The organism is Tissierella sp. MB52-C2 (genome assembly GCF_030931715.1).
Lineage (GTDB): Bacteria > Bacillota > Clostridia > Tissierellales > Tissierellaceae > Tissierella.
Window position 1 is genome coordinate 2,941,247 of sequence record NZ_CP133261.1, and the last position, 57,671, is coordinate 2,998,917.

General features: G+C 33.3%; 56 protein-coding genes and 1 tRNA gene (2 of these 57 running past the window's edge). 11 read left to right on the plus strand and 46 right to left on the minus strand.

Annotation, left to right across the window (positions count from 1 at the left end; translation table 11 throughout):
- Positions 1–1,938, plus strand: partial view of a methyl-accepting chemotaxis protein gene (locus RBU61_RS15000; protein ID WP_308876388.1) — the 3' portion only. 150 nt of this gene lie to the left of the window's left edge; only the last 1,938 of its 2,088 coding nucleotides appear in the window; the start codon falls outside the window, past its left edge; the stop codon is at positions 1,936–1,938.
- 256 nt (positions 1,939–2,194) lie between these two features.
- Positions 2,195–2,271, plus strand: a tRNA-Pro gene (locus RBU61_RS15005).
- Between the two features lie 195 nt (positions 2,272–2,466).
- Here the strand turns inward: RBU61_RS15005 and RBU61_RS15010 are convergent.
- Positions 2,467–2,781 (minus strand): serine hydrolase, encoded by a 315-nt coding sequence (locus RBU61_RS15010; protein ID WP_308876390.1) that lies wholly within the window; start codon positions 2,779–2,781, stop codon positions 2,467–2,469.
- Positions 2,782–3,190: 409 nt separating this feature from the next.
- Here RBU61_RS15010 and RBU61_RS15015 point away from each other — a divergent pair, with 409 nt between their 5' ends.
- Positions 3,191–6,052 carry a phosphodiester glycosidase family protein gene (locus RBU61_RS15015; RefSeq protein ID WP_308876392.1) on the plus strand — a complete coding sequence of 954 codons (2,862 nt, stop codon included), beginning with the start codon at positions 3,191–3,193 and terminating at the stop codon, positions 6,050–6,052.
- Between the two features lie 56 nt (positions 6,053–6,108).
- Here the strand turns inward: RBU61_RS15015 and RBU61_RS15020 are convergent, their stop codons facing one another.
- From RBU61_RS15020 to RBU61_RS15160, 29 genes are all read right to left on the minus strand, one after another.
- Positions 6,109–6,438 carry a rod-binding protein gene (locus tag RBU61_RS15020; protein WP_308876394.1) on the minus strand — a complete coding sequence of 110 codons (330 nt, stop codon included), beginning with the start codon at positions 6,436–6,438 and terminating at the stop codon, positions 6,109–6,111.
- Between the two features lie 11 nt (positions 6,439–6,449).
- On the minus strand, positions 6,450–7,244 hold the full coding sequence (gene flgG, locus RBU61_RS15025; RefSeq protein WP_308876396.1) for a flagellar basal-body rod protein FlgG: 795 nt from the start codon (positions 7,242–7,244) through the stop codon (positions 6,450–6,452).
- Between the two features lie 10 nt (positions 7,245–7,254).
- On the minus strand, positions 7,255–8,292 hold the full coding sequence (locus tag RBU61_RS15030; protein WP_308876398.1) for a flagellar hook-basal body protein: 1,038 nt from the start codon (positions 8,290–8,292) through the stop codon (positions 7,255–7,257).
- A gap of 59 nt (positions 8,293–8,351) precedes the next feature.
- The gene (locus RBU61_RS15035) at positions 8,352–9,380 is read right to left on the minus strand and encodes a rod shape-determining protein MreB (protein WP_308876400.1); all 1,029 of its coding nucleotides are present in this window, start codon (positions 9,378–9,380) and stop codon (positions 8,352–8,354) included.
- Between the two features lie 118 nt (positions 9,381–9,498).
- Positions 9,499–9,753, minus strand: a complete 255-nt coding sequence (spoIIID, locus tag RBU61_RS15040) for a sporulation transcriptional regulator SpoIIID (protein ID WP_308876402.1) — start codon at positions 9,751–9,753, stop codon at positions 9,499–9,501.
- Between the two features lie 50 nt (positions 9,754–9,803).
- On the minus strand, positions 9,804–10,649 hold the full coding sequence (locus tag RBU61_RS15045) for a M23 family metallopeptidase (protein WP_308876405.1): 846 nt from the start codon (positions 10,647–10,649) through the stop codon (positions 9,804–9,806).
- 140 nt (positions 10,650–10,789) lie between these two features.
- Complete coding sequence (spoIID, locus tag RBU61_RS15050) at positions 10,790–11,827, minus strand: stage II sporulation protein D (RefSeq protein ID WP_308876407.1); 1,038 nt, start codon at positions 11,825–11,827, stop codon at positions 10,790–10,792.
- A 195-nt stretch (positions 11,828–12,022) separates the two neighbouring features.
- Positions 12,023–13,273 carry a UDP-N-acetylglucosamine 1-carboxyvinyltransferase gene (gene murA / locus RBU61_RS15055; RefSeq protein ID WP_308876409.1) on the minus strand — a complete coding sequence of 417 codons (1,251 nt, stop codon included), beginning with the start codon at positions 13,271–13,273 and terminating at the stop codon, positions 12,023–12,025.
- An 18-nt stretch (positions 13,274–13,291) separates the two neighbouring features.
- Complete coding sequence (locus RBU61_RS15060; RefSeq protein WP_308876411.1) at positions 13,292–14,089, minus strand: YwmB family TATA-box binding protein; 798 nt, start codon at positions 14,087–14,089, stop codon at positions 13,292–13,294.
- A 147-nt stretch (positions 14,090–14,236) separates the two neighbouring features.
- Positions 14,237–14,647 carry a F0F1 ATP synthase subunit epsilon gene (locus RBU61_RS15065; RefSeq protein ID WP_308876413.1) on the minus strand — a complete coding sequence of 137 codons (411 nt, stop codon included), beginning with the start codon at positions 14,645–14,647 and terminating at the stop codon, positions 14,237–14,239.
- A gap of 2 nt (positions 14,648–14,649) precedes the next feature.
- A complete protein-coding gene (gene atpD / locus RBU61_RS15070) occupies positions 14,650–16,047 on the minus strand; it encodes a F0F1 ATP synthase subunit beta (RefSeq protein ID WP_308876415.1) in 1,398 nt (465 codons plus the stop codon).
- Positions 16,048–16,065: 18 nt separating this feature from the next.
- Positions 16,066–16,923, minus strand: a complete 858-nt coding sequence (atpG, locus tag RBU61_RS15075) for an ATP synthase F1 subunit gamma (RefSeq protein WP_308876417.1) — start codon at positions 16,921–16,923, stop codon at positions 16,066–16,068.
- A gap of 27 nt (positions 16,924–16,950) precedes the next feature.
- Complete coding sequence (gene atpA, locus RBU61_RS15080) at positions 16,951–18,456, minus strand: F0F1 ATP synthase subunit alpha (protein ID WP_308876419.1); 1,506 nt, start codon at positions 18,454–18,456, stop codon at positions 16,951–16,953.
- A 19-nt stretch (positions 18,457–18,475) separates the two neighbouring features.
- Complete coding sequence (locus RBU61_RS15085; protein WP_308876421.1) at positions 18,476–19,018, minus strand: F0F1 ATP synthase subunit delta; 543 nt, start codon at positions 19,016–19,018, stop codon at positions 18,476–18,478.
- Positions 19,006–19,515 (minus strand): F0F1 ATP synthase subunit B, encoded by a 510-nt coding sequence (gene atpF / locus RBU61_RS15090; RefSeq protein ID WP_308876423.1) that lies wholly within the window; start codon positions 19,513–19,515, stop codon positions 19,006–19,008. Before atpF ends, RBU61_RS15085 begins: the two co-directional genes overlap by 13 nt.
- 51 nt (positions 19,516–19,566) lie before the next feature.
- Positions 19,567–19,848, minus strand: coding sequence for an ATP synthase F0 subunit C (gene atpE, locus RBU61_RS15095; protein ID WP_308876427.1), 282 nt, complete (start codon positions 19,846–19,848; stop codon positions 19,567–19,569).
- A 28-nt stretch (positions 19,849–19,876) separates the two neighbouring features.
- A complete protein-coding gene (atpB, locus tag RBU61_RS15100) occupies positions 19,877–20,548 on the minus strand; it encodes a F0F1 ATP synthase subunit A (protein ID WP_308876429.1) in 672 nt (223 codons plus the stop codon).
- Positions 20,549–20,638: 90 nt separating this feature from the next.
- Complete coding sequence (locus RBU61_RS15105; protein ID WP_308876431.1) at positions 20,639–21,010, minus strand: ATP synthase subunit I; 372 nt, start codon at positions 21,008–21,010, stop codon at positions 20,639–20,641.
- 4 nt (positions 21,011–21,014) lie between these two features.
- Positions 21,015–21,233: an AtpZ/AtpI family protein gene (locus tag RBU61_RS15110; protein WP_308876433.1), complete on the minus strand. Its 219-nt coding sequence runs from the start codon at positions 21,231–21,233 to the stop codon at positions 21,015–21,017.
- A 219-nt stretch (positions 21,234–21,452) separates the two neighbouring features.
- Positions 21,453–22,103 carry a 3-oxoacid CoA-transferase subunit B gene (locus RBU61_RS15115; RefSeq protein ID WP_308876435.1) on the minus strand — a complete coding sequence of 217 codons (651 nt, stop codon included), beginning with the start codon at positions 22,101–22,103 and terminating at the stop codon, positions 21,453–21,455.
- Positions 22,103–22,759, minus strand: coding sequence for an acetate CoA-transferase subunit alpha (atoD, locus tag RBU61_RS15120; protein ID WP_308876437.1), 657 nt, complete (start codon positions 22,757–22,759; stop codon positions 22,103–22,105). Before atoD ends, RBU61_RS15115 begins: the two co-directional genes overlap by 1 nt.
- A 165-nt stretch (positions 22,760–22,924) precedes the next feature.
- Positions 22,925–24,106: an acetyl-CoA C-acetyltransferase gene (locus RBU61_RS15125; protein WP_308879832.1), complete on the minus strand. Its 1,182-nt coding sequence runs from the start codon at positions 24,104–24,106 to the stop codon at positions 22,925–22,927.
- Between the two features lie 258 nt (positions 24,107–24,364).
- Complete coding sequence (locus tag RBU61_RS15130; RefSeq protein WP_308876439.1) at positions 24,365–25,750, minus strand: sigma 54-interacting transcriptional regulator; 1,386 nt, start codon at positions 25,748–25,750, stop codon at positions 24,365–24,367.
- 120 nt (positions 25,751–25,870) lie between these two features.
- A complete protein-coding gene (gene wecB / locus RBU61_RS15135) occupies positions 25,871–26,980 on the minus strand; it encodes a non-hydrolyzing UDP-N-acetylglucosamine 2-epimerase (protein WP_308876442.1) in 1,110 nt (369 codons plus the stop codon).
- 205 nt (positions 26,981–27,185) lie between these two features.
- Positions 27,186–28,208: an MraY family glycosyltransferase gene (locus tag RBU61_RS15140; RefSeq protein WP_308876444.1), complete on the minus strand. Its 1,023-nt coding sequence runs from the start codon at positions 28,206–28,208 to the stop codon at positions 27,186–27,188.
- Positions 28,209–28,222: 14 nt separating this feature from the next.
- On the minus strand, positions 28,223–28,852 hold the full coding sequence (gene upp, locus RBU61_RS15145) for a uracil phosphoribosyltransferase (protein WP_308876446.1): 630 nt from the start codon (positions 28,850–28,852) through the stop codon (positions 28,223–28,225).
- Between the two features lie 54 nt (positions 28,853–28,906).
- Positions 28,907–29,344, minus strand: a complete 438-nt coding sequence (gene rpiB, locus RBU61_RS15150) for a ribose 5-phosphate isomerase B (RefSeq protein ID WP_308876448.1) — start codon at positions 29,342–29,344, stop codon at positions 28,907–28,909.
- Between the two features lie 34 nt (positions 29,345–29,378).
- Positions 29,379–29,813, minus strand: a complete 435-nt coding sequence (locus tag RBU61_RS15155) for a low molecular weight protein arginine phosphatase (RefSeq protein WP_308876450.1) — start codon at positions 29,811–29,813, stop codon at positions 29,379–29,381.
- An 11-nt stretch (positions 29,814–29,824) separates the two neighbouring features.
- Positions 29,825–30,874, minus strand: a complete 1,050-nt coding sequence (locus RBU61_RS15160; protein WP_308876452.1) for an L-threonylcarbamoyladenylate synthase — start codon at positions 30,872–30,874, stop codon at positions 29,825–29,827.
- Between the two features lie 212 nt (positions 30,875–31,086).
- On the opposite strand from RBU61_RS15160, the gene RBU61_RS15165 reads away from it, so the two are divergent.
- Positions 31,087–31,797 (plus strand): ZIP family metal transporter, encoded by a 711-nt coding sequence (locus tag RBU61_RS15165; RefSeq protein WP_308876454.1) that lies wholly within the window; start codon positions 31,087–31,089, stop codon positions 31,795–31,797.
- Positions 31,798–31,855: 58 nt separating this feature from the next.
- On the opposite strand, the gene prfA is transcribed toward RBU61_RS15165, so the two are convergent.
- The 13 genes from prfA to RBU61_RS15230 form a co-directional block, all read right to left on the minus strand.
- On the minus strand, positions 31,856–32,920 hold the full coding sequence (prfA, locus tag RBU61_RS15170; protein ID WP_308876456.1) for a peptide chain release factor 1: 1,065 nt from the start codon (positions 32,918–32,920) through the stop codon (positions 31,856–31,858).
- Positions 32,921–32,950: 30 nt separating this feature from the next.
- Positions 32,951–33,469, minus strand: coding sequence for a chromate transporter (locus RBU61_RS15175; protein ID WP_308876458.1), 519 nt, complete (start codon positions 33,467–33,469; stop codon positions 32,951–32,953).
- On the minus strand, positions 33,466–34,008 hold the full coding sequence (locus RBU61_RS15180) for a chromate transporter (RefSeq protein ID WP_308876459.1): 543 nt from the start codon (positions 34,006–34,008) through the stop codon (positions 33,466–33,468). The genes RBU61_RS15175 and RBU61_RS15180 overlap by 4 nt, the downstream gene beginning before the upstream one ends.
- 14 nt (positions 34,009–34,022) lie before the next feature.
- Positions 34,023–34,856 carry a peptide chain release factor N(5)-glutamine methyltransferase gene (gene prmC, locus RBU61_RS15185; RefSeq protein ID WP_308876461.1) on the minus strand — a complete coding sequence of 278 codons (834 nt, stop codon included), beginning with the start codon at positions 34,854–34,856 and terminating at the stop codon, positions 34,023–34,025.
- Positions 34,850–35,800 carry a DUF1385 domain-containing protein gene (locus RBU61_RS15190; protein ID WP_308876463.1) on the minus strand — a complete coding sequence of 317 codons (951 nt, stop codon included), beginning with the start codon at positions 35,798–35,800 and terminating at the stop codon, positions 34,850–34,852. Before RBU61_RS15190 ends, prmC begins: the two co-directional genes overlap by 7 nt.
- A gap of 235 nt (positions 35,801–36,035) precedes the next feature.
- A complete protein-coding gene (gene rpmE / locus RBU61_RS15195; RefSeq protein ID WP_308876465.1) occupies positions 36,036–36,236 on the minus strand; it encodes a 50S ribosomal protein L31 in 201 nt (66 codons plus the stop codon).
- Between the two features lie 95 nt (positions 36,237–36,331).
- On the minus strand, positions 36,332–37,693 hold the full coding sequence (gene rho, locus RBU61_RS15200; RefSeq protein WP_308876467.1) for a transcription termination factor Rho: 1,362 nt from the start codon (positions 37,691–37,693) through the stop codon (positions 36,332–36,334).
- Between the two features lie 146 nt (positions 37,694–37,839).
- A complete protein-coding gene (glpX, locus tag RBU61_RS15205; protein WP_308876469.1) occupies positions 37,840–38,808 on the minus strand; it encodes a class II fructose-bisphosphatase in 969 nt (322 codons plus the stop codon).
- 11 nt (positions 38,809–38,819) lie between these two features.
- Positions 38,820–39,467 carry a fructose-6-phosphate aldolase gene (fsa, locus tag RBU61_RS15210; protein ID WP_308876471.1) on the minus strand — a complete coding sequence of 216 codons (648 nt, stop codon included), beginning with the start codon at positions 39,465–39,467 and terminating at the stop codon, positions 38,820–38,822.
- Positions 39,468–39,750: 283 nt separating this feature from the next.
- Positions 39,751–40,602, minus strand: a complete 852-nt coding sequence (locus RBU61_RS15215; RefSeq protein ID WP_308876473.1) for a class II fructose-1,6-bisphosphate aldolase — start codon at positions 40,600–40,602, stop codon at positions 39,751–39,753.
- Between the two features lie 130 nt (positions 40,603–40,732).
- Positions 40,733–41,671, minus strand: a complete 939-nt coding sequence (arcC, locus tag RBU61_RS15220; RefSeq protein WP_308876476.1) for a carbamate kinase — start codon at positions 41,669–41,671, stop codon at positions 40,733–40,735.
- Between the two features lie 194 nt (positions 41,672–41,865).
- A complete protein-coding gene (gene kce / locus RBU61_RS15225; protein WP_308876478.1) occupies positions 41,866–42,684 on the minus strand; it encodes a 3-keto-5-aminohexanoate cleavage protein in 819 nt (272 codons plus the stop codon).
- 175 nt (positions 42,685–42,859) lie between these two features.
- Positions 42,860–43,243: a hotdog domain-containing protein gene (locus RBU61_RS15230; RefSeq protein ID WP_308876480.1), complete on the minus strand. Its 384-nt coding sequence runs from the start codon at positions 43,241–43,243 to the stop codon at positions 42,860–42,862.
- Positions 43,244–43,479: 236 nt separating this feature from the next.
- Between RBU61_RS15230 and RBU61_RS15235 the strand changes: the two genes are divergently transcribed.
- From RBU61_RS15235 to RBU61_RS15245, 3 genes are read left to right on the plus strand one after another with little or no spacing between them, the layout of a single operon-like run.
- On the plus strand, positions 43,480–44,193 hold the full coding sequence (locus RBU61_RS15235; RefSeq protein ID WP_374212453.1) for an ABC transporter ATP-binding protein: 714 nt from the start codon (positions 43,480–43,482) through the stop codon (positions 44,191–44,193).
- A complete protein-coding gene (locus RBU61_RS15240) occupies positions 44,194–46,344 on the plus strand; it encodes a CARDB domain-containing protein (protein ID WP_308876481.1) in 2,151 nt (716 codons plus the stop codon).
- A complete protein-coding gene (locus RBU61_RS15245; RefSeq protein WP_308876483.1) occupies positions 46,337–47,632 on the plus strand; it encodes an ABC transporter permease in 1,296 nt (431 codons plus the stop codon). Before RBU61_RS15240 ends, RBU61_RS15245 begins: the two co-directional genes overlap by 8 nt.
- 95 nt (positions 47,633–47,727) lie before the next feature.
- On the opposite strand, the gene RBU61_RS15250 is transcribed toward RBU61_RS15245, so the two are convergent.
- From RBU61_RS15250 to RBU61_RS15260, 3 genes are all read right to left on the minus strand, one after another.
- The gene (locus RBU61_RS15250; protein WP_308876485.1) at positions 47,728–49,662 is read right to left on the minus strand and encodes an S-layer homology domain-containing protein; all 1,935 of its coding nucleotides are present in this window, start codon (positions 49,660–49,662) and stop codon (positions 47,728–47,730) included.
- 57 nt (positions 49,663–49,719) lie between these two features.
- Positions 49,720–51,324: a CTP synthase gene (locus RBU61_RS15255; RefSeq protein ID WP_308876487.1), complete on the minus strand. Its 1,605-nt coding sequence runs from the start codon at positions 51,322–51,324 to the stop codon at positions 49,720–49,722.
- A 128-nt stretch (positions 51,325–51,452) separates the two neighbouring features.
- Complete coding sequence (locus tag RBU61_RS15260) at positions 51,453–52,220, minus strand: LysM peptidoglycan-binding domain-containing protein (RefSeq protein WP_308876489.1); 768 nt, start codon at positions 52,218–52,220, stop codon at positions 51,453–51,455.
- Positions 52,221–52,373: 153 nt separating this feature from the next.
- On the opposite strand from RBU61_RS15260, the gene RBU61_RS15265 reads away from it, so the two are divergent.
- From RBU61_RS15265 to RBU61_RS15280, 4 genes are all read left to right on the plus strand, one after another.
- Complete coding sequence (locus tag RBU61_RS15265) at positions 52,374–53,858, plus strand: spore germination protein (protein WP_308876491.1); 1,485 nt, start codon at positions 52,374–52,376, stop codon at positions 53,856–53,858.
- Positions 53,851–54,984: a Ger(x)C family spore germination protein gene (locus RBU61_RS15270; protein ID WP_308876493.1), complete on the plus strand. Its 1,134-nt coding sequence runs from the start codon at positions 53,851–53,853 to the stop codon at positions 54,982–54,984. Before RBU61_RS15265 ends, RBU61_RS15270 begins: the two co-directional genes overlap by 8 nt.
- 21 nt (positions 54,985–55,005) lie before the next feature.
- Positions 55,006–56,103 (plus strand): endospore germination permease, encoded by a 1,098-nt coding sequence (locus RBU61_RS15275; RefSeq protein WP_308876495.1) that lies wholly within the window; start codon positions 55,006–55,008, stop codon positions 56,101–56,103.
- Positions 56,104–56,216: 113 nt separating this feature from the next.
- Positions 56,217–57,671, plus strand: partial view of a peptide ABC transporter substrate-binding protein gene (locus RBU61_RS15280; RefSeq protein ID WP_308876497.1) — the 5' portion only. 228 nt of this gene lie beyond the right edge of the window; 1,455 of the gene's 1,683 nt are visible here — the first part of the coding sequence; its start codon is at positions 56,217–56,219; its stop codon lies off the right edge, out of view.

The following is a 57,671-nucleotide window of genomic DNA, read 5'->3' on the forward strand; positions in this document are numbered from 1 at the left end:
TTAAGTACATCCTATTTATTTAAGAAAAATATATTAAACGCAAAGAAAAACAATGGGTTCCAATTGGCAGATCAAGTGATTAATAGAATGAACGATAATGAAAGCTCCATTACAACTATTACTGAAGTATTGGAGAATAATATGAAAGCTACAGCTAACTCAGTAATAAAATATCAAGATAGTTTAAGTAATGAAGTCCTAGATAATATTAAGGATAGTTCAATTATAGACAATATCTATTGGTATAATGAAAATATGGAAATGATATATTCCACAGTTCGTGAAGATATTGGATGGCGTGTACCTCCTAATCACCCACTGGATACCTTTATGAAAAGTACTGAAATTCAAATGATAGAGGAAATCAGACAAGATGCGGCATCTGAAAATGGCTCTTACTATAAATTTGGAGCAGTAAAGGGAAAAAATGGTGAATTTGTCCAAGTTGCTATTTCTGCCAATAGCATTCACGATTTAACTGAAAAATTTGAATATCAAAAACTTGTAAACGATTTATCTAAGTCTGCTGATATAGCATACGCAGGATTTATAGATCCTAATAATAAAATAATAGCCCATAGTAATAATGAAAAAATTGGTACAGAAATAAGTGACGCAAATATTATTGAAGCGATCAGTGAAAGAAAAGGATATTCCTCCATTATCAATAATGGAGAAGAAGTATATGAATTTGTAGTCCCTGCAAATATAAATGGAAGATTTTTAGGTGCTTTAAATATAGCTTTATCTATGGAAGATACTAATGCTGCAATTAATAGAAATATGATTATTGTTTTTATAATAGGTCTTACTTCTTTTATTATATTGGGAACCATATTATTTATCACATCTAGAACCATTGCCAGTAGTCTAAACATAGCAAAGAATCATTTAAATGTAATGGCATCTGGAGATTTTACTCATATACTTTCTCATAAATTCCTGAGTCAAAGAGATGAGTTTGGAGAGATTTCTAATTCCTTAGGAAATCTACAGAGCTTTATTAAAAAGATTATTGGTGATATGTATGGTGCATCTAGTGATTTAAAACTTGCATCAGAAAAATTAGCTTCTACCAGTGCCCAAACAACAATGGTGTCTCAAGAAATTGCCAATACCGTTCAAGAAATAGCACATGGAGCTTACGACCAAGCTCGAGATACAGAAAAAGGTGCTATGACTATAAATGTATTGGGAGAGCTCATAGAAAAAAATCAACAATACGTTGAGGAACTAAATAAAACTACAGATGAAGTTAGGGCCTTAAAGGATGAAGGCAGCGAAATAGTTAAAGAATTAGTAGAAAAAACTAAAATAAATCAAGATTCGGTAGAAGAAATAAATCGAATCATTTTAAATACAAATAATAGTACAGAAAAAATTCACAAAGCTAGTTATATGATCCAAAATATAGCTAGGGAAACAAATCTTTTAGCTCTTAATGCTGCTATTGAAGCCGCTCGTGCTGGTGAACATGGTAGAGGCTTTGCAGTTGTTGCAGATGAAATCCGTAAACTAGCTGAAAACTCCAATGAATTTACTAAGGAAATAGTAAATATAATAGAAGATTTGACACAGGAAACAGAATATGCTGTAAATAATATTGAAAAAGTAAGAGAAGCTACAGAGTTACAAAGGGTAAGTGTAGAAAATACTAATGATAAATTTGAAGGTATCGCAGATGCCATTGAAAAAATTGGAATGGCCATTGAATATGTGATTTCTTCTGGTGACGAAATGAATAGTAAAAAAGAAGACATAATAAATATTATTGAAAATCTATCTGCTATTTCAGAAGAAAATGCTGCGGGTACTCAGGAAACTTCCGCATCTGTTGAAGAACAAATTTCTGCCATGGCAGAAATTGAACTTGCATCAAAGGATTTACTAAATTTATCAGAGGAAATGTATAAAGAAATATCAAAATTTAAATATTAACTCTAAGAACAGGACAGAAAATATAAGATTTTTTGTCCTGTTTTAAATTTTATTTTACTATTTATCAAATTTATAGAGATTTATTCAGATATATATAGATATACTCCGAATTACCAACGTAATCCTTAATACTCATTGAATATCTATGTTTTCTCCTATATATGGCCTATTTTAACCTATTGCATTTTTATCCAATCCATCGTATACTATAATAGTCGAACGAGAGACAACAAGACAAAAGCAGTTAAACAAATGTCGGGGTGTAGCGCAGTTTGGTAGCGCACGTGGTTTGGGACCATGGGGCCGGGGGTTCAAATCCTCTCACCCCGACCATCAAAAGATTGATCTATAGGAAATCCTATAGATCTTTTTTTTAATTTTTGAGACAAAATTAAAAAGTAAGGTCCGTAATGGTTCTGAGCAATATGTTTGTTTATAAAAATCCATTACGGACCTTATAAATTAAAAACATATTTTTTCGAAATCTATTTACGAACCTCACACTTATACTACAAATTTGGTAAAATATCACTCCACATAGAAATTCGAGCCAGCTTCTTCTTTCATTTCTAAGATAAAGAAAAGTCCTGCTCTATCTTTGGAGTTATATTGTGTAACATCCTCAGACATATGACCCGAACTCATTTGCAACAAATACTGAATAGTTATTTTTTCAGAACCTGAATAAGCAATATCCTTATATTCCGGAAAAAAATCCAACACATAATCTGACAACTGGAAGCGGCCTTCACTTTCTGCAATACCGACTCCAATAGATACAAAGGTTTTCGATGCAGAATAGAGATTTTCTCTATTATTGCTTCGGAATCGATGCTCTGCCAAAGTTTATCCATTCTGATAAACATGAATGCCATATACACCCAACTTTTTTTCAATCACAGAAAGTCGAAAATCTGATAACAGTCCCATTTTAACTCCCCTTATAAGTAAAATATAAATTTTCTTATCTACATATCTTTTCATTTTTACGAATTACTTATATAGAAATTATACCATATATATTATATTTACTATGATATATATGATATAATAAACATTTCACTTTCCTATTTAGTATTATAAGAGTTAAATTTTTGTTTAATTCTTTTTTGTCTCTTGGTCAATAGTCATTTGTTCCTAACTTGTAACATAATTGTAACCCAATTGATATATTTAACCTATATAATAATACTTGAGACAAGCAATCTTAGGTAGATTAGGTAAAAAAGGTAAATTATAACGAGGTGATTTAATGAGAAAAAATATTAAGAAAGTTTTTGTATCTATTTTAGCTGCTACAACTATATTTACTTCAACTGGTCCAGCTCTTGCTGCTAAAATTACTGTAAATATGCCATACTCCATATATGAAAATGTTGAGAAAACCAATATTTCTTCTGGAGTAGTTTATGAAAAGATAATGCGTTTCACTACTTCTGGATGGTGGAATATAAACGTACTTAGAGTTAATTTATTAGACCCTTATACTGAACTCAAAGGTCTATTTAATCCAAATGGTATTCCAAGCAGGGACAAGGTCAGTTCCTTAGTGGAGAAGCACGATGCTGTAGCTGGAATAAATGGAGACTATTTCAACTATACTCCACTGCCATCTTCCCTGGGAACTTTAATTAATGATGGTACTATAATATCTTCTCCCATAGAAAGGGACTATGCCCTTCCTAGCTTTTTTGTAGATTTTTTAAATAATGCTAAGATAGACTATATGGATAGAAGTATGGTAGCTACTAATTTATCTAGTGGAAAGAAAGTTATTATAAATGCAATAAATAAGATAACTACTAACTTTGATGTTTTAACTCTTTTAGATAAAAACTGGGGTGCTAAATCCATAGGAAATAAATTTCATTCAGATTTAGTAGAGGTTGTAGTAGAGGATAATGTAGTAACAGATGTGAGAATTGGCAAAGAGGCAGTTAACATACCTCAAAACGGATATGTTTTAGCTGTAAGAGGAGAAGAAAGAATGCAAGGATTAGATCAATTTGCCATAGGAGATTCTATAGATCTTCAATTATCAACTTCCCCAAGCACTGACGAGATTAAGTTTGCCATCGGTGGTGGAAGTATTATACTTAAAGACGGAGAATTATCCCTTACAAATATTAACTCTCAAGGAAATGCTCCTAGGACTGGAATCGGTATTAGTCAAGATGGAAAGGAAATTATTTTAGTAACTATAGATGGAAGAGATAACTCCTTTAAAGGAGTTAGTCAAGAAATGTTTGGCGCAATCCTAAGGGAATTAGGGGCATATAATGGTCTAAACTTAGATGGCGGCGGTTCAACTACTATGGCAATAAAGCCAATAGATGAGAAAAAGGCTACTGTAGTAAATAAACCATCTGAAGGCACTGAAAGACTTGTAGTAAATGGAGTTGGAGTATTTTCCAACGCTCCAGTAGGAGAATTATCCTATATTAAGGTATCAACAGATGATTCTAATATGTTTTTAAACACTTCAAGGAATTTTACAGTAAAAGGATATGACGAGTATCATAATCCAGTTGCATTAGATGAATCTAAATTAGTCTTTTCCCATGAGGGTATAGAAGGAATTATAGAAGGCAATAGCTTTAAGGCTCTTTCAGAAGGCAAAGCTACTATTACTGCTAACTATGATGGTATAATTGCTTCTACTGAAGTTAAAGTATTAGGACCTGTTAAAGATTTAAGTACTGATTTATCTAATTTTTATGTAGATTTGAATAGCGAAAAAGCTCTACCTGCTTTTAGCGGTAGAGATGCCCATGGATATCAAGCTAAAGTTTATTCTAAAGATATTGAATTTACAACTATAAACGATATCGGCACTGTAACTAATGGAGTGTTCCATAGTGGAGATAAATCTCTGGCTGGAGTTTTAACTGCTAAGCTAGGAGATGGAGTTAGAAACATTGTAGTAACTATAGGTAGTGATGGTAAATTAATTGAAGGCTTCGAAAATATCAATAATATAAAGTTTACACCTCAGCCTAGTACAGTGAGTGGTAGTATAAATTTAAGTCAAGAGGCAAAGGAAGGTAAATCCTCTGTAGCTTTAAAATATGATTTCTCTGGAGACACTGGTACTAGAGCAGCATACCTTAACTTCATGGCAGGAGAAAAAGCTGGACTAGCTGTAAATGGTATGCCAAAGAAATTTGGCCTATGGGTTAAAGGTGATGGCAGTGGTACATGGTTAAGAGGCACTATAAAGGATAATAAAGGTGAGACTCATACTATAGATTTTACGAAAAACATAGACTTTGATGATTGGAGATTTGTAGAGGCAGCTATTCCATCCAACGTTTCCTATCCTATAGTTTTAGAAAAAATTTATCCTGTGGAAACAGATGGGCTGAAGAAACCAGCAGGAGAAATATTACTTGATGGACTAACAGCTTTCTATCCACCAGCTTTAGGTAATGTAGTATTACCTACACCTAGTTCATTAAAGGATGATAAAAATGTTAAATCTAATGTTGAAAATGAAGGCTTTACTTTTGCCGTAGCAGCAGAACCAAAGAAATTAAATGATCTTGTGAAATATGATGCTAGTTCAAAAATTAAAGCTAGAATAAATAAAAGTAAAATAGCTGTTTTCTTAAATAGTGTATCAAATGAATTTGCAAATGGATTAAATAACTATGCAAGAATAGATGCATCAAGTGGCTATAAAAAAAATAAACATAAAGATCTTGTTTTCATAAGTGTAAATACTGATAAGAAAGGTATTAGAGCAACTAATTCTAATCAGTGGAATAATTTGAAAAATGATTTAGCCAATATACAGGAAAGTAATATTGTTCTATTCTTAACTACTCCAGTGTTTGGAAGTAATGGATTTACAGATAAATTAGAAGCAGATTTACTTCATAAATATTTAGTAGAAGCTAGAGAAAGAGATAAAAGTATATTTGTAGTCCATGGTGGAAGTTCCAATACTTCAGATTTAAAAGATGGTATAAGATATATTGAATTAAATACAAAAACACCAGCAAAAGCTGATGATATATATGATTTAGGTATTGTAGAGTTTGTAGTAAATGGTTCAAAAGCCACTTATACAATTTCCCCCTTATTTGAAAGACCAGGAGTAAAGGTGAAGTAAAAATAACTCCGATTTCTGAAGCCAGGCTTCAGAAATCGGAGTTATTCCTTATTTATCTACAACTCAATATTTCCTTTTTTAAACTGCTCATAGAGCATCTTTGCTATACCTATACCATTATCCCCGTTAGACATTTCTTTAGACAATTCTTCTAAGTACATTTCCTCAAATACTCGAGTTCCTTGAGATTTTTCTATGAATCCATCATCTGGAATAGATTTTTTCATTTCCTTTAACATCATATAGGTAAATATGCTTTCAAACTCCTTGCATACATCCATTAATTCCTTATCTTCACTATTAGCTTTCAGGTTTTCTGCCCTTTGTTTAATTGCTGAAGGGTCTTTACCTACATTTATAATATTATTATTTGGTAATATATTCATTTAATCACCTATTATCTCTTTAAGTTATTTGCCATTTGCATCATTTCATCAGCAGTAGATATAGTCTTAGAATTTATTTCATATGCTCTTTGAGCTGTAATCAACTTTACCATTTCATCTACTACTTGAACATTTGATACTTCTAGATATCCTTGAACTACTTTTGTGTTCATTTCTTCTGCTTCCAGTAGAGTTTCTTCTCCTGAAGCACCTGTTGCTCTATAAAGGTTCTGTCCTTCAGATTGAAGCCCTTCTGGATTCATAAAGTTTACTAACATTAATCTTCCTAGTTCAACATTTTCATCATCTTCATCTAGTCCATAGATATATCCTAATTCATCAACAGTTATATCCTTTAATCCTGAATCAAAAGTAATTAAATCTTCATCTTCACTAAGTACAAAATATCCATCTGAAGTAACTAAAGTAGCTTCATCTCCATCTATACTTAGTTTAAATCCACCATCTCTAGTATATCTTATATCTTCATTTGGCATCATTATTGAGAAGAACCCCTCGCCATTTAATGCAAAATCAAAGGTATTTTCAGTTGGCATAAGGGAACCCGTTCTAAAGTCTCTTTTAGTGGCAACTGGCATAACACCATGTCCTACTTCTAAGTTTACCGGTCTTCCACCTTCGTCATTTACATTCGCTCTTTTAATATTTGCATAGAATAAATCTTTAAACTCTGCCCTTTGTACTTTATAGCTTGTAGTATTAACATTAGCTAAGTTGTTTGATATAGTATCTATATTAAATTGTTGTGCTTTCATACCTGTAGCTGCAGTCCATAATGATCTCATATTAAACCTCCTACACTCTTCCTATTTCAGTAGCTGCTTTTTCTAACATTTCATCTTGCATTTTAATAGCTTTTTGCCCTGTTTCAAAATCTCTAAGTAAATTTATCATTTCAACCATTCCAGATATAGGATTCATGTTGGAGCCCTCTAGATATCCTTGTAATACTTCTCCCTCAAATGGATTTTCTTCTATATTTGCATTTTCTGCTCCATAGAAAAGATTATCTCCCATCTTTCTAAGGAATTCTTTATTATTTATATTGACTACATCTAAAGTATCTATAACATTTCCATCAACTTGAATCTGTCCATTCTCTAAAATATCTACATTACCACCGCTTAAAGGAATTGCACCATTTCTTCCAAGTACTCTCCTGCCATCTAAGTCTGTAAGATAACCATCAGTTATGGCAAAGGACCCATTTCTAGTATAAAGGGTTTGTCCATCTCCTTGAATCTTGAAAAATCCATCACCTTTTATGGCTAGATCTAATTCTCCCCCTGTATCCATCATTCCACCATGTGTAAAGTCAGTAAATATTTTCTGAAATCTAACTCCTCCACTCATGGTACCTACAACATAAGATGGTGGAGTAAATACTATTCCTTGAAGCATGTTTTCCATATCTCCTGCTTCTTGTATTCTATTTCCACTGTCGTCGATTAAGTAGTTTTCATAATCTGTTTTATTTTCATCCATTAAATCTTTGTAATAGGTTTTTAAATTTCCTTCTTCATCTGCTACAACTTTTATTTCCTTTACATAGGATTTTCCTCTAGTTGTCTCCAAGACAAAATATCCGTCTTCCGTTCTAGCAGTATGAACTCCATTATTATTTTCATATATTATGTTATTGCCTCTAGCTATATTCCCAAACTCTGGAGTTTTACTCATCTTTGCCAATAGTTTTTCTGGAAAAGATTCTGAAAGAGAAATATCTTTTTTGTATCCAGCAGTATTTACATTGGCTAAGTTGTTTGATAAAACATCCAATTTCTTTTGATTGACTACTAAAGAAGTAGCTCCAATATACAAACCTCTATTCATATTTATCACATCCTAAAGTATTATATCTCTTATGTTATCGGCTAGTTTTATAAAAGACTTTAGCGTATATATTTTTTTGGTGTACTAGCTTCTACTACATTAGTATCAAGATATTGAATCCACTCTAGGGCCTTACCTGTACCTCTAGCAACAGATGAAACTGGTTCATCAGCTATATGAACTGGAATTCCAGTTCTATCTGTCAACAGTTTATCTAATCCATGAAGCAATGCTCCGCCACCAGTCATAAGAATTCCCCTATTACTAATATCTGAGGCTAACTCCGGTGGAGTTCTCTCAAGAACTGTATGAACTGTATCTATAATTTCTTGTACAGGTTCTTTAAGAGCTTGAAGCATATCATCTGAAGATACATTTATAGTTATAGGCAGACCTGTTAATAAATTTCTCCCTCGTATCTCCTTAAAGTTTTCTTCTAGCTTATATGCAGATCCTATACTAAGTTTTAATTCTTCCGCAGATCTTTCTCCTATCATAGTATTATATTTTTTTCTAATATATTTAGATATGGATTCATCCAACTCATCACCAGCTATTTTTATAGAACGGCTCACTACTATACCCCCTAATGAAATAACTGCTACATCTGTAGTTCCACCACCAATATCTATTATCATATTCCCACTAGGTTCTGTAATATCTACTCCTGCCCCTATGGCAGCAGCTATTGGTTCTTCTATTAAGTAAGTCTTTATAGCTCCTGCTTGAGTGCTAGCTTCTATAACTGCTCTCTTTTCTACTTCAGTTATACCACTTGGCACACATACTATTACTCTAGGTTTTAAAATATACCTTCCTATAGCCTTTTGTATAAAATACTTTATCATTCTTTCAGTTATATCATAATCAGATATTACTCCATCCTTCATAGGCCTAATAGCTGTAATATTTCCTGGAGTCCTGCCTAGCATCCTCCTAGCTTCTTCCCCCACTGCTAAAAGCTTGTTTGTATTTTGGTCTATGGCCACAACGGAAGGTTCTTGTAGTATTACTCCCCTACCTTTTATGTATACTAAAACACTTGCAGTGCCTAAATCTATACCAATATCTGTTCTTAACGCACTCACGGGAATTCCCCTCCTTATTTATCCTTATCTAATATAGTATTCTACATTTATTTTAAAACTCCTTCTTTTTTTGGAAACTTTTGTCAAAAAACTAAAAAGTCCCTGTTACGGGACTCTTTTACTCATTAGATACGCTATACTTTAATTTAGTTGCTTCTCCACCTCTTATATGCCTTTCTGCCTTGTTGAAATCTAATAATTCCTTTACTGTATCGGCTAAATTTGGATTTATCTTTGGCAACCTTTCCGTTAAATCTTTATGAATTGTTGATTTGCTACACCCAAAAGCTTTAGCTGTATCCCGAACGGTACTTTTATTCGCAATTATATATTTTGCAACTTCTAATGTTCGTTCCTCTATATAATCTTTCAATTCACCAACCCCCCTGACTTTTTGGGTATTCACTAAATACTTATGCGGTTTTAATCACTAATAGAACGTGGATCTACTAATTTTCCATTTTTTATAACCTCAAAATGAAGATGAGGTTTCATTAGCATTTCAACCTTCGCAGTATTTCCCACTTTAGATATGTGATCTCCCTTCTTTACGCTAACTCCTTCTTTGATCATTTCCTTAGTCTCAAGGTTCGAATACCTAGTCTGTAAACCACTTCCATGATCTATTACTATGACTATTCCCCATAGATCATCTTCGTATACCTCTTTAACTACTCCATCTGCTGCTGCCTTAACTATTGCTCCCTCAGACGATTCAATATCAATAGCTTCATGTCCTACCCATGCATCTAAAGTTTCTGAGTAAACTAGAGTATTAGAAGTATAATCCGTCAATACTTTCCCATCCATAGGAAGAGAAATAGTTGCAGTATCTTGGACTATTTCTGGTGTCTCTTTATAGTCGTCATCTTCAAACTCTAAGTCTAAGTTTTCATCATCTTCTGCAGTATTATCTACAGTTTCTACTTCCTCTAACTCAGTAAGGTCTTCTTCCACTTCTGTTTCTTCCTCTAAGGTTTTTTCTTCAGTCTCTTCCTCTAAGGTTTTCTCTTCATTTTCCTCTGAATTATCTGCATTTACTGTCTTGGCTTCTTCCCCATTATTGACCAAATCCATTTGCTCGTCATATAGAGATCTTTCTTCTTCATTTTCTCCTACAATGGTGAACTCCTCATTGCCTACGTTTTTATCCACACCTATATTTTTCATGGATAAAAACAAAGTACCTCCCGCCACTAAACATACACAGATAAATAAAAGTAGAATGAATCCTTCTTTTTCCATTAGTTTCATTAATTTATTTTTCATATGTCCACCTCCATTACCTAGTATTTCCACATTGGAGAAATCCATACAATAAAATATACAAAAGAATAATTTTTATTTGCTAATTTAAATGAAAATAACTCCGATTTTTGAAGCATGGCTTCAAAAATCGGAGTTATTGATTAATTTTCAATTTGTTTTATTTCTACTCCTGTATAATAATGTTTAAGTATCTCTTCAAAATTACTTTCATGTTTGGCCATACCATTGGCTCCCCATTGACTCATGCCTACTCCATGGCCATATCCATATGTTTGTATTTCTATTATATTTAGTTTTGGATCTAAAGATATGGTAAAGTTAGTTGAGTTTAAACTGAATAAATCTCTCAAATCTCTTCCCTCTAATATATTTCCATCTATGGCAATTTTTTTTACTCTCCCCGTTAGGGTTCTATCTATTAGTTTTATTTTTTCCTGTATATTATCCTTAGTGATTTTAACATTAGGATATTTTGATTGAATTTTTACTATAAATTCATCCAAAGTTAAAGTCAATGCATCTTTAAATTTTGGTGCTTCTTCTTCGTAGGGACTAGTTACAGACTTTAGATAAGGTAAATCTACTGCAAATACATCCTTAGCATCTTCTGTTCTGCCCCCTGATGTTGAATGATATGGTGTTTCTATAATTTCATCATCATAAAATATTGCCAAATCCTTAGTTGTGTTTACCGATTCTTCAATCTTACCCCAATATTCCTCCATCCAACTGTCTCCATGGAGTTCTCCCAATTGTTCAAGTGATAAATATGCCTGGCAATGAATTCCTGTACAAATAGGCGCAGATTTATGATCTGGATGGCCATCGGCATATTTTATACTTCTACTTATGGCATAACTTCTAGCAGCCACTGCTTGAGCTTTTAGGGCTTCAATATGAAATGCTGCTGGCATTTCTGCTGCAACTACACCCTTTACATACTCATCTAATTTTAATTCTTCTGTTTCTCCAGTTTTTGAATTATATACTTTAATGGTTTCATCCTTATAATCCTTTACTGGTATTGTTTCTTTTTCAGCTACTTTTTTTTCCTTTTCTAAGGATTCTCCAACTACTGAATTGCCTCTAGGTACAAAATTAAAGGTCCTAACAATAACTGTAGGTAGTATTATAGTTATTATTAGGACTGTTGAAATATAAATCCCGAGTTTCTTCATATTTTCCACCTCTTTACCTTTAGTATATAAATATAATATGCCAGCTTTATTGTGGATATGACTATAAAACTTCTATATTGTTTTCATATTATATAATGAATAGTTTTAAAACAAAAAAACTAATAGTTAAAAGATAAATCTTTTAACTATTAGTTCTATGATTATTAGAAGACCTTTGGTCCCCTATGCTATTCACTATTTCCTATATATAATTGCTCCTAGACTTGTAAATTTCTCTTCTATATTATCATAGCCCCTATCTATATGATAGATATTGTCTATTTCAGTAACACCTTCAGATACTAACCCTGCTAATACTAAAGCTGCCCCTGCTCTTAAGTCTGATGCTTTTACTGGAGCTGAAGTTAGACTTTTTACTCCTTGTATAATTGCAGATCTTCCATCAATCTTTATATCTGCACCCATTCTCTTTAATTCATCTACGTGCATAAATCTATTTTCGAAAACAGTTTCTATACATACTGATGTACCTTTACAAAGGCTCATAAGTGCCATAAATTGGGCTTGCATATCTGTGGGAAATCCTGGATAAGGTAAAGTCTTTATATCTATTGCCTTTAAATCCTTCGTACCAATTATCCTAACTGTATCTCCATTCTCCATTACTTCACAGCCTACTTCCTTTAACTTTGCTATGACAGGCTTTATATGGCTAGTGATTACATTCTCTACAGTAATATCTCCACCTGTTATGGCTGCTGCTACCATAAATGTACCTGCTTCAATTCTATCGGGAATAATGGAGTGAACCCCTCCACCTAATTTTTCCACACCTTTAATTCTTATAGTAGATGTTCCTGCTCCCTTAATATCTGCTCCTAGCTTATTTAAGAAACTTGCTAAGTCTACTATTTCTGGCTCCATAGCCGCATTGTCTAATATTGTATCTCCTTCTGCTAATACTGCTGCCATCATTACGTTTTCTGTGGCACCAACAGAAGGGAAGTCTAAGTAAATTTTATCTCCCACCAATTTATCTGCATGGGCAGTAATGTTACCATGATCAACATCTATAGTTGCACCTAGTGCTTTAAATCCTTTTAAATGTAAATCTATAGGTCTAGTACCTATGGCACAACCGCCGGGCAGGGAGTTCTTAGTTTTTCCAAGCCTTGTAAGTAATGGTCCCATCACTAGAAAAGATGCTCTCATTTTGCTCATTAACTCATATCTAGTTTCATAGTTATTTATATTTCGAGAATTAATTTTTATTTTACCTTTGTCTAATTGCTCAACATCGGCCCCAAGTGATCTAAGAACTTCACACATTACTGCTACATCCTTGAGATTTGGCACATCTTCTAAAATTATATCTTCTGTACCTAATAAAGATGCTGCCAATATGGGAAGGGCTGAGTTCTTTGCTCCAGATATTCTAACTCGCCCTTTCAATGGGGGGCTCTTTTCCACCATTATTTTTTCCAAACAAATCTCCTCCTAATTTTAGTATCCCGTGGTAATAATAGGTGTTCCTATCCAAATATAAGTCTTATCTTCATATTCATTGTATCTTATTGCCAAATTTAGGTTAACCTTTTTATCACCAGAGAAGATGGAACTTTCTATAAGAGGAGTATAGGCTGTATAACTAACTATAGATTCATCTATATATTCTTCAATAATCTTTCCTTTGTGTTTCCTTACGGATTTAGCTGCGTCTTTTTTTAACTCATTGCCTGATACTTTTCCCTCTAATGTTCCAATAATACAAGTGGTAGTTTCTAAAGGTTTACCATAGCCTTTAAAAATATCTGCTATCCTTTCTATTATACCATTAATATTAAGATTTTGCTCTCTTTTTATTATATTAATAAAAAGAGTTGTTTCTCCCTGAGTAAAGTCTTGGTTAGAGTATGAGGCTATTGTCAGCTCTATCATATTTTTGTCCATATCATATCCATAAACTATCATATGGTTGGATTCAAATTCTTCAGAGTATTGTTTTATAAAATATTTACCTTCTTCATCTGTAATATCTATATCATCTGAATAGAAGTCTATTTCTTTTCCAGTAATTCCGATTTGATCTATCAATTCACTACTTATATCTTCTATTTCTTCCTTAGACATAAGCCTATCTAGAATTACTCCTCCCATGTTTATATCTCCCTCTTTAAATTCACCATTTAGTCTTTGTAATATGCCTTGTAAAACATCTTCTTCGCTATATTTCTTTCCTGCCATTGTTATTGTTGGAATTAATAAAGATAGTATAATTGCAAATAAAATGAATTTTTTCATAGTATCCCTCCTTGGATTTTACAGGACAGGTACTTTTTAATAAAATGTAAAGGGGGACAAAACATTTTGAATTAAAAAGTACCCTATTCCTATGATAAGAGTATTACCAAGGATGGGTACTTTTTATACGTATTTATTCATTAAATTTTAATCAAATTTTTTAATTTGAGAAACTTCAAGTCTATTTATAGCACGATGAAGGGCTAATTCTGCTCTATGAATATCTATATTGTCACGTCTATTTTTAAGTCTGTCTTCTGCTCTTTCCTTAGCAGCCTTAGCTCTTTCTGTATCTATTTCATCTGGCCATTCTGCCGATTCTGTTATTATAGTAACTTTATCATCTACAACAGAAACATATCCATCTGATATGGCAGCTATTCTTTCCTTACCATCTTGAAATACTCTTACCTTTCCAATTCTAAGAGGAGTAGTGATGGGAGCCCTTCCTTTTAGGATTGCCAGATCTCCATCTATCCCCCTTACTATAACCATTTCTACTTCATCGGAAAAAAATGGTTTATCAGGGGTTACAATATCTAAATGAAAGTTAGACATAATTAACCCTCCATTTTCTTAGCATTTTCTATGGCTTCGTCTATTGTACCTACAAATAAGAATGCTGACTCTGGTAAATCATCATGTTTTCCTTCAAGGATTTCTTTAAATCCTCTAACAGTTTCCTTAATAGGTACATATTTACCTGTCATACCTGTAAATTGTTCTGCTACTGTAAATGGTTGAGATAGGAATCTTTGAATTTTTCTAGCTCTAGAAACAATTAACTTATCATCATCTGAAAGCTCATCCATTCCTAAAATAGCTATAATATCTTGAAGATCCTTATATCTTTGTAGAATTTCTTGTACCTGTCTAGCTACTTCATAATGCTCCTTACCTACTACTTCAGGGTCTAGAATTCTAGAAGTTGAATCCAATGGATCAACCGCAGGATAAATTCCTAGTTCTGAAATCTGACGTGAAAGTACAGTCGTAGCATCTAAGTGAGCGAAAGTAGTAGCAGGTGCTGGGTCAGTTAAGTCATCTGCAGGCACATATACTGCTTGAACAGATGTAATAGAAGCTTTCTTAGTTGAAGTAATTCTCTCCTGTAAAGCACCCATTTCTGTAGCTAGGGTTGGCTGATAACCTACTGCTGAAGGCATTCTACCAAGTAATGCAGAAACCTCTGAACCTGCCTGAGTAAATCTAAATATGTTATCTATAAATAAAAGTACGTCTTGCCCTTCTTGATCTCTAAAATATTCAGCCATAGTAAGACCAGTTAGTGCTACTCTCATTCTTGATCCTGGTGGCTCATTCATCTGACCAAATACTAAAGCTGTTTTTTCAATAACTCCAGATTCGATCATTTCATAGTATAGGTCATTACCTTCTCTAGTTCTCTCTCCTACACCCGTAAATACAGATAAACCACCATGCTCTGTTGCTATATTATTTATTAATTCTTGTATAAGTACTGTTTTACCAACTCCAGCACCACCAAATAATCCTATTTTACCACCTTTGGAATAAGGTGCTATAAGGTCTATTACTTTAATCCCCGTTTCAAATATTTCTTTAGAAGTCTCTTGTTCTTCAAAGGATGGAGCAGGTCTATGGATTGGTGCAGTTTGTTTTGACTTTACTGCTCCCTTACCATCTATAGCTTCGCCTAATACGTTGAAAAGTCTACCTAATGTTTCTTTACCTACTGGTACTGCAATAGATTTTCCTGTATTCTTAGCTTCCATTCCTCTAACAAGTCCATCAGTTGAACCCATGGCAATACATCTAACGATATCATCACCTACGTGTTGTGCTACCTCCACTACTAATGTCTCACCTTGTTTAGTGATTTCGATAGCATTAAGTAGTTCAGGTAAACTATCTTCATCAAAACGAATATCAACTACGGGGCCTATAACTTGAACAATCTTTCCAATGTTCTTTTCCATTTGCCCTCTCCTTTCATCTTACTTTAGAGCGTCGGCGCCTGATACAATTTCTGTTATTTCCATAGTAATGGCAGCTTGCCTTGCCCTATTATAGCTGATGTTTAGTTCATCAATCATTTCCTCAGCATTGTCTGTTGCAGCTTCCATGGCTACTCTTCTAGCTGCCTGCTCACTTGAAGATGCTTCTATAAGTGCACCATAGATACTGCTTTGTATATATTTAGGAATTAAATATCCTAAAACTTCCTCTGGGGAAGGTTCAAATTCTGTAATAGTTCTTCTTTCCTTCTTTTCTCCACTGACTTCATTAGAAGGAAGTAGTTTTATAACATTAGGCACTTGAGAAATAGTACCTTTAAACATGGTATAGACTAAATTTATTTCGTCTACCTCTTTGTTTTTATATAAATCCATAGCCAAACTACCAATTTCTCTTGCATCTGAAAACTGAGGTTCTTCACTAATACCAACAAATTGACCCACTACATTGTAGTGTCTCTTTGTAAAATAATCTCTAGCTTTAGAACCTACAACTATAATTTTAGCATCCTTATTTTGTTCTCTTATTCTCTTTTCTGCTAGTCTTATTACTCCTCCATTATATCCACCAGCTAAACCTCTATCAGCTGCTATTACAATATATAAGGAAGATTTAACTTCTCTAGTATCTAATAAAGGATGCTTCATATTACCTGTAGTAGCCAAGATTTCTCCTATATTATGAAGAACTGTTTCATAATATGGTCTAGATCTCTCTAGCCTTTCCCTAGCACGTTTAAGCTTTGCAGAAGAAACTAATTCCATAGCCTTAGTAATTTGTTTGGTATTACTTATTCCTCTTATTCGCCTCTTAATATCTCTTGTTGTTTCAGCCAATTTTTACACCACCTTTAGTAGCTTAGCTTACTGAAAGCTTTTTTTGAATTCTTCTAAGGCTTGACGAATTCTTTCTATATTATCATCTAGTAAATCTTTGGATGTTTTTATACTTTGTACTATATCTGGATAGTTGTTATCCACAAATTGTAGGAATTCCCTTTCAAAAGTAGATATTTTATTTACAGGAATATCAGCAAGATGTTTATTAAGTACAGCATAAATAATTATAACCTGATGCTCTACAGATACCGGACTGTATTGAGGCTGCTTTAATATTTGAAGCATTCTTTCCCCTTGGTCTAATCTGTCCTTAGTTTCCTTATCTAGTTCAGAACCAAATTGAGCAAAGGCCGCTAACTCTCTATATTGAGCTAACTCAAGCTTAATTCTTCCCGCAACTTTTTTCATTGCCTTAATTTGAGCAGAACCTCCAACCCTTGAAACTGAAAGTCCAGTGTTTATAGCTGGCCTTTGACCTGCAAAGAATAAATCAGTCTCTAAGAATATCTGTCCGTCAGTAATAGATATAACATTAGTTGGGATATAGGCTGTAATATCTCCCGCTAAAGTTTCTATAATTGGTAGGGCAGTTATAGAGCCTCCACCGTACTTATCATCTAACTTTGCAGCTCTTTCAAGAAGTCTTGAGTGAAGATAGAATACATCTCCTGGGAAAGCTTCTCTTCCCGGTGGTCTTCTTAAAAGCAGAGACATGGCTCTATATGCAACTGCGTGTTTAGATAAGTCATCGTATACGATTAAAACATCTTTACCATTGTTCATAAATTCCTCAGCAATTGTTACACCTGCATAAGGAGCTATATATTGTAGTGGTGCTAATTCACTAGCTGTAGCAGATACAATAATTGTATAATCCATTGCACCACGTCTCTCTAGTGTATCAACTATTTGAGCTACAGTAGATCTTTTTTGTCCTATGGCAACATAGATACAAATAACATCTTCACCTTTTTGGTTAAGAATAGTATCTATTGCAAGGGCAGTTTTACCTGTTTGTCTATCTCCGATTATAAGCTCCCTTTGTCCTCTACCTATGGGAACTATGGAGTCTATTGCTTTAATACCTGTTTGTAAGGGCTCATTAACACTCTTTCTAGTGATAACTCCTGGAGCAATCTTTTCAATAGGGCTAAACTTAGTAGTGTTAATAGCTCCTTTACCATCTATTGGCTGACCAAGAGCATTAACAACTCTACCCATCATAGCGTCTCCTACTGGAACTTCTATGATTCTACCAGTTCTCTTTACAGTGTCCCCTTCTCTTATCTTTTCATCTGAACCTAAAAGAACACAACCAACGTTATCTTCCTCAAGGTTCATCACCATACCAAATACTTCCCCTGGAAACTCTATAAGCTCTCCAGCCATACATCCCTCTAGACCATGAATTCTAGCTATGGCATCTCCTACTTGAATAACAGTACCTACATCTACCATTTCCAAAGTCTTTTCATATCTTTTAATCTGTTCCTTAATGATGGAACCTATTTCTTCTGGTCTTAACTCCATTTTTTCACCTCACTCCTTGCTAGTTTGCTATACCACCAATAGCTTGACCTATGGACTCTAATTGTCCTTTTACTGTGCCGTCTATGATTTTGCTTTCAACCTTTAATAAAACCCCACCGATTATAGTTTTGTCTACTTTATTTGAAAGCTGTATTTTTTTATTTAGCTTATTGGATAAAACTACTTGAAGCTTATCTTTAGATTGTTTTTCCATAGGAATAGCTGTTATAGCAACAACATTTAGTATATTTTCATGTTCATTAAATCTCTCTTTATATTCTTCTACTATATCTAAGATAAATCCTTCTCGTCTTTTATCTACTAATATATATAAGAAGTTAATCATTTCTTGAGATAGTTTTTCTTTGAAAATTTTGTCTATTAATTGTTTCTTTTCGTTTTTACTAATTCTTGGGTGATTTAATATTTGAAGAAGCTTAACTTCCTTTTCAAATACTGCCTTCAAGAAATCCAATTCTTTATTGAATTCGTCTATCTTTCCAATATCAAGTCCCGCTTCAAATAAGGCTAAAGCATATCTACTGCTTACTAACTTTGCCATTTTGAACTACCTACCTCATCAATAAATTTATCAATTAGCTTTCCTTGTTTATCAATGCTCATTTGTTCTTCCATTATTTTGGAAGCAATAAGTAATGCAATTTCACCAGCTTGGGATTTGATATCTTGGAAGGCCATTTCTCTTTCACGAGTTATTTCTTTTCTTGCTCTAGATACTATGTTTTCAGCTTCATGTCTAGCTTCAGCTAGGATGTCCTCTTTTAATTCTTCTCCACGTTTTCTAGCACCTTCGATGATTTCTTGACTTTCTTTCTTTGCAAGATTAATTCTACTTTCATAATCATCCTTTAAAGCATTAGCTTCTTCTTTCAAAACCTTTGCTCCATCAATATCAGATTGAATCTTTGTTTTTCTATCGATTAAAAATTGTGAAACTGGTTTGTATAAGAAACGTCTAAGAATTACATAAAGTAACAACAATGCAACCCAAGCTAAAATCATAGATGATAATTCTGGCAAGGCTCTAACTACAAACATAAACTAACCTCCTTAGCCTGAGATACCCCAAAAAAGGGGTAAATACAGATATTATAATCCTAGATTAATATAAGCTGTTAATAGTGGTCTAACAAATAATAAGATTATAGCAATAACTAATCCGTAAATACCTGTTGTCTCTGCTACCGCTTGACCTAAAAGCATTGTTTGGGTAATATCTCCTTTAGCCTCTGGTTGTCTACCTACTGCAGCTGCACCTTGTCCTGCTGCATTACCTTGACCAATTCCAGGTCCTATACCTGCTATCATTGCTAAACCAGCACCTATTGCTGAACACCCTAATATAAAAGCTTCACTTGTAATTCCTTGCATTTTATTTCCTCCTCTCAAATTTAAAAAACTATTCTTCTGCTGCACCACCTATGAATATCATAGATAGCATAATAAATATAAATGTTTGCAGCAATCCAGAGAACACGTCAAAGTAGGCGTGAAGTGGTGCTGCAATTACTGGCGCTATAATACCTAAGGCTTGATAAAGTAAACCCATGATTATACCACCACTCATTATATTACCAAATAAACGAAATGATAATGAGATTGGATTTGCTATCTCTCCGATAACATTTAACGGGGTTAAAAAGAACATAGGTTCTGTAAATCCCTTTAAATATCCACCTATCCCGCCTGAATTTTTAAAACTCCAATACTGTGTCAGTACAAAAGTAATTAAAGCTAAAGATAGAGTAACAGAATAATCTGACGTAGGTGGCGATAAGCCTATTAGCCCGAATAGATTAGCCACGGCTAAAAATAATGCCAATGTTAAAATATAAGGTGCAAACTTCATGTTTTGTGGTCCCATAGTACTCCTAACTAGGTTTTCTACAGATTCCACTAGTATTTCTACAACATTTAGGAAATTAGATGGTACTTCATTAGCATTAGCCTTTTTGATTTTTCTATTAACTATAAAGGCAAATATAATTAATAATATTGTAACTATCCACATATCTACTATAGTGTCAGGTACAATAATTTCATTTCCAAAAATATTTATTCCTAATTCCAAATATATCCCTCCTTTCTCTTTTTTTTATATATTTTCTTTATTATTTCCCAAATGTAATATATAAAATTAGCAAATATTAATTGCTAATTATTATCTTTGAAAATCCTTGTCAAATATTGCTGAACCAATGATTATAAATTTTACACTTAATAGTCCTAAAATCGCAGCAGGAAAATTAAGATAGTCTGCTAGGGCAGCAACTGCAAGAACTATGAAGTATATCAAATAACGTAACATATAATGTACCGTAGAATAGGCAGTAGCCTTTCCCGGTGTCATATCCACAGCCTTATTTATAGTATTATTGAGCAATTTAAATCCTAATATACTAATTATTGCACCAAATATATACCCATAAATTATAGGCTTAGGCTCTTTAAATAGAAAAAAAGAAATTCCTATAATTAACAAAGATATTATGGCTACTCTCTTTGTAACTTTAAAGACAATATCATTATTCATTTTTTCACTTCCTTTTTCCTCCAGCTAGCTTAAATATATTCATAAACCCTCCGCCAGTTCCAAGTAATATGAAGATAATAGAAAAGATACCATTTGTTCCTGCCTTTTTGTCTATGAACTGTCCTACGAAAACACCAAGTAAAATAGGCGTAATCACAGAGAGCCCGATTTGACTAACTAAGGTTAGGTTTTTAAAGGTATCCTTGTAATTTTTATTCTTCATTTCCTCACTCCCATGAGATATTTTATCTAAGCACACTTTGTTAATTGTTTGATTATCTTGTCGAATTTTATCATGTGATTTTTAAATACAGTTTCAATTATATAAAATTTTGATAATTAATGCAAGTAGTTTAACACAATATTGAAATAAATATTAAATAGTATAGCAAAATGACTCCTAGGAGATTCTAAGAGTCATTTTGTTATATTTCTATGTTTATTACACTTCCATATTTATTAGATTTTCAGAAATAATCATTTCTGCTTCTGTAGCTAATTTTACCTCATCTACAGTATATTCTGGGTTTATTTCCTTCAATAATAATCCTTTTTCTGTTACTTCCATAACGCCCATTTCAGTAATAATCAAATTTACTTCTCCTGCAGCAGTCAATGGAAGATTGCATTCTTTAAGTATCTTATGATTTCCTTTCACTGTATGCTCCATGGCTACTATTACTTTTTTTGCCCCTACTACTAAATCCATAGCTCCACCCATACCTGGCACCATTTTTCCTGGTATCATCCAGTTGGCAAGGTTTCCTTTTTCATCTACTTGTAATGCTCCAAGAACAGTTATATCCACGTGTCCACCACGGATTATTCCAAAGGATGTAGATGAATCAAAGAATACTCCACCTGGCAAAATAGTTACACATTGAGCTCCTGCATTTACTATATAAGGATCTTCGTCTCCTTCAAGAGGTGCAGGCCCTAATCCTATAAAGCCATTTTCTGATTGAAAAAATACGTTCATATGTTTAGGTACATGGTTAGCCACCATTGTTGGTAATCCAATACCTAGGTTTACTACGTCTCCGTCTTTTAGTTCCTTCGCTACACGTCTAGCAATGAATTCTTTCTTATCCATTATTTCTCACCTCCATTAACTATATGAGTAACAAATATTCCTGGAGTAACAACATGATTAGGATCTAATGCTCCAACTTCTACTACCTTCTCAGCTTCTACTATTACCATATCAGCAGCTGTAGCCATAAGTGTATTGAAATTTCTAGTTGCTCCATAGTATACAATATTTCCATATTTATCTACGGTTTCTCCTGCAATTAAGGCTATATCAGCTCTTAAAGGCATTTCTAAAAGATAAGTTTTACCATCTATCACCATTTTATCCTTACCTTCTTCAATTACTGTACCTACTCCTGTAGGAGTTAGAAAGCCACCTAATCCCGCTCCACCTGCTCTTACTTGTTCTGCAAGAGTTCCTTGAGGTACTAGCACTACTTCCATTTCTCCTGCATTCATTTGATTTCCAGTTTCTCTATTAGTTCCAATATGAGAAGCTATAAGTTTTTTAATCTGTTTATTGACTACTAATTTGCCTACTCCTATATCAGTAAAACCAGAATCATTACAAATCAATGTTAAATCTTTAACACCTTTTTCCGCAAGTGCATCGATTAATCTATGCGGAGATCCACATCCTAAAAATCCACCTACCATAATAGTCATACCATCTTTGATATGAGATATGGCTTCGTCAATAGATATAACTTTATTCATAAATATAACCCCCTTTATTTTTAGTGAATAGCTTTGTAGTGAATAGTGAAGAACTAATAGTGAATAGTTATGGAAGTTTCGAATAAATTCGAAACTATTAACTAGAAGAAAGATTCCTAGTTTCACTGGTTCTAAAACTATTCACTTTTCACTATTCACTTTTAACTATCTTTTAACTATCATAGCTATTCCTTGGCCACCGCCTATACATAAAGTAGCTAGACCATTTTTAGCATCTCTTTTTTTCATTTCATGTAATAATGTAACTAATATCCTTGCTCCTGAAGCTCCTATTGGATGACCTAGGGCTATTGCTCCACCGTTTACGTTGATCTTAGAAGTATCTAGATTAAGGTCTTTTATAACTGATAAAGCTTGGGCTGCAAAGGCTTCATTAGCCTCTATTAAATCTAAATCTTCCACTTTTATATTTGCCTTTTCTAAAGCCTTTCTTGTGGCAGGAATAGGTCCTGTTCCCATTAGTGAAGGATCTACTCCCGCTGAGCCGTAGGAGGCAATAGTAGCCAATGGAGTAATTCCCAATTCCTCTGCCTTTTCTTTACTCATTATAACTAATGCAGCTGCTCCATCGTTTATTCCTGAAGCATTTCCTGCTGTTACTGTACCATCTTTTTTAAATGCTGGCCTAAGTTTTCCCATTCCATCTATGGTAGCACCAAATCTAGGATACTCATCTGTATCTACTACTATTGGATCACCTTTTCTTTGAGGGATTTCCACTGGAACAATTTCTTCTTTGAATCTGCCGTTTTTTACTGCTTCTTCTGCTTTATTTTGACTGCTTACCGCTAATTCATCTTGTTCTTCACGAGTAAGGCTATATTTTTCTACTATATTTTCAGCTGTAATTCCCATATGATAGTCATTAAAAATATCCCATAGACCATCTGCCACCATATAGTCCACGATTTCACCATTGCCCATCCTTTGACCCCATCTAGCGGATTTCAATAAATATGGAGCTTGACTCATGTTTTCTGTACCACCTGCTAATATTATATCTGCCTCTCCTGCTAAGATGGCTTGAGCCGCCAGTTGAACAGTTTTAAGACCAGAACCACAAACTTTATTTACTGTAAAAGAAGGTACTTCCGTAGGGATACCTGCGTGTACTGAAACTTGTCTAGCAACATTTTGTCCCAATCCTGCTTGCAGCACATTACCAAATATAACTTCTTCAACCATATTTGGTTCTATCTTAGCTCTCTTTAATGCTTCTTTAGCAACTATAGTTCCTAATTGTACTGCAGATACATCCTTAAATTTACCACCAAATGCACCAATAGGTGTTCTTACTGCTGAAGCAATTACTACTTCTCTCATTATAATACCTCCTATTATTATATTTAAAATTATATAAACACATATTATATAACCTATACAAAGCAATTACTATGCCAAGATTTCTATAAATATTCACTAAGCCAAAAGATTTGATTTTACTCGTTTCTTGAAAAAGCTCAGTTTAAAATAAATATTTTTATTTTATAAGTGTAGTTATTTATCTACAAAATTTATTTATTGCATACAAAAACGTAGCCATAAGTATACAGTCCTCTTTTTTATGTATACTTATGGCTACACTTACTCCATGTCTTCCATTTTATATTTATATATTTTCTTATAAAGGGCAGTTCTATGTATACCTAGCTTCTCAGCAGCTAGGGTTTTATTTCCCTTTGCCAATAAAATTGCCTTTTTTATAGTTTCTTTCTCCACTTCTTCAACTACATCTTTAAGTTTAGGAATATCTTCTATATTCTTTGGTAAATAGCTTTCTCCATCTATAATTCTTTCTGGTAAATGTTCAGGTAGTATGATTCTTCCTGTAGAAAGATTAATTGCTCTTTCTAGTATATTTCTTAACTCCCTTACATTTCCTGGCCAACTGTAAGACTTTAATATTCTCATAGCTTCCTTAGACAATTCTTTTTGTCCTACTGCCATTTCTTTAATTAGATAATCTAGAATATTTTCAGTTAAAGGTTCTATATCCTCCATTCTTTCTCTTAAAGGTAAGATCTCTATGGATATTACATTTAATCTATAATATAAATCTTCTCTAAATTTACCTTTTTTTATAGATTCCTCAATATTTTCATTAGTGGCAGCTATAACCCTTGCATCAAAATTAATCTTTTTATTGCCACCTATTCTTTCAAATTCCTTGGATTCTAAAACTCGAAGTATCTTTGCCTGCATTTCTAGAGGCATATCTCCAATCTCATCTAAAAATATAGTACCACCAGAGGCAAGTTCAAACTTTCCAGGCTTACCATCCTTTCTAGCTCCTGTAAAAGCACCGCTATCATAACCAAAGAGTTCAGACTCTAATAATTCCTTTGGAATTGCAGCACAATTAATAGCTATAAAAGCTTCTTCCTTTCTATAGCTTGCCCTATGAATGGCATGGGCAAATAATTCCTTTCCAGTACCAGATTCTCCAGTAATCAATACTGTGGAATTAGTTTCTGATGCCATTTTTCCAACCTTTTTTAAATACTCCATCTTTGGATTTCTAGTAATTATACTGTGAAAAGAATACTTTGTACCTTCTATTCTTTCAATTTCACCCTTATACTTATTTATCTTTGATTGCAAATCAAGGAGCTGATGGGCCAGCTCCTTGACTTCACTAATATCTTTAAAAAGTACTGTACCTACAGCACCTATTATCTTGTCTTGCTTGATTATGGGAATACGATTTGTAATCATATCATGGCCTTGAATTCTTTGAACATCCCTTAATTCTTTTTTTCCTGTCTTTAATACAATATGCATACGGGTATTTTCAATTATTTCTTCCACAGGTTTGCCTATGGCATCTTCCTCTTTTATGCCCATAAGCTTCTCATAGTTCATCTTAACGATTTTACCATTAGGATCAACTAAAACATAACCTTCATAAGCATAATTTAAAATATCCACAAGCATCTCAAAACTATCCTTAAGTTCAATCAATTTATCCACAATATGACCCCCTTTTAGTGAATAACTAATAACTACTAGTAAATAGTTGTGGAAGTTTCTAGTAAACTAGAAACTATTAACCTAAAGACCCAAAAGCCTGACCCAAAAACTATTCACTTTTCACTCTTCACTATTAACTAATATATCTACTATTCTCTCACTAGCCTTTCCATCTCCATATGGGTTTATTGCGTTTGCCATTTTATTGTATTCTTCTTCATTTGATAATAGTAAATTCAATTCATTATATAGTTTTTCATAGGTTGTCCCTACTAATTTAGCAGTACCTGCTTCTACTCCCTCTGGTCTTTCTGTTTCTTCACGAACTACAAGTACAGGTTTACCAAAGGTTGGTCCTTCTTCCTGAAGTCCACCAGAATCTGTAACTATTAAATGTACCTTTGACATAAGGTTTGCCAGTGGTTCATAGTCCAGTGGTTCTATTAAATGAATTCTATTATTGCTCCCTAGTACTCTGTTTGCAATATCTCTTACCTTCGGATTTAAGTGCATAGGAAATACTACTTCCACATCCTTATACTCTTCTACAATATCTTTTATTGCAGTAAATATATTTTCCATAGGTTTACCAATATTTTCACTTCTATGGCTTGTAACTAAAATCACTCTTTTATTTTTATAATCTAGATTGTTTAACAAATCTAATTCAAATATATAATCTTCTTGACTAACATATTTTAAAGCATCTATTACAGTATTTCCTGTGATAAATATTTTTTCATCTGGATAATCTTCTCTTAATAGATTTTCTCTATTTTTCTCTGTAGGTGTAAAGTGAAAATCTGCAAGTATACCGGCTAACTTTCTATTGGCTTCTTCTGGATAAGGAGAATATAGGTTGCCACTACGAAGTCCAGCTTCCACATGACCAATCTTTACTCTTTGATAAAATGCGGCCAATGCTCCTGCAAATACTGTAGTAGTATCTCCTTGAACCAGTAATACATCAGGCTTTTCCTTTATAATAACTTCCTCTAAACCTTTTAAAGCTCTTGTTGTAATATCTGTTAGGGTTTGTCCAGGTTTAAATATATCTAAATCATAGTCTGGCTTTATATTGAATAAATTAAGTACCTGATCTAACATTTCTCTATGTTGAGCAGTTACACATACTATAGACTCTATCCCTTCTCTTTTCTCCAATTCTTTCACTATTGGAGCCATTTTGATTCCCTCTGGTCTTGTGCCAAAGACAGTCATTATTTTCAAATATACCCCTCCTCTTCTTTAGTGAATAGCTAATAACTAATATAAGCAGGGTACCAAAATTGTGGTTTTCAATTTTGTGTACATCGCTTAGTTTGTTCATCTAGTGAATAGTTGTGTAGGTTTCGAATAAATTCGAAACTATTTAACTGACGACCCAAGGTCTCTCTACTCTTCACTCTTCACTTTTCACTTTTCACTGGTTCTCTCATCTTTTCTCAAATATACCTAGTCTTATAGCCACTAACACCGATACTAAAAGTAATCCTATGGAAGCATATACTGCTTGCCTAGTATTTGCCCTAGATATTACTACAGCAAATAATCCAAATCCAGCAGACATAGCATAAAGTATTAGTACAGATTTTTTTTGAGAATATCCTTTGTTTAAAAGTCTATGGTGTAGATGCCCCTTATCTGCTGAAGCTATGGACTGACCGTTTAATAGTCTTCTAAATATTGCAAAGGTAGTATCAAAAATAGGTACAGATAATATAAGTATAGGAGCTACAATTGCTATGGTTGCTACAGATTTCATTACACCCTCTATGGTTATGGCTGCTAACATAAATCCTAAGAATAAAGCACCAGTATCTCCCATGAAGATTTTAGCAGGATTAAAGTTAAAAGGTAAAAATCCTAAACAAGCCCCTGCTATACTAGCGGATAATATAATTATAGATGTATATCCAAATTTACTTGCCACTATCATAAGGGTTATACTAGAGATCATAGCAACTCCCGCTGACAATCCATCTAATCCGTCTATAAAGTTTAATGTATTAGTAATACCAACTATCCAAAAAAGAGTTATGGGAATAGACAGCCAATGTAAATAAATTAAAGAGCTATCTTTTGTAAAGGGATTAGTAACAAAATCTACCTTTACACCACCATATATGATTATTAGTCCTGCTATAATTTGAAATACAAATTTAGCCTTAGGGTTGAGTTCCCTTAAATCATCTATAATTCCACCTATTACAATAATAGTACCACCTATTAAAATTGAAACTATTTCTCTATTTAGTGGTAAAAATATTAAAGTAACTGCAATTACACTAAAGAATATTGCCAAGCCACCAATCAGTGGCATTGGCTCTTTGTGTATTCTTCTATCGTCTTTTGGAATATCCACAGCACCTATTTTAAATGCTAGTTTTCTTACTAAAGGGGTGGAAATGAATGAAATCAATAAAGCTAGAAAAAATGGTGCAATAAAGCTTCCCACATTAATCCACTCCTTTATTTAGTTCCAAATAATCTATCACCAGCATCTCCTAATCCTGGCACTATATAAGCATGCTCATCTAATTTCTCATCTAAAGCTGCTACATAAATATCCACATCTGGATGGGCATCCTTTACAGCATCTACCCCTTCTGGAGCAGCTATTAAGCAAACTAGTTTAATAGAGGTTGCTCCTTTTTCCTTTAAGAAGTCTATAGCTGCTACAGCAGAGCCTCCTGTTGCAAGCATAGGGTCTAAAACTATTAATTCTCTTTCTTCAATATCTTGAGGTAATTTACAGTAATATTCCACAGGTTTTAAAGTTTCTGGATCTCTATAAAGACCTATATGGCCTACACGAGCTGCAGGCAGTAAATTTAACATACCATCAACCATACCAAGTCCTGCTCTAAGTATTGGAATAAGACCTACCTTTTTACCTGATATAACTTGTGATTTCATAGTTGTAACGGGTGTTTCTATTTCAATTTCTTCCAAAGGAAAATCTCTAGTTACTTCATATCCCATTAACATAGAAACCTCTGTAACTAATTCTCTAAATTCCTTTGAACCAGTGTTTTTATCCCTTATAAATGTAAGTTTATGTTTAATAAGAGGATGATCAAATACTACTACTTTTGCCATATAAAAAACTCCCTTCATATTCCTAATTTTTTTCCTTAAAGATTATATCACAAATTAAACTTCAATTTCACTTATTTTTTCTATTCTTCTTCCATGTCTTCCTCCAGCGAATTCAGTTTTTAACCAAATTCCTACTATTTCCATGGCTAAATCCCTTCCTATGACTCTCCCACCAAGGGCTAAAATATTAGCATCATTATGTTCTCTACTCATTCTTGCAGAATAGGTATCTCCGCACAATGCACATCTAATGCCCTTTACTTTATTACAAGCTATGGAAATACCAATACCTGTGCCACAGATAACTATGGCTCTATCTACCTCTTTTTTAACTACAGCTTCAGATACCTTTTTTCCATAATCAGGATAATCTACTGAATCCATGGAATCAGTTCCACAATCTATATATTCAATTCCTTCCTTATCCAGATATTCTTTAATATATTCTTTTAATTCAAATCCTCCATGATCACTGCCTATACCAATTTTCATTTATATTCCTCCCTATTTTAAAGTCAATGGACTATTAAAAATCAATCTGTACTATTGCCTGATATATCTCGTCTCTTATATTTTCATATAGTTTAAGACTGCCTCCAAAGGGATCTGATACATCTTTGCCTTTATTATAGGCGTATTCCATTAGAGTATAAACCTTACCAGCAGATGCTGGAAAGTTTGATATTATAAAGTTCTTATGGGAATCCCCCATGGTCAAAATCAAATCTGCCTCTTCTATTAAACCTATATGTAGCTGAGAAGCTTCATGGTCAGATATATCTATGCCTATTTTCTTCATCGCCTCAATGGAGTTAATAGATGCATTATCTCCATCAAATACAGAAATACCTGCAGATTTAACTTCTATATTTAAACCTTTGTTTTCTGCTATGGAACGCAAAATACCTTCAGCCATAGGGCTTCTACAAGTGTTACCAGTACATACAAATAATATCTTCATTTATATCCCCCTTAAACTTCTATGATTTTACCTCCAGAAGCCTTCATCATTCTATTCATTATGGCTGTTCCTAGAAAGGAAAAATCAACGCCTTCACCTAAAATTATATCTACATTTTCTTCATCAAATAATCTTAGGGTATTAAATAAATTATGGGCTATGGTTTTCTTATCTTTTCTACTACCCATAGATATTACTATGCCTTCTTTATAAAATTCCTTTGTCTCATCTGTACAAATAATTCCTACAATTTTTCCATTACTTATATATTCCTTAGTCTTTACTGAAATAGTCTCTACAATGTTTCTAACTTCTCCATTATAAACTATCATCTCTGATTTAGGAGCGTAATGTCTGTATTTTTGTCCAGGTGATTTAGGTACAATATTTTCATCTTCTTTTATTATAGCAAAGTCTACCTCTATATTGGGAATTATTTTTATTAAATCTTCCTTCGTTATTCCACCAGGTCGAAGAATCATCGGAATTTCTCCTGATAAATCTAGAACTGTTGACTCCAAACCTATTCCAGCATTTCCACCATCTATTATTATATCAACCTTGCCATTTAAATCTTCAATAACGTGTTTTGCCGATGTAGGGCTAGGTCTTCCCGATGTATTAGCAGAGGGTGCCGCAATGGGAATATTAGACTTTTTTATTAGCTCTAATGCTATTTTATTCTCAGGCATTCTAATGGCTACAGTATTTAGTCCCGCCGTAATTATACTAGAAACCTTGTCTGATTTTTTTAAAAGTATAGTAAGAGGTCCCGGCCAAAACTTTTCCATACATTTTTTAGCTACTTCAGGTATCTTCATTACCAATTCCTCTACTTGGTCAATAGACGACACATGAAGGATTAAGGGATTATCCTGTGGCCTGCCTTTGGCAATAAAAATCTTTTTTGCAGCAGACTCATCAAATCCATTGGCTCCAAGACCATAAACGGTCTCTGTAGGAAATGCAACTAGCCCACCGCTTTTAATTTTGTCTACTGCTTCATTTATTAAGTTTTCATCTATATTGTCTTCTATTATCTTTAATATTTTAGTATCCATATTAACCTCCAAATCTAATGAAAAGTGAATAACTATTCATTATTCACTGATTTAATTATATATTATTACCTTAGGATTAACAATTAACAAAGAATAATTAGTGCTTTTTATTTCATAATGGATATTTTTTAAATTAGAAATCAAAGTGAATTAAAAATTAATAACTAATAATTATCAAAGACTTTTCATATTTATTAGTGGGAGGGATTTTTATGAATATATGGTTTGTTGGACTTATTGGATTATTAGTAGGAGTAGTTGGTACTGGACTTGGAAGTTTTATTGGCATATATATAAAGAAAACGGATAAGGTTTTAAGTTTTTTGCTTGGACTAACTAGTGGTTTTATGATGTTTATAGTAAGTTTTCATTTATTCCCAGAAGCCTTTTACTTAGGTGGAATCCTTAATGTAATTCTAGGTGTTTTAATGGGAATTACCATTATCATTATATTGGAACTTCTAATTGAAAAAATGGAATATTTAGTAGGAATAAGATCTGGATTGCTTTTAGCATTAAGTATAGCTATACATAATATGCCTGAGGGTTTAGCCTTAGGTTCTACTTTAGTAGGCGTATCTGATTTTGGATTTGTATTGACTTTTGCCATGCTCTTACATAATATTCCAGAGGGAATATCTATGGCTCTGCCACTAAGTATGAAGAATGTCAGCCCTATTAAAATAATGGCCATTAGCATATTAGCAGGTGCTCCCACAGGTATAGGTGCATATATTGGTGCCTATTTAGGTACCATATCCAACAATATAATATCCATTTGTTTAGCTGTAGCAGGTGGGATTATGCTATATATAGTCTGTGATGATTTAATCCCAACTGGAAAAAATGTTTACAAAGGTAGAATCTCCAGCCTTGGAGTTATTGGTGGATTTATACTTGGAATTATATTATATTTTAAATAATATACAATAACTCCGATTTTTGAAGCTTGGCTTCAAAAATCGGAGCTATTTAAATTTATTATTCTCCACTTAATTTCTCTGCTTGATCTGATGTAATTAAGGAGTCTATCATTTCGTCTAAATCTCCATCTACAAAAGCATCTAATTTATATAATGTTAAGTTAATTCTGTGATCTGTTACTCTTCCTTGTGGGAAGTTGTAAGTTCTAATTCTTTCTGATCTATCTCCCGTACCTACTTGACCTTTTCTTTCTTCTGCTATTTCTGCTTCTTGATCAGTTAACATTTTATCGTATAATCTAGTTTTAAGTATTTTCATTGCCTTTTCTCTGTTTTTGATTTGGCTTCTCTCATCTTGACAGGCAACTACTACTCCTGTAGGTATATGAGTAATTCTAACAGCAGAGTCAGTAGTATTAACGTGCTGTCCACCTGCTCCTGAAGATCTATAGATATCTATCTTTAAATCCTTTTCTTGAATTTCTATATCCACGTCTTCAGCTTCTGGTAATACTGCAACTGTAGATGTAGATGTATGAATTCTACCACTGGCTTCAGTTTCAGGTACTCTTTGAACTCTGTGTACTCCTGATTCATATTTTAATCTACTATATGCACCTTTACCTCTTATCATAAATATTACTTCTTTAAATCCACCTATACCAATTTCATTACTGCTCATTACTTCTACTTTCCATCTATTTCTCTCTGCATATCTTGAGTACATTCTAAATAATACTCCTGCAAATAGAGCTGCCTCATCTCCACCAGCTCCTCCTCTTATTTCCACTATAACGTTTTTGTGGTCATTAGGATCCTTTGGTATAAGTAATATTCTAAGTTCTTCTTCTATTGTAGCTAGATTAGTTTCTAAATCTTTTATTTCTTCTTTAACTAATTCCTTCATTTCCTCATCTAGTTTATCTCTAAGCATTTCCTTAGCTTCTTCTAAGCCATCCCTAGTTTCTCTAAATTCTCTATATTTAAATACTATAGGTTCAATATCTGAATGCTCCTTCATAAGCTTTTGCCATAATTCTCTGTCATTTATTACTTCCATGTCTATTACTTTTTCACCAAGTTCATCATATCTAGCTTCAATTGAAGCCAATTTATCTAACATTCTTTCACTCCTCCTTAATACAATTGTCAATTAATATATAAATGCTCCTACTACTCCAGCTAACACAATAACCAATATTGGATGCAGTTTTTTAAATGATGTTAAATAGAAGAGTATTGCCATTAATACAAAGCTCTTTATATCTATAATTGCATCTTTAGCTACTGTTAAGCTAGCAGAGGTAATTAATCCTAGTACTACTGGTCTTATTCCTGTAAATGCCCAAGATACATAGGGTGAACTCTTAAACTTAGATAGGAAATGGGCAATGATCAGTATTATAACTATAGATGGTAAAACTACAGCAAATGTTGCGGCAATTGCTCCTAATATTCCTCCAACCTTATATCCTAAAAATGTGGCAGAATTTATAGCAACAGGTCCTGGTGTCATTTCCACTACAGCCAATATATCTATAAATTCCTTAGTAGTCAGCCAACCATGAACATCTATTATCTCTTTCCTTATTAGCGGTAACATAGCATATCCACCACCAAAACTAAAGGCTCCTATTTTCAAAAATGAGATAAAAAGTTTAAATATATTCATATTTTTTTCTCCTTGTTTTTAAAATAGATAATTGAGCCAATGGAAGAAACAAGGATTATAATTATTGGACTTAAATCAAATAATAGTATAGAAAGAACTGTAAGTACTGCTCCTATTACCATAGCCTTGTTGAATTTCATGGTTTTTCCCAGTTTATATACAGCTGAAAATATTAAAGCCGATACTGCAGGTCTTATTCCTAAAAATACCTTATCTACAATGGGATTAGTTCTATATCCCCAAAAGAATGTCACAATTAAGAGTATAATAGTAAATGAAGGAAGAACAGTTCCTAGTGTACATATTATTGCTCCTTTAAATCCCGCCTTCTTATATCCTACATAAGTACTTGTATTTACAGCCACAGGTCCTGGTGTTACTTCTGCTATAGCTAGTATATCCACAAATTCATCTGATGTAAGCCAATTATTTTCTTCCACTACTTCTCTTTGAATTAATGGAAGCATTGCATATCCACCACCAATGGTAAATGCACCTATTTTAAAAAACGTCATAAATAGTTTAAATAATAATTCCACTTAAAGCACCACCCTTATTTCTTAATACCTAGGACTACTCTATCTAGTCCCTGTAAGTCTTTTAATATGGAAACATTACTGAAACCTTCTTTTACTAAAATATTATAGACTTCTTCTCCTTGGTCAAATCCTATTTCATATATTAAAAGCCCATTGTCCTTTAAATACTTCTTGCTTTCAACCGTAATCCTTCTATAGAAGTCTAACCCATCTACTCCACCATCTAATGCCACCCTTGGTTCAAAATCCTTTACTGTAGTATGTAAGCCTTCTATTTTCTCTGAAGCTATATATGGAGGATTTGACATTATTATATGAAACTTTAAATCTAAACCCTCTAAGGCTTGGAATAAGTCGCCTTTGTAAAAACTTACATTGGTTAAGTTAAACTTTTCCTTGTTTATATTAGCCACCTTAATAGGTATATCTTCTATATCTATACCATAGACCTCTACATCTTTACAGTAATTGGCAACACTTAGTGAAATTGCACCACTACCTATTCCAATATCTAATGCCTTAATATTTATACCTTTATATCTTCTATTTATATAATCTATCACATATTCTACCAAAATTTCAGTATCTGGTCTAGGGACTAAAACTCCATCCTCTAGATAAAATTCTAGTCCCATAAACTCTCTTTCCTTCAAAATATATTGAATAGGATACCCTTTAGTTCTCTTTTCCATAAGATATATAAATTTATTTTCTACTTCCTTTGAAACTTCCTTTTCACCGTAGGTATAGATATGGGATTTATCTACATTCAATAGTTTAGATAAGATCAAAATTCCATCTAATGAAAAATCCTTATATCTCCTACGTAGTTCATCTATTATTACCATTTATCCTCTTCCTTATTATCAGTTAATACTGCTTTTAAAGATTCTATAGCCACTTCGATCTGTTCTTCATCTGGTTCCTTTACAGTAGCTAATTTTTGAATCATTAGTCCTGGATAAGATAGGAAGTACGCTAATTTTCCATTACTTTTACCAATTAACCTATTTATTTCATAAGATATTCCTGCAATCACAGGAAACATTAAGATTCTTACGATAAATCTCTGTAATGGATTTGGCCACCCAAAGAATGACAAGACTAAAATACTAATTATCATAACCATAAATAAAAAGCTAGTTCCACATCTAGGATGAAGGATTGGATATTTCTTTACATTTTCCACAGTTAATTCTTCTTGATTTTCATAACAATGAATGGTTTTGTGTTCTGCACCATGATATTCAAAGACCCTTCTAATATCATCTAATCTAGATACTCCTATTATATATAATAGAAATATTATTATTCTAACTAATCCTTCTACTAAGTTTAACCCTATGGAGCTATGAATTTTTGTCTTAAAAAAATTAGTCAAAATAGTAGGTAAAATCATAAACATACCTACAGCCAAAACTAAGGAAGTAACCACTGCAAAGACCATTTCCGCATCATTTGCCTTATCTTTAAATATCTTCTGTGTAAAGCTTTCCTTAGGCTCAGTCTCTACCTCTTCTTCAAAGAATTCTGCCGAGTACATAAGAGCCTTAGTACCAAAAAGCATTGCCTCCACCAATCCTACTACACCTCTTATGAGGGGAAGTCTAAATATTTTATATTTCATCCCCAAGGTTTGGAGTTTCTCTACCTTTACTTCAATTTCCTTATCTGGCTTTCTAACAGCCATTGCAACATCCTTAGGCCCACGCATCATAACTCCTTCAATTAGAGCCTGACCCCCGATACTTGTAATATGTTTTGGTACTCTATCTAAATTTTTTATTTTCATATACTCACCCCTTTTTTTGCGTTTGACCTGCCATTCTATTATTTAAGTCGATTCTAGCTCTAAGTCTGGTTACGCAGTTTCAAACACCAATTTATTTACTCGTTACACTCGTACAAATTGGGTTTTCATTGCGTTTGACCTACCTACAGTTCACTCACTACGTTCGTTCACTGGGTTAGGTCATAAAAAATAAAGGTTAGTTGCTATAGCATCTAACCTAGTTTTTTTGACAAAATTAGTCTCTGTTGTATTTTTTCTTAAATTTCTCAACACGTCCACCACGTTCAGCAAACTTTTGACGGCCTGTAAAGAATGGGTGACATTCTGAACAGATTTCTACTTTTAATTCTTCTTTAACTGAACCTGCTTTAAATGTATTTCCACAGGCACAAATAACAGTAGCCTCGTTATAATTTGGATGAATATCCGCTTTCATTCCTTTCACCTCTTTCCGACTGCTAGTCTATAGCAAAAAAACATTTTTCTATAATTCAACCATTAAATTATAGCATATATTTTTTCTATTTTCAACTATAACCAAATTTTATTTCTCATCTCATTTATAAAATGTTCATTGTCCTTAGATCTTAGTAAAGACTCTATTAAAGTCTCGGTTACATCCTGTGTAGGTGCGTTACCTAAGGCTTTTCTTATACCCCAAATTGTCTCAAGTTCTTTTTGAGAAAGAAGTAATTCTTCCCTTCTAGTTCCTGATTTATTAATATCTATGGCAGGGAAAATCCTCTTTTCAGATAATTTTCTATCTAGGTGGATTTCCATATTACCTGTACCCTTAAATTCCTCAAATATAACATCATCCATTCTACTTCCAGTTTCCACTAAACCTGTGGCCAAAATAGTTAAGCTTCCACCTTCTTCTAAATTCCTTGCTGCACCAAAAAATCTTTTAGGTTTATGCAATGCTCCTGGATCCAATCCTCCTGATAGGGTTCTTCCTGTTGCCGGAATAGTTAAGTTATAGGCTCTTGCCAGCCTTGTAATACTATCTAGCAAAATAACTACATCTTTTCCATGTTCCACAAGACGTTTTGCCCTTTCAAGAACAATTTCTGCAACCTTAGTATGATGCTGAGGTTGTTCGTCAAAGGTAGAATAAACCACATCACCCTTTACAGACCTTTTCATATCTGTAACTTCCTCTGGTCGCTCATCTATTAATAATACAATAATTTCCACTTCTGGATGATTTTCTGATATACTATTGGCAACCATTTTTAGTAAGGAAGTTTTTCCAGCCTTTGGAGGAGATACTATCATACCTCTTTGTCCCTTTCCAATAGGTGCAATTAAGTCTATCATTCTAGTGGATAAATCAGATGAATTTGTCTCAAGTTTTAATCTTTTATTGGGATAAATTGGGGTTAAATTATCAAAATTAGGTCTTTTGATAGACGTTTCTGGATGCATTCCATTAACAGATTTAATATATAGAAGAGCCTTATATCTTTCACCAGGATTTGGATCACGAGTTACTCCAAAAATTTTGTCTCCAGTTTTTAATCTAAATCTTCTTATTTGTGAAGGAGAAATATATATATCCTCATCACCAGATTGGTAATTATCTGATCTTAAAAATCCATATCCATCTGTATGTAATTCAAGGATTCCTTCAGCACTATTTATTACTTCCATATTCTCTAATTCTTCTGTTACCTTTTCAGGTAAATTATCTGCAATATCCTTTATCTTAATGCCTTCTTTATCTTCATTATCTTTTTCCATATTACTTTCCTTTTCTTTCAATGCATAGCTTTGAAGTATTATATCAATTAATTCATCCTTTTTATATTTATAAGGACTAGCTATGTCCTGTGATTTTGCAATTTCTCGTAGTTCACTAATCTTCTTCCCTGACAGTTCCTGCTCCGTCAAATATTGACACCCCTTTCAATTTTAGTTAATAACTTATAACTAATAGTGAATAGTTATGGAAGCTTCCAATAAATTGGAAGCAATTAGCTAGACTCTAAAGCTTCGCTTTAAACTATTCACTTTTCACTATTAGTTATTAACTGATTTTATTTAGCGTATTCCGGTTTCTTATCTAACTTATGTGTGGCTTCTATAAATCTAATAGTTCCTGTTTCTCTCCTAAGAACTAGAGTATGAGTAGCTGCAACATTATTTTCTAAGTATTTAACTCCTTGAAGCAATTCACCGTGAGATACTCCCGTTGCTGCAAATACTATTTCGTCTCCTTTTACAAGGTCATCTGTTTTATATACCTTGTTAAGATCAGCCCCCATATCTATACATCTTTGTCTTTGTTCATCAGTTGCAGGATGTAAAATTCCTTGAAATTCTCCACCCATACATTTTAATGCAGCAGCGGTAATTACTCCTTCTGGAGCACCACCTATACCTACCATCATATCAACACCTGTTTTCTCAAAGCAAGTATTAATGGCAGCTATTACGTCTCCATCAGTAATCATTCTAATTCTAGCTCCTGCCTTTCTTATATCTTCTGCTAATTTATCATGTCTTGGTCTATCAAGCATAGTTACAGTAACTTCAGATATATCTTTATCTAAAGCCTTGGCAACACTGGCAATATTTTCTTCTATAGGTTTATTAATATCTATAACTCCAGCGGCCTTTGGTCCTACTGCAATTTTATTCATATAAGTATCTGGAGCATGAAGCATACAGCCTCTAGGAGCTATGGCAACAACTGAAACAGCATCTGGTCTACCGAAGGCTATGGAACTAGTTCCGTCAAGAGGATCTACAGCTATGTCTATTTTTAGACTATCAGGTCCTGCTATACCTATTTGCTCTCCAATATATAACATAGGTGCCTCGTCTATTTCTCCTTCGCCTATAACTACTACTCCATCTATATTTACAGTATCAAACATTCTTCTCATGGCATCAACAGCAGCCTGATCTGCAGCATTTTTATCTCCTCTGCCTAAAAACTTTGCACTGGCCAATGCTGCTGCTTCTGTTACTCTTCCTAAATTTAAAGCCAAGTTTCTATCCATTTTAACACTCCCTATTTAGTTTGTAAACTATCCCAATCCTTTAAGAATTTATCTATACCAATATTAGTCAAAGGATGGTCTAACATTTGTGAAAACACCTTATAAGGTATAGTTGAAATATGGGCTCCCGCCTTTGCAGCATCTAATACATGGACATTATGTCTTATACTTGCAGCAATTATTTCAGTATCTATATTATGGACATTAAATACATTTACTATATCCTCAATAAGAGATATTCCTTCATTTCCTATATCGTCAAGTCTGCCAATAAAGGGACTTACATAAGTAGCCCCTGCACGTGCTGCAAGTAAGGCTTGATTAGCAGAAAAAACTAAAGTTACATTTGTCTTTATTCCTTCAGAAGATAAGACCTTTACAGCCTTTAGTCCTTCCTTTGTCATAGGAATCTTTATTACTATATTTTTATGGATCTTAGTAAGTTCCCTTGCTTCCTCTAACATACCATCTTTTTCTAAAGAAATAACTTCTGCACTAATAGGTCCATCAACAATTTCAGAAATTTCTTTAACAACTTCTTTGAAGTCTCTACCTTCCTTAGCAATTAAACTAGGATTAGTAGTAACTCCACAAATAACTCCCCATTCATTTATTTCTCTTATTTCATCTATATTTGCAGTATCAATAAAAAGCTTCATAAATCTTCCCCCTCTTTTTCTAGTGAATAACTATTCACTACCCTTAGTTATAGATAACCAACATCATAATGAAAAAATACACGTTCGTGCTGTTTCGAATATGGATAACTCCTACAATTCATTCAGCTACAAAATCCTAAAATTTATAAACTCGCTACGCTCAAACATATAAATTTCTTTACGGATTTTATAGCTTCATTCATTGGGAGTTATTCCATATTCTGCAAATCCACTCTCTTAGTATTTTTTATTATGATTTCTTGTTGGTTATCTATAATAAATCCTAAGCTTTATTAACTGAGCCAAATATCTCCATTTTTTCTTTAATCTTTGCTTTCATTTGCTCTTTAGCTGGTGCTAAAATCTTCCTTGGATCAATATTATCTGGGTTATCTTTTATAAAGTTTTTTACACCTTCAGCAAAGGCTATTCTAAGGTCTGTATCTATATTTATTTTAGAAATTCCTAGAGAGATAGCTTTTTTAAGAGCATCCTCTGAAACTCCTGATGAACCATGCAGTACCAATGGTACAGATATAGTCTCTCTTATGGTCTTTATTCTATCAAAATCCAACTTCGGCTCTCCCTTATATACTCCATGGGCAGTTCCTACAGCTATGGCTAAAAAGTCCACATCTGTTTCATTTACAAATCTTAAAGCTTCCTGTGGATCAGTAAAAGTAGCATCCTTTTCATCTACAGTAATATGATCTTCAGTTCCACCTATCTTTCCTAATTCTGCTTCAACGGAAACTCCAACAGCCTTAGCAACTTCTATTACTTTCTTAGTATATGCAATATTTTCCTCTAATGGGAATCTAGAACCATCAATCATTACAGAAGAGAAACCATGTCTAATACATAACATTACTTGATCAAAATCTGTACCATGGTCTAAGTGAAGCGCCACTGGAACCTTAGCATTTCTAGCTGCAAGTTTTCCTAGAGCGGATATATATTCAATTCCTGCATATTTAATACCACCTTGGCTAGCTTGAAGAATAACTGGAGAATTTGATTCCTCAGCAGCTTCAATAATAGCTTGAATTATCTCCATATTATTAATATTAAAAGCTCCTACAGCATATCCTTTTTTTTGTGCATCTAACAATAATTCTTTCCCCGTAACTAACATTAGTACAACCTCCATTTTTATTATTATATACTATTATATCAAATTTCTAAACTATTACAGCTACAAATTACAACAATTTAATTATAATAACTCCGTTTTTTAATGCCAGGCATTAAAAAACCGGAGTTATTTACTTAGATATTATGGTTCCACTTTTTCCTTGCAGGGAATTTCTGGCTTGAAATAATGAGCATATATGAGACTTTCCGCCAGTTTTTGCAAACTCTAAGGCAGCTTCTATTTTAGGACCCATACTTCCCTTAGCAAAATGTCCTTCTTCTACATATTTCATCAATTCTTCTATACTAATTTTTTCTATAGATCTTTCATCAATTTTTCCATAGTTAATAAACGCATTATCTACATCTGTTAAAATCATAAATATATCTGCTTCTATTTCCTCTGCTAATTTACAGCTGCTTAAATCCTTATCTATTACAGATTCTATACCAGAGTAGGTGCCATCCTCTTCTTTAACTACAGGAATACCACCACCGCCACCTGCAATTACTATAATATCTTCATCTACTAATTTTTTTATAACATCTTTTTCCAATATCCTTATGGGTTTCGGTGAAGCTACTACTCTTCTAAATCCTCTACCTGAATCTTCCTTTAGCATCCATCCCTTTTCCTCTTTTAAAACTAAAGCTTCTTCCTCAGTATAAAATGCACCTATAGGCTTACTTGGATCTTTAAACTTTTCATCATCCTTTGATACTTCCACTCTAGTTGCTAGAGTTATAACTTCTTTATTTATTCCTAACTTATTTAATTCATTTTTTAAAGATTGTTGAATCATATATCCAATGAATCCTTGAGTCTCAGCAGTTAATACATCTAAAGGCATTTGAGGTACAACCTCCTTTGCCTCTTCATTTTGTCTAAGAAGATTGCCTACCTGAGGTCCATTTCCATGACTTATTATTAACTGATACCCTTCCTCCACTAATCTTGCAAGTACTTCACAACTCTTTCTTACATTCTCCAATTGAGTTTCATAACTTGGCTCCTGCTTAGGCTGAAGTATGGCATTTCCACCTAGAGCTATAACTACCTTTTTCTTCATAATATTCCTCCCTCTTACTTTTAAAATAAAACGACCCTTTTATCTATAAATCCATATCATCTTCTATTATAAATATATTTTTTAATATTTGCACCTATTTAATTAGAAAAAAATAAGTATCAAATCCAGTATAACATCATCTCTTAGTATATTAATCCAACAAGATGATACCGATTTTGATACTTATATATTATCTATTTTTTCTTTAGTCCTAATATTTCTCTTGCTTCATCTGGAGTAGCTATTTCTCTACCTAGTTCTTTAGCTATTCTTACAACTCTTTCTACTAATTCTCCATTGGATTTAGCTAATACTCCTTTTTCTATATATACATTATCTTCAAATCCTACTCTAACATGACCACCCATTGCTATTGCTATGGCCGCCATAGGGAATTCATGTCTACCAACACCTGCCACTGTCCAAGTAGATCCATGGGGTATACTTTCTACCATAAATACTAAATCCCTTGCACTTGCTGACATTTGTACTCCTAGTACAAAGTCAAAATGCATAGGCTCTTTTATAAATCCTTGTTTAGCATATCTAATAGCATAGTCAATCATACCCTTGTCAAATACTTCAACTTCTGGTTTAACTCCTCTTTCAATCATAAGTCTACCAAAGTTTTTTATAGTGTTTTCAGTATTTACAAATATTTCATCTCCACCAAAGTTACAGGTACCACAATCTAAAGTTGCCATTTCAGGTCCTAGTTCCGTTGGTTGAAGCCTTTCTTCATCAGTCATACCAACTGCTCCACCTGTGGAAGGTTGAATTATAACATCGGGGCATCTTCTTAATATTTCATCCATACAAGCTTTAAATCTATTTTTGTCTTGAGTTGGAGTACCATCATCTTCTCTAACATGAAGATGAATTATGCTTGCACCAGCTTTATAAGCTGATTCCGCTTCTCTACCTATTTCCTCTACAGTGTAAGGAACTTGAGGATTATTCTCCTTAGTTACCTCAGCACCGCAAATAGCAGCTGTAATAATTAATTTTTCCATAAAAACGCCCCCCCTATATGTTTTTAGTGAATAACTAATAGTTAATAATTAATAGTTTTTGGTGGTTTCAAGTAAACTTGAAACTATTTACTTCGCTTCGCTTATAATGACGAATCCTTCATTATTCACTGGTTTTAACTTTTCACTATTCACTATTAACTATTAACTGTTTTCTTTACTTTCTTATCTTATCCTTCGGTACTACACAGGTTCCTTCTGCTTTACATACTACCATAGGTTCTTCTAGAAGATCACAGGCTGAATCGCTTATATCTGGTCTAGGCACTATTACCTTCCTAGCTTCAAATACCATCTTTCTAGAAGTATTTCCCACCTTTACAATCTCTCCTACTGCTTCAATAAAATCTCCTGCATAAACTGGCGCTGTAAATTCTACTTTATCATAAGCTACAAACAGTCCCTCGTCTCCGTCATGTCTAATAAGTAATTCTGTAGCCACATCTCCAAATAATGCTAGTATTCTAGCACCATCTACTAAGTTTCCACCATAATGAGCATCCTGTGTACTCATTCTAAGTCTAATCATAGCTTTTTCCATAGTGAACCCCCTTGAGAATTTTTATTTATGCTTATTATATCATATTGATAATCAGTTCACAATTATGTTTTAGAATTCTTAGTGAATTGGGAAAAGAGCTTCTATAAATAAGATTAAGTAAAATTTTCCCATAAGTTATTAAATTTATCAATAAACTTTAATAATATTGTAACCACTTAATAGTGTATATTGTGATAAAATGTATTAAGCGGGATTTATTGGAGGTGAGTTTATTTTTGAATGATTTAATTGTATTAACAAACTTGAGAAAAGTCTATAAAATGGGAGATGAAAAAATTATTGCTTTAGATAATGTAAGCTTATCTATAAAAAAAGAGGAGTTTATCTGTCTGTTAGGTACATCTGGTTCAGGCAAATCCACATTATTAAATATGATGGCTGGACTTGAAAAGCCTACTAAGGGTGAAATCATCATAGGAAAATATCAGATACATAAAATGAACGAAAGAGACATAACTAAATTTCGTCAAAGATATGTAGGCTTCGTTTTTCAATCCTATAACTTAATCCCTACTTTATCAGCTCTAGAAAATGTAAGTTTAGGTCTTACATTTCAGGGAGTACCTAAAGCTGAAAGGGAAAAGTTAGCAAAACAGATATTAGTCGATGTAGGCCTTGGAAAAAGGCTTCATCATAAGCCATCTGAAATGAGTGGGGGACAACAGCAAAGAGTAAGTATTGCCAGAGCCTTTGTAGGTAAGCCTGAAATAGTATTTGCCGACGAGCCAACTGGAAACTTAGATACAAGAACAACAATGGAGATCATGGATTTAATTACTGGTATGGCCTATGACCTTAAACAAACCCTGATAATAGTAACCCATGATGTGGAAATCTCAGATTATGCCCATAGAGTAGTTAGCTTGAGAGATGGGTTTATAGAAAAGATTATAGAAAATGAAAACATAATAAAGGGGGCAGCAAATTAGATGAAAAGATTTTTAAGTATTTTTTTAGCAGCAATATTAATTATATTACAAGTACCAAGTACAGGATTTGCCTACAGAGATGGTGTTCCTAATATAATAGTCACTAGCTCAACTACTTATCAAGGAAAACCAGGAGAAAGTATATCTATATCAGTAGACCTTACAAACACAGGATATGGATATGCAGAAAATATTACAGGAAACCTTAGTGAAGACCCTACTGGAACTGGAATGGTCTATGTAGATGGCTCTTCCTATGATAATATAAGAAGTATGAGAGATCGTGAAAGTGGAACTTTATCATATAGAGTAAAAATAGATCCAGATGCAGAAGGAAAGAATTACTCTTTACCACTTGAAATAACTTACTATGGTGAACCTGGTTATCGTGAAGTGCCTTCTAAGGATAAGGAAGGCAATGTCATAAAAGATGAAAATGGCAAAACCATATATGAAGAAGAAGAATTACCTGCAGAAAAGTTTACTACAAAAGCAAATATCAATGTACGTGTTACACAAGATAAAACTAAATCTCAACTTATAGTAGAAAGTGTAGATATACTGCCTTCACCTAATGTTAAGGCTGGAGAAGTTATTGCAGTAGGTTTTAATATAAAAAATAGTGGTAGTGCTGCTGCTGAAGATGTTAAAGTATCTTTAGGTGGTCTATCTGGTGATGGATTTGCCTTAGCCAGTGGTGTAAATAGTAGAACCATACAATCCATATCATCTGGCAGCAAGAAATATGTATATTTTGAATTAACATCATCAAAGAAAATATCCTCTGGAAACCATGAATTAAAGTTAAATTTAACTTATAAAAATTCAAAGGGTGAGGCTATTACTGAAGAAAATAATTTCTTCATAACAGTTGCCTCAAATCAAGGTCAATCTTCTAACTTGATAATTGAAAATTTAACTTATCCAACAGGTTCTATTGGACAAAATAAAGAGGCAACTGTAGGATTTAGTATTAGAAACCAAGGTCAATCAGATGCAAAAAATATAATAGTTGAAGCTAAAAGTACAGATCCAGCAGGAGTAGTACCTAAATCTGTAAGTATTATAAAACTAGATTCACTGGCACCACAGGATTCCCAAAACTTAGAATTCAAATTTTTAAGTACACAGGCTGCTGAAACTAAAAATTATCCCATAGAAATCACAGTAAAATATACGGATGATTTAGGGAAGGAAGATACTGTAGAACAGTTTGTAGGAATATTTGTATTGGCTCCGGAAAAAGGTGACCCGACTAAGGGTAAACCAAAACTAATTATAGATAAATATAGTTTTGACCCACAGCTAGTTAAGGCAGGAGAAAACTTTGAAATGACTCTTTCCTTCTACAATACTTCCAGCAAAAAAACTGTAAGAAATATCAAGATATTCTTGACAGCAGAAGCTGCTGGAAATTCTACTGACAAGGAAATTAGTGCCAGTTCAGCCTTTACACCAGTAGATAGTTCCAATACTTTCTATATTGATTCTATATCACCTAAAGGTAGAGTAGAAAAGACTATTACTATGTTTACAGTTCCTGATGCTGTAGCAAAGACTCATATCATAACAGCTAACTTTGAATATGAGGATAATGAGGGTACAGAGCTAAAGGATGTTGAGTTAATAGGAGTACCTGTAGTACAACAGTCAAGACTTGAAACTGCAGAATTAGGTGTTTATCCAGAAGCAGCAGTAGGTCAACCATTACCTGTGTCTTTAGAATTCTATAATACAGGTAAAGTCACATTATACAATATGATGGTTAAGTTAGAAGGAGATTTCCAAACGGAAAATGGCAGCTACTATGTAGGTAATTTTGATAGTGGCGGCAGCGAATATTTTGAAGGAACAGTAATTCCAAATGAGCCAGGGGAATTAACAGGAGCAGTAGTTTTTACTTATGAAGACTCCACAGGTCAAACCCAAGAATTAAGAAAAGAATTTACATTAAATGTAATGGATGCGCCCCCAATGGAAGAATCTCCTGAAGACTTCCCACCAGATGGCGATATGAATAAAGGTGGAATTAAAGGAATTCTTACTTCAAAATGGCTTTGGTCTATTTTAGCCATTGTGGCAGCATCTGTTGGTGGATATTTCTTTTATAAGAAAAAGAAAAAACAAAAGGAAGAAGCACTAGATGAATAATTTAGACTTATTCAGAATGGGATTTAAAAATCTGTGGAGAAGAAAACTAAGAACCTTTCTTACAGTCCTTGGAGTAATCATAGGAGCTAGTTCCATTATAGTAATGCTTAGTCTAGGTTTTGGAATGAGTCAGGCTTTTGAGGATCAAATTGCCCAATGGGGTAGTTTGACTACTGTAAATGTTCATAAAAGTTGGGAAGCCCCTCTACCTGGAAAAAAAGAAATGGCCTTGGATGATAAGGCAGTGAAAACTTTTAAGTCTTTAGACAATGTAGTGGCAGTAAGCCCTACTCTTCAAACTTATGGCTCTATTATAAATGGGAGATATGTTGCATCAGGTTCCATTAGGGGAATAGACCCTGATTCTATGGAAGACTTTGGATTTGAGGTTGCAGAAGGCAGACTTTTAAATAATAGGGATAGTCTTACTGTAGTATTCGGAGGTCAAATGCAATATAACTTCTATGAACCAAAGGCAAGAACTTATAGAGAACCAAAGATTAATTTAATGAAGGACAGAATGACTCTGACCTTAGATCCTAACTATGGATGGTCTGGTCCTGGACAAAATAATGCAAATTATAAGGAATATAAAATTAAAGTGGCAGGAGTTTTAACAGAGGGAAACTGGGAAACTAACTATGGTATATATATGCCCCTTGAAGATTTACAAAATCTTATAAAAGAAAAAGAAAAATCAGAAAACCAAAAGCCTGAGAAGGGTAAAAAAGGTAAGGGATACGATCAAATAAATGTTAAAGTAAATGATATGAAGAATGTTCAAGAAGTACAAAAAACTATTAAAGACATGGGCTATGAGGCCTATAGTTTAAATGATGAGTTAGAATCTATGAAAAAACAAGCTGCAGTAATCCAAGCAGTCCTTGGTGGAATCGGTGCAGTATCATTACTAGTTGCAGCCATAGGTATTACAAATACCATGGTAATGAGTATCTATGAAAGAACTAAAGAAATCGGTATAATGAAAGTAATAGGTGCCTCCCTAAAGGATATAAAAAGATTATTCTTATTTGAGTCTGCATTAATTGGACTTACTGGTGGAATATTTGGAGTAGGATTTTCCTATTTGATTTCTTTAATTATAAATAAATTCAGTGCCACATTTGGGCAAGCCATGGGATCAGGTTCTACAAAAATATCTATAATCCCAATATGGTTAGTATTGGCAGCCATGGTTTTCTCAGCACTTATAGGTATAGTTTCAGGCTACTTCCCTGCAAGACGTGCCATGAATTTATCAGCCTTAGAGGCAATAAAAACAGAATAGATTAATTGACAATAGACTATTGCCAATAAAAAAACTTGGACCTTTAAGAGTCCAAGTTTTTTTATTATGCTTTATTTTTTATTGCTAATTGGCAATTATTTTCTTAGCTGTACAGTATCTGCCACAAAGTAGAATCCATCATATGTTCCTGCTATAAGAATTCTATCTCCTCTCCCTAAATATGAAAAGGAAATTGTTTTAAGGTTTTTATCTGCTATAATTGCATCTTTCTTAACACGAACTGTTATTTCATCCCCATATTTTGAATCATCCAGGTCTGTGTTTTCTATAATTAATATTATCTCATTATTTCTAGAATTAATATGATCAATTTTGCCTAATAAAGTTGATTCTAATCCTTTGGAGTCTGCTTCTATTTCAATGATTTCATCGCCTTCTACAAGGGCCTCTATATAATAGCCTGTCTTTAAATCCGTTGGACTTGTAACCACTTTATCTACTCTAATATAAATCTCTTTACCTAAAGTATATCTTTCTTCCTCTTTAGTTTCTTGATTTAATACTGTTACTTCTATGTTTTGATGAAGCCTAGTACTTTGCTCTATAATCTGACCCTTGATATTTTTTCTAACTACTTCTGCATCTATATCCTTTACTATGTTATACTCAGCTTCAACATAAGCCTCATCTTTTACCTTTAAATCTCCTACCTTTGCAGTTCTATTATTTCTAGTTATATAAGACTTATTATTTATTGTGAATTCATATACTTTATCTTTGTCTTTGTCTTTGCTATCTACTATGGTAATAGTATACTCCTCATCTTTACTATTCTTTACAGGAGTTATTTCTTTTATAATACCTTCTACCTTTTTAATTTTACTTTCACCATCTATATCATAGATTAAATTATTTCTGCTTTTTATATCTACTAAATCTCCTTCTTTTAATTCATTCAAATGTACTGATTTATCATTTAGGTATATATCAGCATTTTTATCTATATTAAATTCCTTAGAAAGAGTCTTACTTCCCTCTGTATATTCTACAGTCATCTTTGAGCCAGCAGCATTTATATATTTAATTTTACCGGATATATTTTCTTCCATGGATTTAGCTTTAAGACTTACTATTTCATTTGTGCCTCTCTTTACTTCTAATTCCACATCTTGCCCTTCAGCCAAGGAAGAATAAGTAGCACTCCTGTCATCTACAGTTATTATAGATGTATTTAACACTCTATATGAAACGTTTCCCTTTACTTTATCTGTAACTGTCACAAGTTTTTCAGTTCCAACTTCAGTAAGTATCTTTATTTCCCCGCTTACCCTATCTGTTTGTGTTGATCCTGGTGTTGTAGGGTTTGTAGGTGTAGTTGGAGTAGATGTATTACCCCCCATATAATCATATGCCGTTGACATCATCTTCGCCATTACATCCCTTGTTAAATAAGAGTTAGGCTTAAAAGTACCATCGCCATTTCCCTTAGCATCATAAACTCCTGCTTCAAGCAATACTTGTACATATTTAGCTTGACGTGCTTCAATACTAAGTACATCTTTGAAAGGTAAAGCCACAACTAACTTACTTTGAGCTTCTTCTTCTAAACCCATGGCCTTAACTAAGTACTCACTTATATCCGCCTTTTTAATAGGCTTTTTTACAAGTCCTTTCTTGCTTACATCTCTCAATTGAGATTCTGAAATTATATCTCTATATAAACAAACAGCTAGTCCTTCCCTTGCCCATGATTCTATCTTTAATTCATCTAATAAAGATTCGTAACTTCCTAGAGCCTTAGACCTTTCAGCCTCTCCTGGATTAGAAAGTCTAGCAACTAGACTCATGGCTGCATCAAAATTCAAACTTGCTTGTGGAGAAAATACCCCATTACCAGTTCCTGAAATATAGCCTAATTTTGCCATATTTTCAACATAGGTGTAAGCCCAGTGAGTGGCAGGTACATCCTTAAACCTTGGTGATGCACCATAGCTTGGGATTGACGATACCAGTAATGCTGAAGCTAAAATAGTAGTCATGCCTTTTTTCAATCTTACATTCTTCTTCATTATATAGCCCCCCTTTTTTCGTGAATAGTCTTTTACTAAATAACTATGGAAGTCTCACTATTCATTATCTTTAATTGTTGCCTTAATAAACTCTCTAAATAATGGATGTGCCTTTGTCGGTCTTGATTTAAATTCTGGATGGAATTGAACTGCTACAAACCATGGGTGATCCTTTAGTTCAATTATCTCAACTAATCTTTCGTCAGGAGACATTCCAGATATGACTAGACCATTTTCACTAAGCATATCTCTGTATTCATTATTGAATTCATATCTATGTCTATGTCTTTCATATATTATTTCATCGTTATATATTTCAAAAGCCTTGCTATTTTCCTTTACCTTACAAGGATATAATCCTAATCTAGATGTACCGCCTAGTGTATCAACATCCTTTTGCTCCGGCATTAAATCTATAACTGGATAAGTCGCCTCTGGATTCAACTCTGAACTATGGGCGCCTTTTAGATTTGCCACATTTCTAGCAAATTCTACAACTGCTAATTGCATACCAAGACATATTCCTAAGTAAGGTACCTTGTTTTCCCTAGCATATTTAATAGCTGAAATTTTTCCATCTACTCCCCTATCTCCAAAGCCTCCAGGAACTAAAATTCCATCTACATCAGATAAAAGTTCCTTTACATTCTCATCATTTACTTCTTCAGCATGAATCCATTTTATACTTACACTTACATTATTGGCAATAGCACCATGACATAAAGATTCCGATACAGAAAGATAAGCATCTTTTAACTCAACATATTTACCTACTAGACCAATTCTTACATGACCTTGAGGATTATTTATACTTTCAACTATTTTGTTCCACTCTGTTAAATCAAGTTCATTACATTTTAAATTTAAATGATTTATAACTAATTGCGGAAGTCTCTCTTTCTCCAACATTAAAGGGATTTCATAAATAGTTGATGCATCACTGTTTTCTATTACTTCTGATGGATCCAAGTCGCAGAATAAGGCTATCTTATCCTTTAAATCCTTTGCAAGAGGAACTTCAGTTCTGCAAATTAAAACATCTGGTTGAATTCCAAGTCCTCTTAATTCCTTTACACTATGTTGTGTAGGCTTAGTTTTTAATTCTCCAGCCTTAGATAGGAATGGAACTAAAGTTACATGTAAATACATTACATTTTCTTTGCCTACATCATATTTAATCTGTCTAATAGCCTCTAGAAAAGGTAGAGACTCAATATCTCCTACAGTACCACCTATTTCAGTAATTACAATATCTACATCTCTTTCCTTAGACGCCCTTATGATTCTTTCTTTAATTTCGTTTGTTATATGAGGAATTACTTGAACTGTTCCTCCATTATATTCCCCTTTTCTTTCCTTATTAAGTACAGACCAATAAATTTTACCAGTGGTAACTGAACTATTTTTATTTAAATTCACATCAATAAATCTTTCATAATGACCTAAATCTAAGTCTGTTTCCGCTCCGTCATCTGTAACAAATACCTCTCCATGCTGATATGGACTCATTGTTCCTGGATCAACATTTATATAGGGGTCAAATTTTTGAATAGTGACTTTAAGCCCTCTGCTTTTCAAAAGTTGTCCTAAACTGGCTGCAGTAATTCCCTTTCCTAAGGATGAAACTACACCGCCTGTAACAAATATATATTTAGTTGGCACTTTACCAAAACCTCCTCGAATCCTCTTTTCATATAGTCTATCCTATTAGTTTATCTTATATAAAAAAATAAGTCAATTATTTAGAAATTTTTTTAATAAAAAAATAAAGAACCCATGGGTTCTTTATTTTATTGAGGTATACATATTATTTGGCCTATTTGTAGACTATTTGGATTTATTCCTGGATTTACACGCATTATTGCTTCAACTGTAGTGTTATATCTTTGTGCAAGCATAAAAAGTGTATCTCCTGGTCTAATAGTATAAGATATGGTTCCAGAAGGACAAGTAGTTGATGGATTACAATTTACTCCCAGTGCAGTCCAAGTATTTACTCCTACTACTCCGTCTGCCACAAGTCCTCTACTTCTTTGGAAAGCTATAACAGCCGAATGAGTATTAGCTCCAAATATACCATCTACAGCTCCTGGATTAAATCCATTGCTTATTAATAGTTGCTGAAGTCTTACTACATCTGCTCCTCTACTTCCCTGCCTTAAAATAGGACAAGCACCTGGAGTAGGTCCTGGCCCTGGAGTTGATGTTGGTATACATATTATTTGACCTACTTGTAAATTATTTGGATTTATGTTTGGATTTGCTCGGATTATTGCTTCAACTGTAGTGTTAAATCTTTGTGCAAGTATAAAAAGTGTATCTCCCGATCTAATGGTATAAGATGTGGTTCCAGAAGGACAAGTACCTGGAGTAGGTCCAGGACCTGATGTTGGTATACAAATTACTTGACCGATAAATAGCCTATTAGGATCTACACCTGGATTGGCTGCTATCAAAGCATTCAGAGAAACACCATGGGTCTGAGCTATCCTAAAAAATGTATCTCCTGCTTTAATAGTATAAAGCATTCCATTTGGACAAAATTGATTAGCATTCATAATTTAACCTCCCTTATTTGAATTACAACTCAATATAGTATATTCGAAGAAAGTTCATTGGTTCATTTTAGATTTAATTTTATATCAAAACAACATAAAATAAACTCTATTGGGTCAAACTAGTAAATAAACTTATGTAAGGTTGTGGTTATTATGAAAGATTTAAAGGATTATAGTATATCCTGTTCCTTAGATGAAAATATAAATTTAATGAAAGAAATATTTAAAAACGATGCTACTTTTAAAATGAGAAAAGTTCAAAATCAATTTAACCCTGATATTTCCTGTTGCCTATTTTTTATTGATGGTATGATTGACGAGAATATACTCAATGAATATATAATAAAACCTATTATTATAAATAAGATTTCGTCAAATTTAGATTCAATAAATACTTTAAAAAATCAAATTATCACGTCTGCCTACTGTGAAGAAACTGAAGATATGTCTAAATTAGTCAGTACAATTGTAATGGGAAATACTGCCTTGTTTTTAGAGGGCCAAAATAAATCTCTTATCATAAGAAGTCAAGGCTGGGAAACACGTACTATTCAGGAACCTACCGTAGAAAAATCTATGCGTGGTCCAAGGGAAGGATTTAATGAATGTTTAATAATTAATCTATCTATGATTAGAAGAAAAATCAGGTCAACTAGATTAAAGTTTAAATTTATGTCAATTGGAGAGATAACTAGTACAGACCTTTGTATAACCTATATAGAAGGATTGGCTGAAGAAAGTGTTTTAAATGAGTTAATTGATCAATTAAATGCCATTAAAATCGATGGAGTCCTTGATGTGAAATATATTCAAGAATATATTGACAAAAATCCTTTTTCCGTATTTGAAACTACTGGAAGTACAGAAAAGCCAGATGTAGTGGCAGCAAAGCTCTTGGAAGGAAGAATTGCACTTTTAATTGACGGTTCTCCTGTTGCTATGACTTTGCCCCATATTTTTATAGAGCTTTTTCAATCATCTGATGATTATAACTTAAATTATTATTTTTCATCTATAAATAGATTTCTTCGTATACTAGGATTTCTCTCTACCATAAGCATTCCTCCCATATATCTGGCGTTGGTCACCCAGCATCAAGAATTTATACCTACTTCGCTTATGATGAGTATTTATGCCTCTAGAATAGATGCACCATTACCTACAATTTTGGAACTCATTGGACTGCTAATAGTATTTGAAGAGCTTCGTGAAGCAGGAGCAAGGATGCCTTCCTTCGTTGGGCAGGCATTATCCATAGTCGGTGCATTAGTTTTAGGAAGTGCAGCTGTAGAAGCAAGGTTTGTTAGTGCCCCCATAATTATTGTAGTTGGAATGTCTGGGATTGCTGGTTTAGTAACTCCAAACCTAAATAGTGCCTCAAATGTTATAAAGTTGTTTTTAATTTGTCTTTCTTCTGTTTTGGGACTATATGGTTATATAATAGGAATGACATTTGTTCTTATTCATTTGATGAAGCTTGATTCCTTCGGTGTACCATATATGTCAAATCTAACTACATTTAATCCACAGGATTTAAAAGATACTGCAATCAGAAGCCCTAGATGGTATATGAGACGCAGACCTAGATATATGGCAAATAAATCTATTCGCAGCAATGGAGGTAAAGACTATGAATAAGTTCTTTGTTGTTATACTAATTATGATTATAATTTTAAGCTTTCTTACAGGACGAGGTGACTATAAAGAACTTGAAGAAGTATCTCCTGTATCAGGAATAGCTGTAGATAAAACTCCTGATGGTTACAAATTAACTGCCGAAATCATAGATATAGATCAGTCTAGTAAAGAACCAAAATTTGTTTCCTTAAAATTAAGTGCAGAAGGAAAATCGATTTTTGATTGTATTAGAAATATGATCGATATTACAGCAAAGAAATTATACTTTGGTCATACATCAGTAATTATAGTAAGCAAGGACGTGGCTAGAGACGGTGTTATACCTATATTAGATTTTCTATTCAGAGACGCAGAACCTAGAATTAATATGTATATGGTAGTCTCAGATCAAGATAGCGCCAGTGAAATACTTGATCTACAATCTGTATCTACTGATATTCGTGCCTTTGAAATAGCAACCATGATAGTTTCCAGTGATCAATTGTCTAAAACTCCAAATATATCCATTTATCAATTGGCTAATTATATAGGGACTCCAGGACTATATCCTGTAATCCCTACAGTTGGTATGGAAATAAATGAAGGACTGGAGACCATAGTATTATCTGGTGGTACTATTCTAAAAAAAGATAAATTAGATGGATCTATAAAATCAGATGATATTAAATATCTTCGTTTTGTTAGAAATGAAATTAAAGGCGGCCTTCTTATTTTAGAGGTTTCAAATAGTACTGTATCTATGGAGATATTTAGAAATAAAACTAAAGTTGAGCCAAAGATGGTGAATAATCAACTTTCCATGGATATCAAAATAAAAGCTACTGTAAGCATTGGAGAAGTAGATGGTTATATAGATACATTCCGCGAAGATAATATTCTAAGGATTAAAGCTATGGCAGAAAAGAACTTAGAAAGTGAGATTTTACAATTTATTAAAACTACTCAAAAAGACAGTGGTTTAGATATTTTTGGATTTGGTAATATTGTAAAACAAAAGATGCCTAATCTGTGGAAGGAAATTGAATCCGATTGGGATAATATTTTTAAAGAATTAGATATAGATGTGGATGCAAGAATTCATATTAGAAGCAGCGGAAATCTATTTAGAAATATAAATAAAAAATAATACATGCAGAAGGTGATAAAATTGATTAGAGATAAAAATATTAGCAGTTCACAGTATGAAGCATTGATGGTTATATTTATGTTTGGTACTTCTCTAATGTTTATTGGAAATATTCATGGAGAAGAAGATATTTGGATTTCTGTTTTAATAGCAATAGTAGCATCTATGCCTTTTGCTTTTATCTATGGAAAAATAGCAAAGTCATTCCCTAAAATGGGGCTCTTTGACATATTTATAAAGGTTTATGGTAAAGTTTTAGGTAAACTTTTAATTTTAGCCTACAGTTTTTATTTCTTTCATCTAGCAACTACAGCTCTAAGATATATGACAGAATATATTCAAGTATCCTCTTTACCAGAAACTCCCCAATATATCACAGCTATACTTATAGGATTATTAGCAATTTACACCATAAATGCTGGATTTTCTGCTTTTTCCACTTGGGCAAAGGTGACTTTGCCTGTTATTATACTTTTGATTATTGTTACAATCCTCTTAGGATTAAATCAGTTTAATTATTCCTATCTTATGCCCATATTATATAATGGAATAAAGCCTGTAATGATTAATGCCTATTCATTTCTCACCTTACCCTTTGCTGAAACCATAGTATTTTTAGTGTTTTCAGATTATGTTGATGATAATAAAGAAATCACTAAAGTATATATCTATAGTTTTCTTATTGCTGGTTTTTTTCTTTTAGCCAATATACTTAGAAATGTTTTATTATTAGGATTTCCCAATGTAAATATTATACTTTTTAGATCTAATTTTGCTACTTCCATAATAACGCTTTCTAATTTTATTCAAAGAATTGAAATCATCGTTTCCTCCAATATGACATTAACCGGATTTGCAAAGGCTACCACATACTTATATGCCGCATCCCTAGGATTTATAAAGCTTTTTAATATAAAACACCATAGAGGAACACTCATTATCCTATGTAGTATAATGGTAGTCTTATCTAGGTTTATTTTTAAAAGCACCATGGATATGGCAAGATTTATCGACTTTTATCTATACTATGTTATACCATTTCAATTCGTGATTCCTGTCCTTACTTTGATTATAGCCACAATAAGAAAAAAAAGTCTTAAAAATAACTCAGAATTTTGAAATCGACTTCAAAATTCTGAGTTATTTTATTATATCTTTAGAGTTCTATTCCTTTTTTAAAATAAATATAATTATTTAAGCATTACTTTAAATATTTAAAGGGGGGCTTTAATATGAAGAAAAGTTTCATAGTAGCAATAAGTCTGTTACTTATCATAGCCTTATTGATTACCGGCTGTGTACCTAAAGGTGGAGATGTAGAGGAACCTACAACTACAGAGACACCAAATACAGACTCATCTGCTACATCACCAACGGAAGATAAAAAAGAAGCAAAGATTTTAAGGACAAACAATAGTAGTGAACCAGGTTCGTTAGACCCTGCATTAGCTCAAGGAACTCATGAATCTTGGGTATTAGATCATACCTTTGAAGGTCTTATGAAAATCAATCCCGATTTACAAGTTGTTCCCGGTATGGCAAAGGAATATAAGGTATCAGAAGACTATTTGACCTATACTTTTACTCTTCGTGATGATATTAAATGGTCAAATGGTGACCCTGTTACTGCCCATGACTTTGAATTTGCATGGAAGAGGGCCTTAGATCCTGAATTGGCTTCAGACTACGCTCATCAACTATACTATATTAAAGGCGGAGAAGCCTATAACACTGGAGAAGGAACTGTTGACGATGTGTTAGTCAAGGCTCTAGATGATATGACTCTAGAAGTAACCCTTGAATCTCCTACTGCATATTTCTTAGAATTAACTGCATTCTACACACTTTATCCAGTAAACAAAAAAGTTGTAGAAGCCAATCCTGATTGGGCAAAAAATGCTAATACTCATGTATCCAATGGACCATTTACCTTAACCGAATGGGAGCATAATGCTACTATTAAAATCAGAAAAAATGAAAATTACTATGATTCCGCCAGCGTTAAACTAGCTGGAGTAGATTTTGACATCATTGAAGATGAAAATACTACATGGCAGAAATATGAAGGTGGAGATTATGATTTACTAACTCCACTGCCACAGGCTGTAGTTGCACAGATGAAGGATAGTAACAATCCTGAGCTAATTATTGGAGCTGAAGTTGGGACTTATTATTACAACTTAAACTCAAAGATTAAGCCATTTAATAATCCAAAGATTAGGAAAGCCTTGTCTATGACATTAGACCGTCAAACTATAGTAGACAAGATTGCCCAAGGTGGTCAACTTGCAGCTGAAGGAGTAGTTCCATTTGGTCTTATAGATGAAAATGGCAGTGAATATCGTTCAAATCTTGGACAATTATTGGAATATAATGTGGAAGAAGGAAAAAAATTATTTGCCGAAGGTTTGGCTGAAGAAGGAATGACAGTAGAGGACTTTAAGAAAATAGTTATTCTTTATAATACCTCGGAAGCTCACAAGAAAATCGCTCAGGCTGCACAGGAGATGTGGAGAGTTAATTTAGGTGTTGAAATCCAACTGGAAAACGTAGAGTTTCAAGTCAAACTTGATAGAGAAAAATCTGGAGACTATGATATATCCCGTGCTGGTTGGATTGGAGACTATATGGATCCTATTACATTCTTAGAATTATGGTATAGTACGTCTAGCTTCAATGATGCAAAA

Excerpts from the sequence above, each read along its gene's own strand:
- upp (WP_308876446.1), bottom strand. The coding sequence starts at position 28,852 with ATGGCAAAAGTAGTAGTATTTGATCATCCTCTTATTAAACATAAACTT.
- RBU61_RS15270 (WP_308876493.1), top strand. The coding sequence starts at position 53,851 with ATGAATAAGTTCTTTGTTGTTATACTAATTATGATTATAATTTTAAGC.
- RBU61_RS15160 (WP_308876452.1), bottom strand. The coding sequence starts at position 30,874 with ATGGATACTAAAATATTAAAGATAATAGAAGACAATATAGATGAAAAC.
- RBU61_RS15065 (WP_308876413.1), bottom strand. The coding sequence starts at position 14,647 with ATGTCTAACTTTCATTTAGATATTGTAACCCCTGATAAACCATTTTTT.
- RBU61_RS15105 (WP_308876431.1), bottom strand. The coding sequence starts at position 21,010 with ATGAATAATGATATTGTCTTTAAAGTTACAAAGAGAGTAGCCATAATA.
- glpX (WP_308876469.1), bottom strand. The coding sequence starts at position 38,808 with ATGGATAGAAACTTGGCTTTAAATTTAGGAAGAGTAACAGAAGCAGCA.
- RBU61_RS15030 (WP_308876398.1), bottom strand. The coding sequence starts at position 8,292 with ATGAATAGAGGTTTGTATATTGGAGCTACTTCTTTAGTAGTCAATCAA.
- RBU61_RS15110 (WP_308876433.1), bottom strand. The coding sequence starts at position 21,233 with ATGAAGAATAAAAATTACAAGGATACCTTTAAAAACCTAACCTTAGTT.
- atpF (WP_308876423.1), bottom strand. The coding sequence starts at position 19,515 with ATGTTTGTAGTTAGAGCCTTGCCAGAATTATCATCTATGATTTTAGCT.
- atpA (WP_308876419.1), bottom strand. The coding sequence starts at position 18,456 with ATGGAGTTAAGACCAGAAGAAATAGGTTCCATCATTAAGGAACAGATT.
- RBU61_RS15240 (WP_308876481.1), top strand. The coding sequence starts at position 44,194 with ATGAAAAGATTTTTAAGTATTTTTTTAGCAGCAATATTAATTATATTA.
- RBU61_RS15045 (WP_308876405.1), bottom strand. The coding sequence starts at position 10,649 with ATGAAAAATAAATTAATGAAACTAATGGAAAAAGAAGGATTCATTCTA.
- RBU61_RS15085 (WP_308876421.1), bottom strand. The coding sequence starts at position 19,018 with ATGGCAAAGTTAGTAAGCAGTAGATATGCTTTAGCCTTATTTGAAGCG.
- RBU61_RS15260 (WP_308876489.1), bottom strand. The coding sequence starts at position 52,220 with ATGAATGCTAATCAATTTTGTCCAAATGGAATGCTTTATACTATTAAA.
- RBU61_RS15060 (WP_308876411.1), bottom strand. The coding sequence starts at position 14,089 with ATGAAAAAATTCATTTTATTTGCAATTATACTATCTTTATTAATTCCA.
- RBU61_RS15230 (WP_308876480.1), bottom strand. The coding sequence starts at position 43,243 with ATGGAAAAAGCTATGATTAGACTTAGAATGAGTACACAGGATGCTCAT.
- fsa (WP_308876471.1), bottom strand. The coding sequence starts at position 39,467 with ATGAAGCTTTTTATTGATACTGCAAATATAGATGAAATAAGAGAAATA.
- RBU61_RS15155 (WP_308876450.1), bottom strand. The coding sequence starts at position 29,813 with ATGAAGATATTATTTGTATGTACTGGTAACACTTGTAGAAGCCCTATG.
- prfA (WP_308876456.1), bottom strand. The coding sequence starts at position 32,920 with ATGTTAGATAAATTGGCTTCAATTGAAGCTAGATATGATGAACTTGGT.
- RBU61_RS15115 (WP_308876435.1), bottom strand. The coding sequence starts at position 22,103 with ATGGATAAGAAAGAATTCATTGCTAGACGTGTAGCGAAGGAACTAAAA.
- atoD (WP_308876437.1), bottom strand. The coding sequence starts at position 22,759 with ATGAATAAAGTTATATCTATTGACGAAGCCATATCTCATATCAAAGAT.
- rpiB (WP_308876448.1), bottom strand. The coding sequence starts at position 29,344 with ATGAAAATTGGTATAGGCAGTGATCATGGAGGATTTGAATTAAAAGAA.
- RBU61_RS15175 (WP_308876458.1), bottom strand. The coding sequence starts at position 33,469 with ATGAATATATTTAAACTTTTTATCTCATTTTTGAAAATAGGAGCCTTT.
- RBU61_RS15265 (WP_308876491.1), top strand. The coding sequence starts at position 52,374 with ATGAAAGATTTAAAGGATTATAGTATATCCTGTTCCTTAGATGAAAAT.
- RBU61_RS15190 (WP_308876463.1), bottom strand. The coding sequence starts at position 35,800 with ATGAAAATAAAAAATTTAGATAGAGTACCAAAACATATTACAAGTATC.
- RBU61_RS15020 (WP_308876394.1), bottom strand. The coding sequence starts at position 6,438 with ATGAATATATTACCAAATAATAATATTATAAATGTAGGTAAAGACCCT.
- prmC (WP_308876461.1), bottom strand. The coding sequence starts at position 34,856 with ATGGTAATAATAGATGAACTACGTAGGAGATATAAGGATTTTTCATTA.
- atpD (WP_308876415.1), bottom strand. The coding sequence starts at position 16,047 with ATGGAAAAGAACATTGGAAAGATTGTTCAAGTTATAGGCCCCGTAGTT.
- atpE (WP_308876427.1), bottom strand. The coding sequence starts at position 19,848 with ATGCAAGGAATTACAAGTGAAGCTTTTATATTAGGGTGTTCAGCAATA.
- spoIID (WP_308876407.1), bottom strand. The coding sequence starts at position 11,827 with ATGAAGAAACTCGGGATTTATATTTCAACAGTCCTAATAATAACTATA.
- kce (WP_308876478.1), bottom strand. The coding sequence starts at position 42,684 with ATGGAAAAATTAATTATTACAGCTGCTATTTGCGGTGCTGAGGTAACT.
- RBU61_RS15015 (WP_308876392.1), top strand. The coding sequence starts at position 3,191 with ATGAGAAAAAATATTAAGAAAGTTTTTGTATCTATTTTAGCTGCTACA.
- RBU61_RS15215 (WP_308876473.1), bottom strand. The coding sequence starts at position 40,602 with ATGTTAGTTACGGGGAAAGAATTATTGTTAGATGCACAAAAAAAAGGA.
- RBU61_RS15245 (WP_308876483.1), top strand. The coding sequence starts at position 46,337 with ATGAATAATTTAGACTTATTCAGAATGGGATTTAAAAATCTGTGGAGA.
- rpmE (WP_308876465.1), bottom strand. The coding sequence starts at position 36,236 with ATGAAAGCGGATATTCATCCAAATTATAACGAGGCTACTGTTATTTGT.
- flgG (WP_308876396.1), bottom strand. The coding sequence starts at position 7,244 with ATGAGATCATTATGGACTGCAGCTACAGGTATGAAAGCACAACAATTT.
- RBU61_RS15250 (WP_308876485.1), bottom strand. The coding sequence starts at position 49,662 with ATGAAGAAGAATGTAAGATTGAAAAAAGGCATGACTACTATTTTAGCT.
- RBU61_RS15165 (WP_308876454.1), top strand. The coding sequence starts at position 31,087 with ATGAATATATGGTTTGTTGGACTTATTGGATTATTAGTAGGAGTAGTT.
- arcC (WP_308876476.1), bottom strand. The coding sequence starts at position 41,671 with ATGAAGAAAAAGGTAGTTATAGCTCTAGGTGGAAATGCCATACTTCAG.